Origin of the sequence: Streptococcus sp. KHUD_010, from assembly GCF_040207525.1 — a bacterium.
GTDB classification, from domain to species: Bacteria; Bacillota; Bacilli; order Lactobacillales; family Streptococcaceae; genus Streptococcus; species Streptococcus hominis.
In genome coordinates this window covers 115343-171128 of record NZ_CP157941.1, presented here as the reverse complement: position 1 = coordinate 171128, position 55786 = coordinate 115343, and the positions used below count along the sequence as shown (strand labels likewise).

General features: G+C 40.1%; 68 protein-coding genes and 2 pseudogenes (2 of these 70 cut by a window edge). 13 read left to right on the top strand and 57 right to left on the bottom strand.

Going from position 1 to position 55786, the window contains the following annotated elements; all coding sequences use genetic code 11:
- Positions 1 to 1542, top strand: the 3' portion of a protein-coding gene (gshAB, locus tag ABKA15_RS00920) for a bifunctional glutamate--cysteine ligase GshA/glutathione synthetase GshB (RefSeq protein ID WP_049514453.1). It extends 711 nt beyond the left edge of the window; 1542 of the gene's 2253 nt are visible here — the last part of the coding sequence; its start codon lies off the left edge, out of view; its stop codon occupies positions 1540 to 1542.
- 96 nt (positions 1543 to 1638) lie between these two features.
- On the opposite strand, the gene ABKA15_RS00915 is transcribed toward gshAB, so the two are convergent.
- Both ABKA15_RS00915 and ABKA15_RS00910 read right to left on the bottom strand, forming a co-directional pair.
- Positions 1639 to 2196, bottom strand: a complete 558-nt coding sequence (locus ABKA15_RS00915) for a GNAT family N-acetyltransferase (RefSeq protein ID WP_049514451.1) — start codon at positions 2194 to 2196, stop codon at positions 1639 to 1641.
- 124 nt (positions 2197 to 2320) lie between these two features.
- On the bottom strand, positions 2321 to 3358 hold the full coding sequence (locus ABKA15_RS00910) for a zinc-dependent alcohol dehydrogenase family protein (RefSeq protein WP_049514449.1): 1038 nt from the start codon (positions 3356 to 3358) through the stop codon (positions 2321 to 2323).
- Positions 3359 to 3600: 242 nt separating this feature from the next.
- Between ABKA15_RS00910 and ABKA15_RS00905 the strand changes: the two genes are divergently transcribed.
- The 4 genes from ABKA15_RS00905 (at position 3601) to dusB (ending at position 7768) form a co-directional block, all read left to right on the top strand.
- Positions 3601 to 4419, top strand: a complete 819-nt coding sequence (locus ABKA15_RS00905) for a hypothetical protein (protein ID WP_049514448.1) — start codon at positions 3601 to 3603, stop codon at positions 4417 to 4419.
- 17 nt (positions 4420 to 4436) lie between these two features.
- Positions 4437 to 5708, top strand: a complete 1272-nt coding sequence (locus ABKA15_RS00900) for a toxic anion resistance protein (RefSeq protein WP_350015355.1) — start codon at positions 4437 to 4439, stop codon at positions 5706 to 5708.
- A 220-nt stretch (positions 5709 to 5928) separates the two neighbouring features.
- On the top strand, positions 5929 to 6801 hold the full coding sequence (gene hslO, locus ABKA15_RS00895; RefSeq protein WP_049514445.1) for an Hsp33 family molecular chaperone HslO: 873 nt from the start codon (positions 5929 to 5931) through the stop codon (positions 6799 to 6801).
- Positions 6788 to 7768 (top strand): tRNA dihydrouridine synthase DusB, encoded by a 981-nt coding sequence (gene dusB / locus ABKA15_RS00890; RefSeq protein ID WP_049514443.1) that lies wholly within the window; start codon positions 6788 to 6790, stop codon positions 7766 to 7768. Before hslO ends, dusB begins: the two co-directional genes overlap by 14 nt.
- An 87-nt stretch (positions 7769 to 7855) precedes the next feature.
- Here dusB and ABKA15_RS00885 read toward each other — a convergent pair whose 3' ends face one another.
- Positions 7856 to 8404, bottom strand: coding sequence for a TetR/AcrR family transcriptional regulator (locus ABKA15_RS00885; protein WP_049514440.1), 549 nt, complete (start codon positions 8402 to 8404; stop codon positions 7856 to 7858).
- Positions 8405 to 8542: 138 nt separating this feature from the next.
- On the opposite strand from ABKA15_RS00885, the gene ABKA15_RS00880 reads away from it, so the two are divergent.
- Complete coding sequence (locus ABKA15_RS00880; protein WP_049514438.1) at positions 8543 to 9046, top strand: HXXEE domain-containing protein; 504 nt, start codon at positions 8543 to 8545, stop codon at positions 9044 to 9046.
- A gap of 238 nt (positions 9047 to 9284) precedes the next feature.
- Here the strand turns inward: ABKA15_RS00880 and ABKA15_RS00875 are convergent.
- The 4 genes and pseudogenes from ABKA15_RS00875 to ABKA15_RS00860 all read right to left on the bottom strand — a co-directional run bounded on the left by ABKA15_RS00875 (position 9285) and on the right by ABKA15_RS00860 (position 13887).
- A pseudogene (locus ABKA15_RS00875) lies at positions 9285 to 10230 on the bottom strand (IS30 family transposase).
- A 279-nt stretch (positions 10231 to 10509) separates the two neighbouring features.
- On the bottom strand, positions 10510 to 10950 hold the full coding sequence (locus tag ABKA15_RS00870; protein WP_049514297.1) for a GNAT family N-acetyltransferase: 441 nt from the start codon (positions 10948 to 10950) through the stop codon (positions 10510 to 10512).
- A 42-nt stretch (positions 10951 to 10992) separates the two neighbouring features.
- On the bottom strand, positions 10993 to 13422 hold the full coding sequence (locus tag ABKA15_RS00865) for an ATP-dependent Clp protease ATP-binding subunit (protein ID WP_049514299.1): 2430 nt from the start codon (positions 13420 to 13422) through the stop codon (positions 10993 to 10995).
- A 3-nt stretch (positions 13423 to 13425) separates the two neighbouring features.
- Positions 13426 to 13887: a CtsR family transcriptional regulator gene (locus ABKA15_RS00860; protein WP_049514304.1), complete on the bottom strand. Its 462-nt coding sequence runs from the start codon at positions 13885 to 13887 to the stop codon at positions 13426 to 13428.
- A gap of 259 nt (positions 13888 to 14146) precedes the next feature.
- Between ABKA15_RS00860 and ABKA15_RS00855 the strand changes: the two genes are divergently transcribed.
- Entirely contained in the window at positions 14147 to 14497 is a 351-nt protein-coding gene (locus ABKA15_RS00855; RefSeq protein WP_049514301.1) for a hypothetical protein, read from the top strand.
- 86 nt (positions 14498 to 14583) lie between these two features.
- Here the strand turns inward: ABKA15_RS00855 and tsf are convergent, their stop codons facing one another.
- The 35 genes from tsf to tgt form a co-directional block, all read right to left on the bottom strand.
- A complete protein-coding gene (tsf, locus tag ABKA15_RS00850; RefSeq protein WP_049514302.1) occupies positions 14584 to 15627 on the bottom strand; it encodes a translation elongation factor Ts in 1044 nt (347 codons plus the stop codon).
- A gap of 82 nt (positions 15628 to 15709) precedes the next feature.
- Positions 15710 to 16492: a 30S ribosomal protein S2 gene (rpsB, locus tag ABKA15_RS00845; protein WP_049514303.1), complete on the bottom strand. Its 783-nt coding sequence runs from the start codon at positions 16490 to 16492 to the stop codon at positions 15710 to 15712.
- 234 nt (positions 16493 to 16726) lie between these two features.
- Positions 16727 to 17200 (bottom strand): sigma-70 family RNA polymerase sigma factor, encoded by a 474-nt coding sequence (locus ABKA15_RS00840; RefSeq protein WP_192208621.1) that lies wholly within the window; start codon positions 17198 to 17200, stop codon positions 16727 to 16729.
- Between the two features lie 407 nt (positions 17201 to 17607).
- The gene (gene rplQ, locus ABKA15_RS00835) at positions 17608 to 17994 is read right to left on the bottom strand and encodes a 50S ribosomal protein L17 (protein WP_003026513.1); all 387 of its coding nucleotides are present in this window, start codon (positions 17992 to 17994) and stop codon (positions 17608 to 17610) included.
- Positions 17995 to 18005: 11 nt separating this feature from the next.
- Entirely contained in the window at positions 18006 to 18944 is a 939-nt protein-coding gene (locus ABKA15_RS00830) for a DNA-directed RNA polymerase subunit alpha (RefSeq protein ID WP_003029466.1), read from the bottom strand.
- 44 nt (positions 18945 to 18988) lie between these two features.
- On the bottom strand, positions 18989 to 19372 hold the full coding sequence (gene rpsK, locus ABKA15_RS00825) for a 30S ribosomal protein S11 (protein WP_001118385.1): 384 nt from the start codon (positions 19370 to 19372) through the stop codon (positions 18989 to 18991).
- Positions 19373 to 19391: 19 nt separating this feature from the next.
- Positions 19392 to 19757 carry a 30S ribosomal protein S13 gene (gene rpsM, locus ABKA15_RS00820; protein ID WP_002262317.1) on the bottom strand — a complete coding sequence of 122 codons (366 nt, stop codon included), beginning with the start codon at positions 19755 to 19757 and terminating at the stop codon, positions 19392 to 19394.
- A 15-nt stretch (positions 19758 to 19772) separates the two neighbouring features.
- The gene (rpmJ, locus tag ABKA15_RS00815) at positions 19773 to 19889 is read right to left on the bottom strand and encodes a 50S ribosomal protein L36 (RefSeq protein WP_001808836.1); all 117 of its coding nucleotides are present in this window, start codon (positions 19887 to 19889) and stop codon (positions 19773 to 19775) included.
- Positions 19890 to 19913: 24 nt separating this feature from the next.
- Positions 19914 to 20132: a translation initiation factor IF-1 gene (infA, locus tag ABKA15_RS00810; RefSeq protein ID WP_001029883.1), complete on the bottom strand. Its 219-nt coding sequence runs from the start codon at positions 20130 to 20132 to the stop codon at positions 19914 to 19916.
- Between the two features lie 115 nt (positions 20133 to 20247).
- On the bottom strand, positions 20248 to 20886 hold the full coding sequence (locus ABKA15_RS00805) for an adenylate kinase (RefSeq protein WP_049512994.1): 639 nt from the start codon (positions 20884 to 20886) through the stop codon (positions 20248 to 20250).
- 241 nt (positions 20887 to 21127) lie between these two features.
- Positions 21128 to 22435 (bottom strand): preprotein translocase subunit SecY, encoded by a 1308-nt coding sequence (gene secY, locus ABKA15_RS00800; RefSeq protein WP_049512996.1) that lies wholly within the window; start codon positions 22433 to 22435, stop codon positions 21128 to 21130.
- A 12-nt stretch (positions 22436 to 22447) separates the two neighbouring features.
- Positions 22448 to 22888 carry a 50S ribosomal protein L15 gene (gene rplO / locus ABKA15_RS00795; protein ID WP_049512998.1) on the bottom strand — a complete coding sequence of 147 codons (441 nt, stop codon included), beginning with the start codon at positions 22886 to 22888 and terminating at the stop codon, positions 22448 to 22450.
- A 159-nt stretch (positions 22889 to 23047) separates the two neighbouring features.
- Complete coding sequence (gene rpmD / locus ABKA15_RS00790; protein WP_003029471.1) at positions 23048 to 23230, bottom strand: 50S ribosomal protein L30; 183 nt, start codon at positions 23228 to 23230, stop codon at positions 23048 to 23050.
- A 14-nt stretch (positions 23231 to 23244) separates the two neighbouring features.
- The gene (gene rpsE / locus ABKA15_RS00785; protein ID WP_003029472.1) at positions 23245 to 23739 is read right to left on the bottom strand and encodes a 30S ribosomal protein S5; all 495 of its coding nucleotides are present in this window, start codon (positions 23737 to 23739) and stop codon (positions 23245 to 23247) included.
- 18 nt (positions 23740 to 23757) lie between these two features.
- Positions 23758 to 24114: a 50S ribosomal protein L18 gene (rplR, locus tag ABKA15_RS00780; protein ID WP_003026531.1), complete on the bottom strand. Its 357-nt coding sequence runs from the start codon at positions 24112 to 24114 to the stop codon at positions 23758 to 23760.
- 81 nt (positions 24115 to 24195) lie between these two features.
- The gene (gene rplF, locus ABKA15_RS00775; protein ID WP_021002170.1) at positions 24196 to 24732 is read right to left on the bottom strand and encodes a 50S ribosomal protein L6; all 537 of its coding nucleotides are present in this window, start codon (positions 24730 to 24732) and stop codon (positions 24196 to 24198) included.
- Between the two features lie 189 nt (positions 24733 to 24921).
- Entirely contained in the window at positions 24922 to 25320 is a 399-nt protein-coding gene (gene rpsH, locus ABKA15_RS00770) for a 30S ribosomal protein S8 (protein WP_003026535.1), read from the bottom strand.
- 323 nt (positions 25321 to 25643) lie between these two features.
- Positions 25644 to 25829 carry a type Z 30S ribosomal protein S14 gene (locus ABKA15_RS00765; protein WP_001085699.1) on the bottom strand — a complete coding sequence of 62 codons (186 nt, stop codon included), beginning with the start codon at positions 25827 to 25829 and terminating at the stop codon, positions 25644 to 25646.
- A 17-nt stretch (positions 25830 to 25846) separates the two neighbouring features.
- A complete protein-coding gene (gene rplE, locus ABKA15_RS00760) occupies positions 25847 to 26389 on the bottom strand; it encodes a 50S ribosomal protein L5 (protein ID WP_003026536.1) in 543 nt (180 codons plus the stop codon).
- Positions 26390 to 26412: 23 nt separating this feature from the next.
- Positions 26413 to 26718 carry a 50S ribosomal protein L24 gene (rplX, locus tag ABKA15_RS00755; RefSeq protein ID WP_003026539.1) on the bottom strand — a complete coding sequence of 102 codons (306 nt, stop codon included), beginning with the start codon at positions 26716 to 26718 and terminating at the stop codon, positions 26413 to 26415.
- Between the two features lie 75 nt (positions 26719 to 26793).
- Positions 26794 to 27162 carry a 50S ribosomal protein L14 gene (gene rplN / locus ABKA15_RS00750; protein ID WP_003026541.1) on the bottom strand — a complete coding sequence of 123 codons (369 nt, stop codon included), beginning with the start codon at positions 27160 to 27162 and terminating at the stop codon, positions 26794 to 26796.
- A gap of 25 nt (positions 27163 to 27187) precedes the next feature.
- The gene (rpsQ, locus tag ABKA15_RS00745) at positions 27188 to 27448 is read right to left on the bottom strand and encodes a 30S ribosomal protein S17 (protein ID WP_003026542.1); all 261 of its coding nucleotides are present in this window, start codon (positions 27446 to 27448) and stop codon (positions 27188 to 27190) included.
- Positions 27449 to 27475: 27 nt separating this feature from the next.
- Positions 27476 to 27682 (bottom strand): 50S ribosomal protein L29, encoded by a 207-nt coding sequence (rpmC, locus tag ABKA15_RS00740; protein WP_003029476.1) that lies wholly within the window; start codon positions 27680 to 27682, stop codon positions 27476 to 27478.
- Between the two features lie 9 nt (positions 27683 to 27691).
- On the bottom strand, positions 27692 to 28105 hold the full coding sequence (gene rplP, locus ABKA15_RS00735; RefSeq protein ID WP_003029477.1) for a 50S ribosomal protein L16: 414 nt from the start codon (positions 28103 to 28105) through the stop codon (positions 27692 to 27694).
- A gap of 3 nt (positions 28106 to 28108) precedes the next feature.
- Positions 28109 to 28762 (bottom strand): 30S ribosomal protein S3, encoded by a 654-nt coding sequence (gene rpsC / locus ABKA15_RS00730; protein ID WP_021002172.1) that lies wholly within the window; start codon positions 28760 to 28762, stop codon positions 28109 to 28111.
- Positions 28763 to 28774: 12 nt separating this feature from the next.
- Positions 28775 to 29119, bottom strand: coding sequence for a 50S ribosomal protein L22 (gene rplV, locus ABKA15_RS00725; RefSeq protein ID WP_003026550.1), 345 nt, complete (start codon positions 29117 to 29119; stop codon positions 28775 to 28777).
- Between the two features lie 14 nt (positions 29120 to 29133).
- The gene (gene rpsS / locus ABKA15_RS00720) at positions 29134 to 29412 is read right to left on the bottom strand and encodes a 30S ribosomal protein S19 (protein ID WP_049513000.1); all 279 of its coding nucleotides are present in this window, start codon (positions 29410 to 29412) and stop codon (positions 29134 to 29136) included.
- A gap of 242 nt (positions 29413 to 29654) precedes the next feature.
- The gene (rplB, locus tag ABKA15_RS00715) at positions 29655 to 30488 is read right to left on the bottom strand and encodes a 50S ribosomal protein L2 (RefSeq protein WP_049513003.1); all 834 of its coding nucleotides are present in this window, start codon (positions 30486 to 30488) and stop codon (positions 29655 to 29657) included.
- A 17-nt stretch (positions 30489 to 30505) separates the two neighbouring features.
- The gene (locus ABKA15_RS00710) at positions 30506 to 30802 is read right to left on the bottom strand and encodes a 50S ribosomal protein L23 (RefSeq protein ID WP_003026555.1); all 297 of its coding nucleotides are present in this window, start codon (positions 30800 to 30802) and stop codon (positions 30506 to 30508) included.
- Positions 30802 to 31425 (bottom strand): 50S ribosomal protein L4, encoded by a 624-nt coding sequence (gene rplD / locus ABKA15_RS00705; protein ID WP_037598474.1) that lies wholly within the window; start codon positions 31423 to 31425, stop codon positions 30802 to 30804. The genes ABKA15_RS00710 and rplD overlap by 1 nt, the downstream gene beginning before the upstream one ends.
- Before the next feature lie 24 nt (positions 31426 to 31449).
- Positions 31450 to 32076: a 50S ribosomal protein L3 gene (gene rplC, locus ABKA15_RS00700; RefSeq protein ID WP_003026558.1), complete on the bottom strand. Its 627-nt coding sequence runs from the start codon at positions 32074 to 32076 to the stop codon at positions 31450 to 31452.
- Positions 32077 to 32282: 206 nt separating this feature from the next.
- On the bottom strand, positions 32283 to 32591 hold the full coding sequence (gene rpsJ, locus ABKA15_RS00695) for a 30S ribosomal protein S10 (RefSeq protein WP_002894478.1): 309 nt from the start codon (positions 32589 to 32591) through the stop codon (positions 32283 to 32285).
- 311 nt (positions 32592 to 32902) lie between these two features.
- Complete coding sequence (locus ABKA15_RS00690) at positions 32903 to 33205, bottom strand: hypothetical protein (RefSeq protein ID WP_338322551.1); 303 nt, start codon at positions 33203 to 33205, stop codon at positions 32903 to 32905.
- Between the two features lie 338 nt (positions 33206 to 33543).
- The gene (locus tag ABKA15_RS00685; RefSeq protein WP_186832675.1) at positions 33544 to 34179 is read right to left on the bottom strand and encodes a phosphoribulokinase; all 636 of its coding nucleotides are present in this window, start codon (positions 34177 to 34179) and stop codon (positions 33544 to 33546) included.
- Positions 34180 to 35322, bottom strand: coding sequence for a tRNA guanosine(34) transglycosylase Tgt (gene tgt, locus ABKA15_RS00680; protein ID WP_049513012.1), 1143 nt, complete (start codon positions 35320 to 35322; stop codon positions 34180 to 34182).
- Between the two features lie 178 nt (positions 35323 to 35500).
- Between tgt and ABKA15_RS00675 the strand changes: the two genes are divergently transcribed.
- On the top strand, positions 35501 to 36346 hold the full coding sequence (locus tag ABKA15_RS00675) for a DUF975 family protein (protein ID WP_049513014.1): 846 nt from the start codon (positions 35501 to 35503) through the stop codon (positions 36344 to 36346).
- Positions 36347 to 36595: 249 nt separating this feature from the next.
- On the opposite strand, the gene ABKA15_RS00670 is transcribed toward ABKA15_RS00675, so the two are convergent.
- The 3 genes from ABKA15_RS00670 to polA form a co-directional block, all read right to left on the bottom strand.
- Positions 36596 to 37099, bottom strand: coding sequence for a kinase (locus ABKA15_RS00670; RefSeq protein WP_049513016.1), 504 nt, complete (start codon positions 37097 to 37099; stop codon positions 36596 to 36598).
- On the bottom strand, positions 37100 to 37537 hold the full coding sequence (locus ABKA15_RS00665; protein WP_049513018.1) for a CoA-binding protein: 438 nt from the start codon (positions 37535 to 37537) through the stop codon (positions 37100 to 37102). It lies immediately after the preceding gene.
- A 165-nt stretch (positions 37538 to 37702) separates the two neighbouring features.
- On the bottom strand, positions 37703 to 40348 hold the full coding sequence (gene polA / locus ABKA15_RS00660; RefSeq protein ID WP_049513020.1) for a DNA polymerase I: 2646 nt from the start codon (positions 40346 to 40348) through the stop codon (positions 37703 to 37705).
- Positions 40349 to 40446: 98 nt separating this feature from the next.
- Between polA and ABKA15_RS00655 the strand changes: the two genes are divergently transcribed.
- Positions 40447 to 40989, top strand: coding sequence for a histidine phosphatase family protein (locus tag ABKA15_RS00655; RefSeq protein ID WP_049513022.1), 543 nt, complete (start codon positions 40447 to 40449; stop codon positions 40987 to 40989).
- Positions 40990 to 41061: 72 nt separating this feature from the next.
- On the opposite strand, the gene ABKA15_RS00650 is transcribed toward ABKA15_RS00655, so the two are convergent.
- Positions 41062 to 41829 (bottom strand): Cof-type HAD-IIB family hydrolase, encoded by a 768-nt coding sequence (locus ABKA15_RS00650; protein WP_049513025.1) that lies wholly within the window; start codon positions 41827 to 41829, stop codon positions 41062 to 41064.
- 2 nt (positions 41830 to 41831) lie between these two features.
- Entirely contained in the window at positions 41832 to 43526 is a 1695-nt protein-coding gene (locus ABKA15_RS00645; protein ID WP_049513027.1) for a PTS transporter subunit EIIC, read from the bottom strand.
- A gap of 155 nt (positions 43527 to 43681) precedes the next feature.
- Between ABKA15_RS00645 and ABKA15_RS00640 the strand changes: the two genes are divergently transcribed.
- Together ABKA15_RS00640 and ABKA15_RS00635 are read left to right on the top strand one after the other, a co-directional pair.
- A complete protein-coding gene (locus tag ABKA15_RS00640; RefSeq protein ID WP_225620234.1) occupies positions 43682 to 43924 on the top strand; it encodes a hypothetical protein in 243 nt (80 codons plus the stop codon).
- Between the two features lie 149 nt (positions 43925 to 44073).
- Positions 44074 to 44436, top strand: a complete 363-nt coding sequence (locus ABKA15_RS00635; protein ID WP_239684962.1) for an SIS domain-containing protein — start codon at positions 44074 to 44076, stop codon at positions 44434 to 44436.
- Between the two features lie 47 nt (positions 44437 to 44483).
- Here the strand turns inward: ABKA15_RS00635 and ABKA15_RS00630 are convergent, their stop codons facing one another.
- The 3 genes from ABKA15_RS00630 to ABKA15_RS00620 form a co-directional block, all read right to left on the bottom strand.
- Positions 44484 to 45515, bottom strand: coding sequence for a HAMP domain-containing sensor histidine kinase (locus ABKA15_RS00630; protein ID WP_049513029.1), 1032 nt, complete (start codon positions 45513 to 45515; stop codon positions 44484 to 44486).
- Position 45516: 1 nt separating this feature from the next.
- Positions 45517 to 46203: a response regulator transcription factor gene (locus ABKA15_RS00625; protein WP_049513031.1), complete on the bottom strand. Its 687-nt coding sequence runs from the start codon at positions 46201 to 46203 to the stop codon at positions 45517 to 45519.
- Positions 46204 to 46300: 97 nt separating this feature from the next.
- Positions 46301 to 47929: a fibronectin-binding SSURE repeat-containing protein gene (locus ABKA15_RS00620; protein ID WP_049513033.1), complete on the bottom strand. Its 1629-nt coding sequence runs from the start codon at positions 47927 to 47929 to the stop codon at positions 46301 to 46303.
- 152 nt (positions 47930 to 48081) lie between these two features.
- Here ABKA15_RS00620 and ABKA15_RS00615 point away from each other — a divergent pair, with 152 nt between their 5' ends.
- Positions 48082 to 48618 (top strand): histidine phosphatase family protein, encoded by a 537-nt coding sequence (locus tag ABKA15_RS00615; protein WP_049513035.1) that lies wholly within the window; start codon positions 48082 to 48084, stop codon positions 48616 to 48618.
- 109 nt (positions 48619 to 48727) lie between these two features.
- Here the strand turns inward: ABKA15_RS00615 and ABKA15_RS00610 are convergent, their stop codons facing one another.
- Positions 48728 to 50029 (bottom strand): hypothetical protein, encoded by a 1302-nt coding sequence (locus ABKA15_RS00610; protein WP_225620233.1) that lies wholly within the window; start codon positions 50027 to 50029, stop codon positions 48728 to 48730.
- 173 nt (positions 50030 to 50202) lie between these two features.
- On the opposite strand from ABKA15_RS00610, the pseudogene ABKA15_RS00605 reads away from it, so the two are divergent.
- A pseudogene (locus tag ABKA15_RS00605) lies at positions 50203 to 51314 on the top strand (IS256 family transposase).
- Positions 51315 to 51413: 99 nt separating this feature from the next.
- Here the strand turns inward: ABKA15_RS00605 and ABKA15_RS00600 are convergent.
- From ABKA15_RS00600 to nrdD, 6 genes are all read right to left on the bottom strand, one after another.
- A complete protein-coding gene (locus ABKA15_RS00600) occupies positions 51414 to 52433 on the bottom strand; it encodes an IS30 family transposase (protein WP_192208559.1) in 1020 nt (339 codons plus the stop codon).
- 375 nt (positions 52434 to 52808) lie between these two features.
- A complete protein-coding gene (gene nrdG, locus ABKA15_RS00595; RefSeq protein ID WP_049514674.1) occupies positions 52809 to 53414 on the bottom strand; it encodes an anaerobic ribonucleoside-triphosphate reductase activating protein in 606 nt (201 codons plus the stop codon).
- A 4-nt stretch (positions 53415 to 53418) separates the two neighbouring features.
- Positions 53419 to 53922, bottom strand: a complete 504-nt coding sequence (locus ABKA15_RS00590) for a GNAT family N-acetyltransferase (RefSeq protein WP_049514672.1) — start codon at positions 53920 to 53922, stop codon at positions 53419 to 53421.
- Between the two features lie 9 nt (positions 53923 to 53931).
- The gene (locus ABKA15_RS00585) at positions 53932 to 54429 is read right to left on the bottom strand and encodes a GNAT family N-acetyltransferase (RefSeq protein WP_049514671.1); all 498 of its coding nucleotides are present in this window, start codon (positions 54427 to 54429) and stop codon (positions 53932 to 53934) included.
- A 59-nt stretch (positions 54430 to 54488) separates the two neighbouring features.
- Positions 54489 to 54629, bottom strand: coding sequence for a hypothetical protein (locus ABKA15_RS00580; RefSeq protein ID WP_003031250.1), 141 nt, complete (start codon positions 54627 to 54629; stop codon positions 54489 to 54491).
- Positions 54630 to 54637: 8 nt separating this feature from the next.
- On the bottom strand, positions 54638 to 55786 hold the 3' portion of the coding sequence (gene nrdD, locus ABKA15_RS00575) for an anaerobic ribonucleoside-triphosphate reductase (RefSeq protein WP_049514669.1). Its footprint extends 1062 nt past the window's final position; 1149 of the gene's 2211 nt are visible here — the last part of the coding sequence; the start codon falls outside the window, past its right edge; the stop codon is at positions 54638 to 54640.

Here is a 55786-nt window from a genome sequence, read left to right as displayed (position 1 = left end):
AGCGATATAGAGAAATACGTGGTACAAGGCGATTTAATTGCCGAGAAAGAATGCTACACACCCGTCCGCTTTCGTGGGCAAAAAGAAAATCGGCGTTACTTGGAAAAAGGCATTACCTATTTGGAATTCCGCTGCTTTGACCTCAATCCTTTTGAGGTGCTGGGAATCAGCCAAGAAACTATGGACACGGTTCATCTCTTTTTGCTTGCCTTGCTCTGGCTAGATGATATAGCAGACCCTGATGAAATCCTAGAGCAAGCTCATGATCTAAATGAAAAAATCGCTCTTAGCCACCCTCTGACTCCTTTGCCTGTTGAAGCTGATAGTAATCTGCTCCTTAGAGCCATGCAAGCTGTCATCCACCAGTTCGGATTAAGCTCCTATTATCAAGACCTGCTTCATCATGTGAAAGATGCAGTTGCTAATCCCAGCCTGACCCTTTCTGCCCAGCTCTTGCCTTATATTTATAACCAATCCTTAGAAGCCTTTGGTTTGGAAAAAGCTAAAGAATATCACCACTACGCCTGGACTGCTCCATACGCTCTGAAAGGCTACGAGGAAATGGAGCTCTCTACCCAGATGCTGCTCTTTGATGCGATTCAAAAAGGGTTGCAGGTCGAAATATTGGACGAAAGTGACCAGTTTTTAAAACTTCAACATAAAGATCACATCGAGTATGTCAAAAATGGCAATATGACCTCAAAGGACAACTATATCGTGCCTCTTGCGATGGCAAATAAGACGGTGACTAAGAAAATTTTATCTGCTGCTGGTTTTCCTGTTCCTGCTGGAGCTGAATTCTCCACTCTGGAAGAAGGGCTAGCTTACTATCCCCTTATCAAAAATATGCCGATTGTTGTCAAACCCAAATCCACCAACTTCGGGTTAGGAATTTCTATTTTTCAGGAACCAGCCAGCAGAAACAGTTACCAAAAAGCATTGGAAATTGCCTTTTCAGAGGACAGCTCTGTCCTTGTCGAAGAATTTATCGCAGGAACCGAGTACCGTTTCTTTGTCCTAGACGGCAAATGTGAGGCGGTGCTTCTGCGCTTAGCAGCCAACGTTGTAGGAGACGGTCAGCACACCATTCGAGAACTGGTAGCTTTTAAAAATACCAATCCCCTACGAGGGCGCGACCATCGCTCTCCACTGGAAATGATTGAGCTTGGTGAGATTGAGCTACTCATGCTAGCCCAGCAAGGTTATAAAGCAGATGATGTCTTACCGCAAGGGGTTCAAGTCTTTCTCCGTCGCAATTCTAATATATCCACTGGTGGAGACTCAGTAGATGTGACTGAAACCATGCACACCTCCTATAAGGAACTAGCAGCAGATATGGCAACAGCTATGGGGGCTTGGGTCTGTGGCGTGGATTTAATTATCCCAGATAGCACACTTTCAGCCAGCAAAAACAATCCTAACTGTACCTGCATTGAGCTCAATTTCAATCCTTCCATGTATATGCACACTTATTGTGCAGAAGGTCCCGGTCAAAGCATTACACCTAAAATATTAGCTAAACTTTTCCCAGAAATCCATTAAACACTAGATACACTGTAAAACGAGCCGAAAACAACAGCTCGTTTTTTTATGTATACCTTTCAATGAAAAATAGAAATATCTGCTAGAATTTCTCAGCTACTCCCAGTCCCTGCCATGTCCATGCTTAATTTCAAATTCAAAATAACCGTCTTCTTGGATTTTTTTGAAAATGTCACGATAAGCTTCTTCATCAAAAAACGGTCCTTTATAAAGAATTTCAAAACTTAAACCGTCGTATTCTAAGTAGGCGCGCGAAGAGCGAAAACCATTTCTCTTGTAGAAATCCATACGGGCTTTTCGCTGTTCCAGATTATCACAAGGCTCATCAAGTCGTTCTACCTCTAGCACCATAGTCCTTTGATAAAAATCCACCAACTTATCAATAATCTTCCCGCCATAACCATGACTACGCAAATGAGGCATAATCGCAAAAAAACTGATATAAAAGGCTTTGTCATTGTAGACTGAAAAGACAAAACCGACAAATTCATTGCCATCATAAAAGGCAAAGAAATGAGAATACTCTCCATCTCCATAGCGTAGCAACTCTGATAGCGGTGTACGCTCTTCCTCAGGAAAAGCTTCTGTGTTGAGTCGTTCCACTTTTTCTAAATCTGGAAATTCAGCTGTAACAATCTGACTAGTTAAAGACATGATTTTCTCCCCTTTTAACTGCTTTTCTTTTATTTTATCAAAAATGAAGGTATTTGAGAACTATTGGACTAACATTCATAACCATAAAAGGGGTCGGATTCTACCAACCTCTTTTTCGGAATTCTTAATTCATCACAATCATCGCTTTAATTGTTCTTCTGTCAGCCATATCTTTGTAGGCTTGGTCAATGTTTTCCAATTTGTAAGATTGAGTGAAAACTTTACCAGGATTGATTTGACCGTCTAGAACTGCTTTTAGCAAGATTTCTTTGTCATAAGTTGTACAAGAAGCTGGTCCACCAGCCATTGCCAAGTTGACCATCCAGTAGTCACCGATATTGATGTCTCCTGTATGTGGCACACCGACGCGTCCGACAACAGCACCTGGACGAGCAATTTTAGTAGCCGTATCCACAGATTGTTCTGTTCCGACACATTCTAAAACAGCATCTGCACCTACTCCATCGGTCATCTGCATAACTTTCTCAACAGCTTCATCACCCCGCTCTGCAACAATGTCAGTCGCACCAAATTCACGCGCTAATGCTTGACGATCTGCATGACGACTCATCGCAATAATCCGTTTAGCCCCCAATAGCTTGGCAGCAATGACACCGCACAAACCAACGGCTCCGTCTCCCATAACAACGACTGTATCTCCTGCCTTTACTTCAGCTGTCTTTGCCGCATGATAACCCGTCGCCATTACATCCGCCAAAGTCAAGAGTGAATTCAGCATATCATCAGAATAATCCTCTGGCTGTCCTGGAATTTTAACCAAAGCCCAATTGGCATTCGTAAAGCGAAGGTATTCTCCTTGGTAGCCAGCATTGCCTCCGCCTTCCATATTTAGGCAATCACCATCAAAGCCTGCACGACAAGCCGCACAATGCCCACAGCCATGAGTAAAGGGTACAACGACAAAATCACCTGCTTTTATATCCGTCACAGCTGATCCGATTTCTTCTACCACGCCAATCGCTTCGTGACCCGCTAATGTGTTTGGCTCGCGCTTAGAAATGCCACGGAACCACCACAAATCAGAACCACATACACAAGCTCTGACAATTCGGATAATCGCATCCGTTTCCTTTTCCAACTGCGGACGCGCAACCTCTCTTACCTCCATTTTCCCTGGTTCTACAAAAACTGCTGCTTTCATCTTATTGTTCCTTTCTCTATTAAAAAGATGATGCTCCACATTCATCAAAAAGATAAAATATTTACACTTTTATTATATACCTTGGAGTGCACTCGAAGTCAAGAAATTTTTGAAAAATCTTAGCAGCCCATGATTATTTTCAACTAAACTTTTTATTAAACATATCGTTCAGTACCGTCTTTGATGCTTTTTTATGCTAAAATAGACTTAGAAATTTTAGAAGAAACGGGATTATAGAATTTATGTCCAGAAGAGATTATAGGAATGTACGTTCTAGAAGATGGATTGGTATACTGCTTATTTTTATCGCAGTCGGTATTATTATGCAGTACCTCATCCCGATCCTCTTTGCCATCGGTATAGGCTACGGAATTTACTACTATGCAACCCATCAGCCGAAAAAAATTACAGGACCTAGCGCCAGTCAGCAAATTGAAGATTTGAAAGAGGAAATCGGTGCCGCAGATAGTCGAATCAAACAATTAGATGCTTACCTAGAAGAAAAGGCTTATGAAAAATACCAACAGTTAGCTGAACAGCTCTTACCTCAATTAAGCTATATCCAAAGTCGGACTGATACCTTGAAAAAACATATCTCACCTGAGATTTACCAGCGGATTCAACGGAAAGTGCAAGACGTAACAGCAGATATTCATGCTCAACTTTACAACCTCCGCACGCAAGATGCTGAGAGTACAAAGTCAAACCTTGAAGAATTAGCACCAGAATTGCTCGAAACCATTCACAATATCCAAACCGACCATGAAGCTATTCTCAAGAAAATTTCTCAGTCAGAAAGCAACAACAAGGAAGAATTAACTGCGATCCATCAATCTCAAATGGAGCATTATGAGGATATTTTGGAGGGCTACCTAAAAATCAAGGCTTCCCCGAAAGATTTTTACAATGCCGAAGAACGACTGTCCAGCGCCAAAGCGGCTATTGAGCAGTTTGATTTAGACTTGGATGAAACACTCCGTCAGCTCAACGAAGCTGATCTACGAGATTTTGACATCAGCTTGCGGATTTTAACTAAAAAAGAGACGAACACAGAACTATAACATCAAAAGGAGACCTTATGAGCCAAGAATTTAACTTCGACATTGACAAAATCGCTAACAATGCCATTACGAAAACGGATAAAACCACCGAAATCATTGAATCAACCAGAACTCAAGCAAATGGGCAGTTAACTTTTTTGGAGAAATTAACTCCTGAACAACAAAATGCTATCATGGTAAAAGCCCCACAGTTGGTAGATAACTTTATTTCCGACCAAAATGCTCTTTTAGATTTTGGGCAAGCCGCAGTCGAAGATGTTAATAATACTGTCAACCGTATTTTAGCCGAGCAAAAGAAGCTTCAAATCCCACAAGTCGATGAATTGCTAAAAAACACTAATAAAGAGTTAAATGGTTTTGTTGCTAAGTACAAGGATGCTCAAATTGCAGAACTAGATAAAAAGCCAAATTTCTTAGAAAAACTCTTTAAACAAAGCAAGAATACCTTGCAAGAGTTCTATTTTGATTCACAAAATATCGAGCAAAAAATGGACGGAATGGCTGCTACTGTCGTCAAGCAAGAAGATGTACTCGCACGCAATATCGTTTCTGCTGAGATGTTGATTGAAGACAATACCAAATCCATTGAAAATCTAGTCGGTGTCATTTCCTTTATTGAAGCTAGTCAAAGAGAAGCCAGTGCACGTGCCTTGACTCTTCAAAATGAAGTGGCACAATTAGATACCGCCACTCTAGATTACCAAACCAAATCACAAGAATTGGCCCGCTTGACTGAAGTTGTCAATACATTGGAACAGCAACACACTGAATACATCAGCCGTCTATATGTTGCTTGGACCACTACCCCGCAAATGCGTAATCTCGTGAAGGTGTCTTCTGATATGCGCCAAAAACTCGGCATGCTCCGTCGCAACACCATTCCGACCATGAAGCTCTCTATTGCTCAACTAGGTATTTTGCAACAATCAATGAAATCTGGTCAGGTAGCGGACGCCATTTCTAATGCCAACAATGCAGCGCTTCAAATGCTGGCTGAAACCAGCAAAGAAGTCATTCCACAAATGGAGAGAATCTCGCAAAATCCAACAATTGCAGTCGAATCTGTTACTAAGTTGGCTGAAAGCTTAGTTGCTCAAAACCAAGGTATTATCGAAGCCATTGACAAAGGACGGGAGAAACGCGCTCTCCTTGAAGCGACTGTTATCCAATCCGCTGAAACCATTAACGACTCTGTTAAACTACGCGACCAAAAGATTATTCAGGCTCTGCTAGATCAGGGAAAAGAAACTCAAAAAGAAGTGGATGAACGAACTACAAACGAAAACTAATGGACTGGAACAAGAGTTTAGGACAAAAGTTTCCTAAATTCTTACAATATACTATTTTTTCACCGAAACGAAATTGGCGCTTGGTGGTTTTCATTCCTTGCTATGCAAAGAATGAGACCAGCCTCGTCAACTATGCGGGGTGGGACAACAAAATCAATTTCTTACGAAATACCGATTTTTGTCCCGCTCCCTTTTCTTTTTTTATGTTACAATAAAGGGTATGGACAAGATTATTAAAACTATTTCAAAAAACGGTGCTTTCCGAGCTTATGTACTGGACAGTACTGAAACCGTTCGGACAGCTCAAGAAAAGCATCATACTCAGGCCAGCTCAACTGTAGCACTAGGCCGTACGCTCATTGCCAGTCAAATCCTTGCCGCAAATGAAAAAGGAGATACCAAAATCACCGTCAAAGTGCTAGGGACAAGCTCGCTCGGTGCTATTATCACCGTTGCAGATACAAAAGGTACGGTCAAAGGCTATGTGCAAAATCCCGGCGTAGACATTAAAAAAACCGCGACTGGCGAAGTGCTGGTCGGACCATTTGTTGGAAATGGCGAATTCCTCGTCATTACAGACTATGGAACTGGAAATCCTTATCATTCTATGACACCACTTGTATCCGGTGAGATTGGCGAAGATTTGGCATTCTATCTAACAGAAAGCCAGCAAACTCCGTCAGCTGTCGGGTTAAATGTTCTACTAGATGCCAATGACAAGGTCAAGGTTGCTGGTGGTTTCCTCTTGCAAGTCCTTCCTGGTGCCAAAGAAGAAGAAATCGCTCGCTTTGAAAAGCGAATCCAAGAAATGCCTGCTATTTCAACACTTTTAGAATCCGAAAACCATATTGAAGCCCTGCTTTCAGCTATCTACGGCAACGAACCTTACAAACGATTGTCAGAAGAAGAACTCCGCTTCCAATGTGATTGCAGCAAAGATCGGTTTTTAAATGCCCTCTCAAGTCTACCTAAGTCAGATCTTGAAGAAATGCGAGACGAAGACCACGGAGCTGAAATCACTTGCCAATTCTGCCAAAGAACATATCATTTTGACGAGAAAGACTTGGAGGAACTCATTCGTGACAAATCTTAATACCCCTTTTCTGATTGGCGATGTAAAAATTCCCAATCGAACGGTTCTCGCTCCTATGGCAGGGGTGACCAATTCGGCTTTTCGGACGATTGCAAAAGAGCTTGGCGCAGGACTTGTCGTCATGGAAATGGTTTCAGACAAGGGCATTCAGTACAACAACGAAAAGACACTTCACATGCTGCATATTGATGAAGGAGAACATCCCGTTTCCATTCAGTTGTTTGGGAGTGACGAAGATAGTTTGGCGCGCGCTGCCGAATTTATCCAAGAAAATACCCAAACAGATATTGTGGATATCAACATGGGCTGTCCTGTCAATAAAATTGTCAAAAACGAAGCTGGTGCAAAATGGCTCAAGGATCCAGACAAGATTTATTCTATTATCAGCAAGGTTCGGTCTGTTCTCAATATTCCGTTGACTGTGAAAATGCGCACTGGTTGGTCGGACGCCTCACTAGCTGTAGAAAATGCCTTAGCTGCGGAAAGTGCCGGTGCAGCAGCTCTTGCTATGCACGGACGCACACGCGAACAAATGTATACCGGTCACGCCGATCTTGAAACCCTCCACAGTGTTGCGCAAGCCTTAACCAAGATTCCTTTCATTGCCAATGGCGATATTCGTACCGTTCAAGATGCAAAACAACGTATAGAAGAAGTCGGTGCAGATGCAGTCATGATTGGACGTGCTGCCATGGGCAATCCTTACCTCTTCCAACAAATCAACCATTATTTTGAAACGGGAGAAATCTTGCCCGACCTCAGCTTTGAGGATAAAATGCACATTGCTTACGATCATTTGAAGCGCTTGATTGACCTTAAAGGAGAACATATCGCCGTTCGAGAATTTCGCGGTTTAGCTCCTCATTACCTCCGCGGAACAGCTGGTGCTGCCAAACTCCGCGGTGCTATTTCCCAAGCCAAGAGTCTTGCGGAAATTGAAGAATTGCTGCAAGTAAAAAGTAGCTAATTCAATCAATTCTTTACTAAATCATTCAGAAGGTCGTGATTCTTATTTCGACCTCTTTTTTATACGCTCAGGTGATAGTAAAAAGTTTTATTTACTCATAAAGCGGCTGTAAAAATGGAGTTCTTCTAACACCCGTTGTGCTAGCACATCCGCGCTGGGGTTTAAATCACAGTCAAACCAATAGAGCAAGATATTCCACATACCTCCAATCACCAGTAAATCAACAAATTTCTCACTACAATCAACCTGATTATGCCAAGGCAATTGTGACGTCGGAAGCATATTTGAAAAGTATGTTCTCTCAATATCAAAGACCAAACCTAACAAGTGCTGCTTTTTCAACAAATTCACATAGTAACTCTGTTCTCGCCAAAAACGAAAATAAAATGTCAACAAAGTTGGAAAGTCCTTAATTGCCGCCTCTTTTACTTTTGTAAAATAGTCTCGCAATAAGTTTTTAATGAAAAATTCTACAATCATCTTTTTTCCGTGAAAATGTCGGTAAAAAGTATTACGCGAAACCTGAGCCTCCGCACAGATCTCTGAAATCGTCAGTTCCTCAAAAGCGTCTTTTTCCAATAAACGAAATAGCCCTTCTGCAATCAACAGTTTTGATTGATAAACACGAGAATTCATTTTTCTCCTTTCCGTGACACAAAATAAATAAATTTGTACCGTTTATCAAAATTCCTTGAATCTTATCAATAGACTCACTATAATAGACTCATCTATTATACCAAATAGATTTCATTTTATTATTTAAGGAGAAAATAAATGTCTATTTTATTCCATTTTTGGAGCCTACCTATTCTCTTTCTTCTGCATGATTTTGAAGAGATAATTGTCATGCCTCTTTGGAAAAAACGTAAAAAGTTTCAAAACTTAAAAAATCAAAATCAATACTTTGGAGCAACAACAAATGGCTCTGCCTTTTCTGTTGGCGTTTTAGAAGAATTTATTATTTTATTGATTGTTTCAGCTATTTGTCAATTGTGCCATAATCAAACTCTATATCTAAGTTTCTGCATCGCTTATACTTTTCACTTTTTAATTCATTATAAAATGTGTTACCAATTTAAAGGTTACGTCCCCGGAGTTGTAACCGTTACTTTGCAAATTCCAATCATGTTTTTACTTATTTCTCATTATTGGCAATGGAATTTTAAAATGCTTGTTTATTTCGTCATTACAATGATTATCGTTTATACCAATCTTTATGTCATGCACCAAATTATGCCAAAAATTCAAGTAGCTTTCGAGCGATATATGAAAGGGTAAATTAGCCTTATATATTGTCACCCGTGATAGTAGTTTATAACTATAAAAACACCGCAAATGTATACTGTACTTCAAAAGTTAATTAAAAAAGGCTTTATAATCTCTATAGTGGGTAAATACACTTTGAACATTATAAAAGCCTTTTTAATATTTTATCTTGACAATTCAAGCTTTAAAAACTTTCCCAATTGTCAAGTCAAGTGCAACAAAGTTGTTCCTCTGATTAAGTGAGTATCTTTCAAGCTGTTTGAGCTAACTCAAACAGCTTTTTTGCGGACTGATAGCCATGGATTCGTCTAGGTCTTTCATTGATAGCCTTTGTATAGTCCTCTAAAAGTGTCGGATTTAGTTTTTTTAGTGAGGATCCTTTGGGAATGAACTCTCTTAATAATCCATTGAAATTCTCATTTGTGCCTCGTTCATAAGATGAATAGGCATGTGCAAAATAAACATCTAATCCCTCTATCTTACTCAATGATGAAAATTCGTTTCCATTATCTGCAGTTATGGACTTAATGGGATAAAGTTTCATACACTCTAAGACTGCTTGATTGACATACTCTGCTTTCTTTTCCACGAGTTTCTTTGTGACAGCATAGCGTGTTTATCGTTCTACCAATGTTAAAATAGAAGGTTCTCCTATTGTCTTTCCACCCAGAACAGAATCGATTTCCCAATCTCCAAAACGAGAACGATTATTAATCTCCTCTGGTCTTTCTTCAATTGACTTTCCTAGATGTTTCTTGGTAGAGGGACGCTTGTTAAATTTCTTACGGATCCGCACTGCTCTTGGTAAATCAATAACCTTAATCTCTAACAAACCTTGATGGATATAGTTATAGAGCGTCTTGGTTGAAGGAACAACTGCATCTACATGTTGGAGTCTATAGGTATGAACAAAGGTATCCACGCTATGCACCCTTGGTTTCTCTAGCATCCCGATAACGGTTATGGGCAGCATCTGCATAATAGTGTTGGTAGTAGACCTTCTGCCCATTGACTTTTTTCAATTGTGTTATGGAACCACGATTAATTTCACGAGTAATAGTAGAGCGATTTCTCCCCAGTCTACGAGCAATTTCAGCAGGTTTGAGTCCTACGCTTAAATAAGCTTCAATTTCTCCTCGCTCAGCTTCAGATAAGTGCTTGTAGGATTGATTTGTGGTAGAATAATTTGTGGACATGTTCATCTTCCTTTATACTGTTTTTCGCAACTCTAGTATATCAGATGAACATGTCTTCTGTGTTGCACTTCATTTTACAACAGGGCATTATTTTTCCATTTTAAACGATGGCATTATTTACTCAATTGTTATGCTTCCTCATTACCCTCCGCGGTGCCATTTCCCAAGCCAACAGTCTTGCAGAAATTGAAGAATTGTTGCAAGTCTAAACATCAAAAAGACACCAATCATCTGGGAAATTATTCCTAAATGGTTGATGTTTTTTATTAGTCATTTCTACTAGGTATCTATCCGAGTCATTTCAGTCCTTGCTTGATTGCGGTAAATGAGATCTTCTCGAACAGAGAAACCTAATCTTTCCCAAAACTGGTTTCCTTCTGTATTTCTTTTAAAGACAACCAAGGCAACCTTATGAATTTTCAAATCATCTAAGACGGTTAAAACCGTTTCAACCAGCTGTCTAGCGATCCCTCTCCTGCGGTAATTCGGATGAACTGCTGTATGGTAGATATAGGCTCTTCGTCCGTCCGAACCAACTAAAATCGCTCCGATAATCATTTGATTTTCTACTGCTACCAGACAAGTTTGAGGATTTCTCTGCAAAAACCGAGTAATTCCTTCTTTTGAATCATCTAAATCATTCAATCCCATGCCTGCACATGCCAACCACAATTGATAAACTTGGTCATAATCCGTTTCTGTCATTTCACGAATATTCATCTTTTAAGTCCTTATCTATTCCTGAACGCTTCAAGGAAAAACTCATAGCACTTCAAACTTCAGCTGCCCAGCCTTGACACCGACTTTCAAGCTTTGTCCCGTTTTTAGCTCACCTGCTAAAAGTAATTCTGATAAATGGTCTTCCACCTGAGTTTGTAGGGTTCTGCGAAGTGGCCTTGCTCCCATTTCAGGATCGTAACCTTTTTTAGCCAGAAGTTTCAAAGCACTAGGTTGGAATTTCAGCTCAATTCCTTTTTCAGCGAGACTGACAATGAGTGGTTTCACCATAATTTTTACCACTTCTTGCATGTCTTCGCTAGTCAGGCTATGGAAAACAACCTTTTCATCAATCCGGTTGATAAATTCCGGACGATAACTTTTCTTGAGCTCTTCCATCATCCGTTTTTCCATGTTTTCATGATCAAAGCGGGCATCACGCGCTCCAAAACCGACTGTCTTATCGTCCCGCAAACTTGTCGCACCAAGATTGCTGGTCATAATGATAATGGTATTAGAAAAATCCACCTTACGTCCCTTGCTGTCGGTCAGCACCCCGTCATCTAAGACTTGAAGAAGCACATTGAAAATATCAGGATGAGCTTTTTCCACCTCGTCAAAGAGGAGCACCGAATAAGGACGATTGCGAACTTTTTCAGTCAATTCGCCCCCTTCTTCATAACCGACATAACCTGGAGGCGCTCCATTGAGACGACTGGCAGCAAATTTCTCCATATATTCGGACATATCAAAGCGAATCAGTGCTGACTCATCATCAAAGAGGACTTCCGCCAAAGCCTTAGCCAGCTCAGTTTTTCCAACCCCGGTTGGACCCAAGAACATAAAGGAACCAATTGGACGTTTGCTGGTGCGGATGCCGGATTGATTGCGCCGAATCGCTCGACTGATAGCAGAAATTGCTTCATTTTGCCCAATGACCCGTTTGTGCAGTTCCTTTTCTAAATGGAGGTATTTCTTCGCATCTGTTTGCGTCAGCTTTTGCACAGGAATGCCCGATAAACCGCTGAGTGTTGCCAAAATATCCTCGTCTTTAACCTTTAGTTTGTAGACAATTGGCTGACTTTCTTTCTCCAACAAAGTGCCAACTTTTTTCCAATCGCCTGCCATTAAAGCCTCGTCTGCTGCACTCAATTCTGCTTTTACATGATTTTGCGGACCTTTACTTTGTACCATTGCAGCAGCTTCATCTAGCAAATCAATCGCCGAGTCAGGTAGATGTTTGCTTGTTAGATAACGATGAGCATACTTAACAGCTGTCTCAATCGCTGAATCTGTAATCACCACCTTGTGGTGTTCTTCATAGCTTTTCTTGAGTCCCTGTAAAATCGCAATACTATCAGCTACTGTCGGCTCTTCAATAGTAACTTTGGCAAATCGCCGTGAAAGAGCTGCATCCTTTTCAATATATTTCTGGTACTCTTCTTGTGTCGTTGCGCCAACCGTTCTGAGTGTCCCTCTAGCCAAAGCCGGCTTGAGAATGTTCGCTGCATCTAATGTCGAATCAATCCCGCTGCCAGAACCCATAATGGTATGAAGCTCATCAATGAAGAGAATCACGTACCCGTCTGCTTCAATATCATTGATAATATTATTCATCCGCTCTTCAAAATCGCCGCGAAAACGAGTCCCAGCTACCACATTCATCAAATCCAGCTCTAGAACTCTCATCTTTGCAAGCTCATTTGGCACCTGACCAGCAGCCACACGCTGTGCCAAACCAAGGACCAATGCTGTCTTCCCAACTCCTGCATCTCCTACCAACACTGGATTATTCTTCGTCTTGCGACTTAAAATCTGAAGCATACGCGAAATTTCTTCATCACGCCCAACGACCGGTTCTAAAAGACCAGCACGAGCCATTTCGGTTAAATCATGGGTATAGTCTTCTAGCCCGCCGCTGGTAGAAGGAGGCATTCCCATCATATTGGCCATCGTTTGTTTCGCTGCAGCAGTATTTTTATTTAAGTGGCGAATAGCCTTTATATCTTCTTTACCCCAGCTAGCCTTATGCTCTAAGTTTTTCCGAAGATCGGTCATGCGCAAAACGCCTTCTTTATCCTCATAGCTAAAGCCTGTAAATTCAAGGAGACGTGCCGCCAAACTTCCTCTGTCAAACAGCATAGCTAACAACACATGCTCTGTCCCAAGATTCTTAGCATGCACAGCCTCTGCAATTCGCTCAGCTGTCAAAAACAACACTTTCATACGATGAGAAAATGGCCAAATGGTAAAGCTTCCCTCTTGTTGATAAATCTTTCCTGTGATATGAAAGGCTGCTTTCTCAAAATCATCAATTTCAAGTGGGTAATCATTTAAAACTGAACCAGCAACACTATAAGGATTATTTGCCATAGCAATCAACAGCTGCCAAGACTCTAAATAATCCGTTTCAAAATGACTTGCCAATAACTGTGCTGATTCAATACTTTCTGTCAAAGCTTTTGAATATTTCATATATTAGTTTTTCCCTTTTCTATCAACTTGTTGTAAAATCTTCTTTAACATCCGCGCACGAATTCGTGCAGCATCTGTTCCCAATACTCTATCAGTCGTCGTCGCTAAAAGAAGATTGCCTTCTCGTTCTGTCATAATTTTTTCATCAAATAGTAGCTGAATAATATCTGTAAAAACCTGCTGACTGATTTGCTCGCCGACGCTATGCAGCAAATCACAAAGCAGCTCATGATGATTGGAAAACTCAATCCGACCAATCCGAATGTAGCCACCTCCACCGCGCTTACTTTCGACAACATAGCCACGACTTTCCGTAAAACGTGTCTTGATAACATAATTTATCTGACTCGGAACAACCTGAAAAACATCTGCAATTTCACTGCGCTTTAACTCTGCAATCCCAGCTTGAGCTAAAATCGCTTTGATATATTCCTCAATACTGTCTGACGTATTCTTATGGCTCATGACAACCCTTTCTTCCAGTTCTTTCTTTTGCTCCATAAATGAGCAACTGACATTGACTATCTTTGACTAATATTATACCGAAAATCTCTTATTTTTGAAAGAAAAAGACCTAAATGAAAAACTGAAAAGTCTGATTATTCAAGCAAGTGAAAAAGCTTATAGAATAGGAATAATTTGAGTGTAAACGCTTGCCTTTTGATTTTAAAGCGTTATAATATAGATGAAAATTTGACGATAATAATAACAGGAGGCCAAATGAATGAAAATGGATTGGTTCAAATATACACGTCATGTACTGGTTTGGTTGGTTTCAACTTTATTCTTTTTTACAGTTATTTCTGCTGATTATGTGGATGTCCAAGTCGTCCCGTTAGTCATCTGCTTATTTGCTCCATTTTTATTTGAACCGTCTTCAATAAACCCTAGAACAAAATGGACAATTGATTTAGCCATCATTGCTGTAAGTGTCTGTGCTATTCTCTTTACACAAACATACCGAATCGCTTTTACCTACTCCGAAATTACCTATCTACTAATTTCTTTAATCGTTTTAATATTTGTAGACTCTGTGATTTCTCACAAGGGATTCACGAAAAAAATTGTAAAATAAAAGCAGACACTACTAGAAAAGGCTAGAGAGTTATATCAGCTCTCTAACCTTTTTATTTATGATTTAAACGCTAGCTATTGATTGCCTTAGTTTTGACCAAGAGCAGCAGCCATCGTAGCAGCTACTTCTGATTCAAAATCGTTGGCAGCTTTTTCAATACCGTCACCCACTTCAAAACGAGTAAAGCTTGCAATTGTCACACCTTGGCTTTCAAGAAACGCTTCAACAGTCTTGCTATCGTCCATGATGTAAACTTGCGCAAGTAATGTGTAAGCTTGGTCAACTTTTGTATTGTCTAACATAAAGCGATCCATTTTACCAGGAATAATTTTGTCCCAGATTTTTTCTGGTTTACCTTCAGCCGCAAGACCAGCTTTGATGTCTTCTTCAGCTTGTGCAATCACTTCATCCGTCAATTGAAGTTTAGAACCAAATTTATAGTGTGGAAGCGCTGGTTTACCAACCATTGCACGACTTTCGTTGTCTTGATCAATTTTGTGGTTCATTTGAGCCAATTCATCATGGATAAATTCTTCGCTCAATTCTTTGTATGAAAGAACAGAAGGCTTCATAGCTGCAACATGCATTGCCACGTGTTTTGCAAGATCCTCGTCACTACCTGAAAGAACAGTGATTACTCCGATACGTCCGCCATTGTGTTGGTAAGCACCAAATACTTGATCATCTGCTTTTTCAACAACTGCAAAACGACGGAATGAGATTTTTTCTCCGATTGTAGCAGTTGCACTAACATAAGCAGCTTCAAGTGTTTCACCTGAAGGCATTGTCAAAGCAAGAGCTTCTTCGTTGTTAGCTGGTTTGCCTTCTGCGATAACTTTAGCTGTTTCATTTACCAATTCAACAAATTGAGCATTTTTTGCTACAAAGTCTGTTTCTGAGTTCACTTCAACGATAGCAGCAACATTGCCGTTTACATAGACACCCGTCAATCCTTCAGCAGCAACACGGTCTGCTTTTTTAGCAGCTTTTGCCATACCTTTTTCACGAAGCAATTCAATTGCTTTTTCGATATCGCCCTCTACTTCTACAAGTGCTTTTTTAGCGTCCATGACACCAGCACCAGATTTTTCGCGCAATTCTTTTACAAGCTTAGCTGTAATTTCTGCCATTTTGATCCTCCAATTAAGATATTACGATTTTATTTAATAAAAAGGGGAGGGCTAGGCCCCGCCCCATAGGTTCGTTACTTGATTATTCGTTTGAGCCTTCGACAACTTCAACGATTTCTTCGATAGAATCTGCTTGTGAATCAGCTGCAGCTAATTCTGCTTCTACTGATTCAACGTTGTCTTCTCCTTGACGGCCTTCGATAATCGCATCAGCCATTTTCGCAGTGATTAACTTAACAGCACGAATAGCATCATCGTTAGCTGGGATAATCACATCAATGTCATCTGGATCTGTATTTGTATCCACCATTGCTACAACTGGAATACCTAATTTCTTAGCTTCTTTAACAGCGATTTGTTCTTTATGTGGATCCACAACATACATCACATCTGGAATACGTGGCATTTCTTCGATACCACCCAAGAATTTTTCAAGACGAGCGCGTTGTTTGTTAAGAAGAGCGACTTCTTTTTTAGGAAGAACATCAAAAATTCCGTCTTCTTCCATACGTTTGATTTCTTTCAAACGAGCAACACGTTTTTGAATCGTTTCCCAGTTTGTAAGTGTTCCACCCAACCAACGGTGGTTGATGTAGTATTGACCAGCACGTTCTGCTTCTTCTTTTACAGCATCAGCAGCTTGTTTTTTCGTACCAACAAACAAGATAACTGCATCGTTAGCAGCTGCGTCACGCATAAAGTCGTATGCTTGATCTGCCAATTTTACAGTTTGTTGCAAGTCGATAACGTGGATACCGTTACGTTCTGTGAAGATGTACTTCGACATCTTAGGGTTCCAGCGACGAGTTTGGTGACCAAAGTGTACACCAGCCTCAAGAAGTTGTTTCATTGAAATTACTGCCATGAGTAATGTCTCCTTTTTTGTTTTTTCCCTCTCCCAGATTTCAACTCGCAAAACCACCCGTAGGCAACGGCTTCACAATTCATCTGAAATGAGTATTTGCCGATTACACGACATCTACTATCATATCAAAATTTCTTCCATTTTACAAGAGAATTTCTGTTTTTTCATGCCAAATGCACGAAGAAAATCATTCGAAATTTATAACCTTTGAAAAGGGGAAAGTTCTGACTTATCTTAATCGCTATAGTCCTTTAAATAGGCTCTTAATTCTCGAATCATGGCTTGGCGGCCTTTGAAACGTTCATCAGCTAGTAAGCGCTCGTACTGCTCTTGTTTCTCTGGACTCAGTTGAGCTTGATAGCTCTTTAGCTGGTCTCGGAGAATCACCAATTCATCCAGATACAACTCTTTCAGGCTGAGCTTGTGACCAATCTCGCTCACTTCTTCATAAGCTTGACGATCGAGTTTGCGTTTTTGGCTTTCCTGTTTACGGAGGATGTCCAGGATATGATTGCGGAACTTGGTCTTATAGTAAACATAGAGCTGACTTTCTGTCTCTACCAGCTGCGGATAGCGACTTACCAACTGATAGAGTACTAACATGCCCTCTTGGTCCCAATCGCTTAATTCCCACAGGTGGACATAATATTCCCGACGGCACTTTAATACAATCCCCCTTACCTTCCCATACAACTCCTTGAACTCCATTTCCTTCTCCTTCCTTGCTCTTACCTTTTAAGGATAGCATGAAGGAGAAACCTTTGGTTTTCTTCTATCTATTCTACTCTTTTTGGTTTCTATTTCGTACTTCTTAATACACCTATCTATCTCTTCAGGCACTTTTACATGCTGTTCAGCGGGTAAAGTTAAAACTAGTAGCTGTGATAAATTCAGCATTATAATTCTATAAGTTCTGTAGTGAGTCACCGATTATGAAATTCTAAAAAACGCCTGCTTACGAAATTGTTTTTTTGTAAAAGCAATTTCGTAAACAAGCGTCTACATTCTTATCATAAGATGAGTGTTCCCGCTAGGAAAAATCCTAGCGGTAGACCAGAGCTAGACTAAGAGTAACATTACTCCATCATCATAACACTCAACAAAATTGATAAAAATTATACTAATTCAATGATTGCCATTGGGGCAGCATCACCACGACGTGGTTCAGTTTTAAGGATACGAGTATATCCACCGTTACGTTCTGCATAACGAGGAGCTAAATCAGAGAATAATTTTTGAAGAGCAGTAGTTGAAGTGTACTTTTCTGTTTCTTCATCATAGTTTTCTGATGCAATTTCGTTACGAACAAAAGCTGCTGCTTGACGACGAGCGTGCAAATCACCACGTTTACCCAAAGTAATCATTTTTTCAACTGTTTTACGGATTTCCTTAGCACGAGCTTCTGTTGTCACAATTGATTCATTGATAATCAAGTCAGTGGTCAAGTCGCGAAGCATTGCTTTACGTTGTGAGCTAGTGCGCCCTAGTTTACGGTAAGCCATGTTTTCCTCCTTTATTTATCGTTTTTTAATCCAAGACCGAGATCAGCAAGTTTTACTTTCACTTCTTCAAGACTCTTACGTCCTAGATTTCTTACTTTCATCATTTCAGGTTCAGTTTTTTCTGTCAAATCAAATACAGTATTGATACCAGCACGTTTCAAACAGTTGTACGAACGAACTGACAAATCTAATTCTTCAATTGTACGATCCAACACACGATCATCTGAAACTTTTTCTGTTTCTTTCATCACATCAGTAGATTTTGCTACTTCAGTTAAGTTAGTAAACAGGTCTAAATGTTCCGTTAAAATGCGCGCAGAAAGCCCTAGAGCATCTTCTGGAATAATCGTCCCATCTGTCATGATTTCAAGAGTTAATTTATCAAAACCATCATTGCTACCAACGCGAGCTGGTTCCACTTGATAATTAACTTTTTTCACCGGCGTATAGATTGAATCTACCGCAAGTGTTCCTACTGGTGCATCATCTTTTTTATTTTCATCAGCTGGTACATAACCACGACCTGTATTTACGGTCATAATAGCTTTTAAGCTAGCACCTTCACCAATTGTAAAGAGATAATGATCAGGGTTTACAATTTCAATATCACTATCTGTCAAAATATCACCAGCAGTGATTTCTGCAGGGCCTTCAACATCAAGCTCAATTGTCTTTTCGTCTTCGACGTAAGATTTTACAGCAATCCCTTTGACGTTCAAAATAATCTGCATCACGTCTTCACGGACACCTGGAACTGTATCAAATTCGTGTAATACACCTTCAATATTGATAGATGTTACAGCAGCACCTGGTAGAGATGCAAGAAGTACACGACGAAGTGAGTTCCCAAGCGTTGTACCATAACCACGTTCTAGTGGTTCTACTACAAATATGCCGTAGTTTTTATTTTCATCAATTTTTGTTATATTTGGTTTTTCAAACTCAATCATTTAGTTACTCCCTCTTAAACGAAAAGCAGTGTAATGGTTTATGATTATACACGGCGACGTTTTGGAGGACGAGCACCATTGTGTGGCACAGGAGTCACATCACGAATAGCTGTTACTTCAAGACCAGCGGCAGCAAGCGCACGAATAGCTGACTCACGACCAGAACCTGGACCTTTAACAGTAACTTCAACTGATTTAAGACCGTGTTCTTGTGCAGACTTTGCAGCAGCTTCAGATGCCATTTGGGCAGCAAATGGTGTAGATTTACGAGAACCTTTAAATCCAAGAGCTCCAGCAGATGACCAAGCAATTGCATTACCATGCACATCAGTAATCATAACAATAGTGTTGTTAAATGTAGCGTGAATATGAGCAATACCAGATTCGATATTTTTCTTCACACGACGTTTACGTGTTGGTTTAGCCAAGACTTTTTACCTCCTTATATTATTTTTTCTTACCAGCAATCGCAACAGCTTTACCTTTACGAGTGCGAGCGTTGTTCTTAGTGTTTTGTCCACGTACAGGAAGTCCACGACGATGACGGATTCCACGATATGAACCAATTTCCATCAAACGTTTGATGTTTAAGTTTACTTCACGACGGAGGTCACCTTCAACTTTGATGGCATCCACTTCACGACGGATAGCGTCTTCTTGATCAGATGTTAAATCTTTCACACGAATATCTTCTGAAACTCCAGCAGCTGCTAAAATTTTCTTAGATGTTGGAAGACCAATACCGTATACATAAGTCAGTGAAACAACTACACGTTTGTCATTTGGAATATCAACTCCAGCAATACGAGCCATTTTTTCTCCTTTCTATTATCCTTGACGTTGTTTGTGTTTTGGATTTGCTGGGCAAATCACCATAACACGACCATTACGACGAATAACTTTGCAGTATTCGCAAATTGGTTTGACCGATGGTCTTACTTTCATTTCTTATCCCTCCAAGTATTTCGATTATTTAAAGCGGTAAGTGATCCGTCCACGTGTCAAATCATAAGGACTCATCTCGACAGTAACACGGTCTCCCGCTAAAATACGAATATAGTTTTTACGAATTTTACCAGAAACTGTTGCTAAAATCTGATGTCCATTTTCAAGTTCAACCGTAAACATTGCATTCGGCATTGTATCAACTACTTTGCCTTCAACTTCAATCACATCGTCTTTTGCCACGCAAAAGCACCCCCTAAATTTCGATTCATTCCTCTGAGCACAGAGGTAACAATTATAAGTCAGACTAATTCATTGTATCACTACTTGTCAAATATTGCAAGTGTAAAAAACGCTTTTATTTTAACTTTAACAAGACTTTTTCAATGTCTTTAAATACATCATCAATCTCTTGATTTCCTTGAATATCATAAACCAAGCTTTGAGAACGATAGTGCTCAATAATTGGTGCTCCTTGAGCGATATTGACATCTAAACGGCGTTTCACGGTTTCTGGTTTATCATCCTCACGTTGGTAATAATCCTCTTCATTATAATCTGCTGGTGGATTGAAGACTTTATGAAAGGTTTCTCCCGTTTTTTTGTGAATAATCCGTCCGCTCAAGCGCTCTAGCAAGCTGTTAGGATCCACTTCGATATTGACAACCCCATCCAAAGCAAGACCAAGTTCAGCAAGTGTCTGATCCAGTGCATGAGCTTGCTCAATGGTGCGTGGGTAGCCATCTAATAAAAAACCTTTTTCTTTAATATCATCTTGTGCTAAACGTTCTTTGACAATTCCATTGGTCACTTCGTCTGGCACTAATTCACCTTTGTCAATATATGATTTCGCAAGCATACCCATTTCAGTTTGGTTTGCCATGGCTGCACGGAACATATCCCCTGTTGAGATATGCGCAACACCAAATTCCTCCACGATTTTGGCCGCTTGAGTCCCCTTGCCTGCACCTGGCAAGCCCATAATCAAAAGATTCATGATCCTTCTCCTTTTTTGTTTTTAAATAAATCTATTACAAATTCTTAGTAAACTTGTTTAAAAACAAAATAGAAAGAGTGGGACAGACTTCAGAAAATCTATGATTTTCGATTTGCTCTCCCACCCCGCAACATAGTTGATTTAGGATGAAAACAAAAGCTCATTTTCATCATCAACCACTGCGTTCGTACTTTAACGCAAATTGCTTTTAAAGTATAGAATATCTTTCTTTACTCTGTTTCTATTCTGTTGTATTCATAAAGCCAGTATATTTTCTCTTCAGAAGGTAACCTTCAAGCTGTTTCATTCCTTCAATACCAGTTGCAATAATAATCAGCAAACTAGTACCACCTAAAGCAACAGCATCTGTCAATCCAAACAAATCTTTTGCTAAAATCGGTAAGATTGAAATAAAGCCTAAGAAAAGTGAACCAACTGTTGCTAAGCGACGAAGCAGCTTAGACATATATTCTTCTGTTCCTTTACCAGGACGTACACCATGAATATAAGCACCACTCTTTTGCAAATTCTCTGCAGTTTTCTCTGGATTGATTTGTACAAATGTATAGAAAAATGTAAACAAAATAATCAAGAGTGCGTACATCACAATTCCGCTTGCGGTTGTTGTTGCAAACAAGGATTGGGCCACTCGAACCCACTGTGCATTATGACCTGTAGCTGTCAAGAATTGGAAAATAGCTGCAGGTGCGGCAGTAATCGAACTTGCAAAGATAACCGGAATAACACCTGCTGGATTGACCTTCAAAGGAAGGTATGAGCTAGAAGGCGCACCTTGCGCAATCTTTGTATACTGGATTGGAATTTTGTATTCTGCTTGTTGAACGAATGTTGTAAAGTAAACAATGAGCAAAACAGCTATAATCAGAATAGTCACAAAAATGATAGATGAAGTAATACGGCTACTTGGTACATTGACAAAGTAGTCTACATATATACTCTTAATCATTCCTGGAATTGCTGCTACGATACCTGCAAAGATAATCATAGAAACGCCATTACCATAGCCTTTATCCGTGATTTGTTCCCCTAACCAAGTCACAATCATAGAACCTGTTGTCAAAAGGAATCCAATCAGCAAATAAGTTTGCCAGTTAGGTGTTGCCACCAACTTAGCACTAGACAAGGTATTGAAACCTGCTGTAATACCGATAGATTGAACAAACGCCAAGACTAAGGCAATATAGCGCGTTGCTTGATTTAACTTTCTTCGTCCAACTTCACCTTGCTTGCCCCATTCTACAAACTTAGGTAAAATATCCATTTGTAGCAATTGAACAACAATAGAGGCGGTAATATACGGACTAACTCCCAATGCAAATACTGAGAAATTTCGCAAAGCATTACCTGACACAAGGCTGAGCATATTTAGGAATGAAAGCCCGTTAAGAGCTTCCAAGCTTTTTGCATTAACACCTGGAACAGTAATCGTCGTACCAATTCGAAATACTAATACAATAAAAATTGTAAAGAGAATTTTTGAACGAACCTGTTTGATTTTTAATGCATCTTTTAATAGTTTAAAAAACATAGGTCACCTCGCTTAGATGACTTCCACTGAACCACCTTTAGCAGTGATAGCTTCTTCGGCTGATTTAGAGAATTTAGCTGCTTTCACAGTCAATTTCTTTGTCAATTCGCCGTTACCAAGAATCTTAACACCAGATTTTTCAGCTTTTACAATCCCTGCTTCGATAAGGACAACTGGAGTTACTTCTGCCCCGTCTTCAAAAACATTCAATTGATCAAGATTTACAATTGCATATTCTTTACGATTGATGTTCAAGAAACCGCGTTTTGGCATACGACGGAACAATGGTGTTTGTCCACCTTCAAAACCAAGACGAACTTTACCACCACTACGAGCTTTTTGCCCTTTTTGACCGCGACCAGAAGTTTTACCATTACCTGATGAAGTACCACGACCAACACGATTGCGGACTTTACGAGAACCTGTAGCAGGTTGTAATTCATGAAGTTTCATTATTATTTTCTCCTCTTTTGTAAAATGCTAGCGCTCATACTGAGCAAAAGGTGTTCCCAGTATAAACTCGCCTATACATATATTTAGTTTAAGGGGCTGAGAAAATCCTCTCATCCCCTAGTTTATTTCAATTTAAAGTTTTGTTAGCAAAATGATTACTTACTTAACTTCTTCAACAGTTACCAAGTGTGATACTGCTGTAATCATACCACGAACAGCAGCATTGTCTTCTTTGATAACTGAGCTGTTCAATTTGCCAAGTCCAAGTGCTACAACAGTTTTACGTTGTGACGGGATGCGTCCGATTGGAGACTTAGTCAAAGTAATTTTAATTTGAGCCATGTGAATCTCCTTTCTTATGCTAAGTCAGAAACTGAAATACCACGAAGGGCAGCAACTTCTTCAGCGCGTTTTAATTGTTTCAAACCTTCAACAGTTGCGCGAACGATGTTGATTGGAGTGTTAGAACCAAGTGATTTAGATGTTACATCTGCTACACCTGCCAATTCAATGACGGCACGAACAGCACCACCAGCAGCTACTCCAGCACCTTCTACAGCTGGTTTCAACAAGACACGAGCTCCACCAAATTCAGATGTTACTTCGTGAGGAATTGTTGTGCCAACCATTGGTACCTCAATTAGGTTTTTCTTTGCATCTTCAACGGCTTTGCGAATTGCTTCTGGTACTTCTTGAGCTTTACCAGTACCAAAGCCAACACGACCATTACGGTCACCAACAACTACAAGAGCTGCAAAACGAAGACGACGTCCACCTTTAACAACTTTTGTAACACGGTTAATCGCAACTACGCGTTCTTCAAGTTCAACTGCATTGTCTTTAAATGCCATTTTTTAGTGTCCTCCCTATTAGAATTTCAATCCGTTTTCACGAGCTGCATCAGCCAAAGCTTTTACACGTCCGTGATATAGATATCCACCGCGGTCAAACACCACTTCAGTAATACCTTTAGCAACTGCACGTTCAGCAACAAGTTTGCCGACAACAACGGCTTGTTCAGTTTTAGTTCCTTTTGAAACTTCTTTGTCAAGAGTTGAAGCGCTTGCGAGCGTTACACCCGCTACGTCATCAATTACTTGAGCGTAGATGCCTGTATTAGAACGGAATACGTTCAAACGTGGGCGATCAGCAGTTCCAGAGAGTTTTCCACGAACGCGACGATGGCGTTTTTGGCGGACTTTATTTTTATCTGGTTTCGAAATCACAATTTTCACCTCTTAATTTTATTGTGTACCTAAGCACAAAGTTGGAAATAAATATCTTGGTTGAAAAACAACCTTATAACATTATTTACCAGTTTTACCTTCTTTACGGCGAACGAATTCACCAACGTAGCGGATACCTTTCCCTTTATATGGTTCAGGAGCACGCAAGCTACGGATATAAGCAGCAGTTTGTCCAACTACTTCTTTTGAGATTCCGTTCACAACAATAGTCGTTGGATTTGGAAGTTCAAAAGTAATACCTTCAGGAGCTTCCACTTCATCTGGATGAGATTTACCAACCGAAAGTACCAATTTTTTACCTTGAAGTTGAGCACGGTATCCAACCCCACGCATTTCAAGTTCTTTCTTGAATCCTTCTGATACACCATGAACCATGTTGTTCAAAAGAGCACGAGTTGTTCCGTGGATTGTTTTCATTTCTTTTGTATCGTTTGGACGGTGAAGAGTTACTTCTGTTCCTTCCACACGAATATCAATATCTTTAGAGAACGTGCGAGTGAGTTCTCCTTTAGGTCCTTTTACAGTTACGACATTGTCTTTGTTTGTCAATTCGACACCCGCAGGCAATGCAATAACTTTATTACCAATACGTGACATTTTTTGTTTTCTCCTGTTAGATTGTCAAGCCGCAGAACGACTAGTTTTCACGGGACTGCTATTAAAATAGCAGAAAGTGAGTTATAGGTTACATTTTCTAAGTGAGTCTAGGCATTCGCTCGCAAGCATAACTTGAAGTTAGGCAAGAGCGAATAACAACGACTCACGACGAAAATGGAAGCTATAATTTTACCAAACGTAGGCGATTACTTCCCCACCAACATTCTTTTGGCGTGCTTCTTTGTCAGTCAACAAGCCTTCAGATGTTGAGATAATCGCAATTCCAAGTCCATTCAAGACTTTTGGAAGATCTTCACATTTTTTGTAAACACGAAGTCCTGGTGTTGAAACACGTTTCAAACCAGTGATAACTTTTTCACCGTTTTGACCGTATTTAAGGAATACACGAATAACACCTTGTTTATCATCTTCAATGTACTCAACGTTCTTCACAAAACCTTCGCGTTTAAGGATTTCAGCAATCCCTTTTTTGATATTTGATGCAGGTACTTCTAGCACTTCATGTTTTGCTTGATTCGCATTACGAATACGTGTCAAAAAGTCTGCAATTGGGTCAGTCATAACCATTTTGTTTTTCTCCTCTTACTAGTAGTTTGATAATTCACTTGCTAGTTAATGATTGAGCTAGGCTCAGTTTGATGGATACACTCTAAACAGACTTGCTGATTAGAACACGGACTACAAGCTGTGCAAAATAGATAGATTTCTCTAGGAGCATCGCTCCTGAGCGAAATCCCCTATTTTTGCTGGGCTCGTTACGCCTTTTGTATCATGTTTTAATTGAGTTCAAGCTAAGAACTTGGTGAAAAAGATAAGTTTGCCTTGGAGCATCGCTCCTACACCAAACTTCCTATTTTCATTGCGTTTTCTTAACGCTCTCACATCTTAAATTACCAAGAAGCTTTGGTAACGCCTGGAATTTGTCCTTTGTATGCTAACTCGCGGAAGCAAACACGGCAAAGTTTAAACTTGCGGTAAACTGAATGTGGACGACCACAACGTTCGCAACGAGTGTAAGCTTGCGTAGAGAACTTCGCAGGGCGTTTGTTCTTAGCAATCATTGATTTTTTAGCCAATTTATTTACCTCCTAGATTATTTTGCAAAAGGCATTCCAAGGCCCGTAAGCAATTCACGTGATTCTTCATCCGTGTTAGCAGTTGTTACAATAACAATGTCAAGACCACGAGTCTTGTCAACATCATCAAAGTTGATTTCTGGGAAAATCAATTGTTCTTTCACACCAAGTGTGTAGTTTCCGCGTCCATCAAATGATTTTGTTGGAACACCGTGGAAGTCACGAACACGTGGAAGTGATACAGTAACCAATTTATCCAAGAATTCATACATGCGTTCGCCGCGAAGAGTTACCTTAGCACCAATCGCTACACCTTCACGAAGACGGAAGCCGGCGATAGATTTTTTAGCTTTAGTGATAAGTGGTTTTTGACCTGAGATAAGAGCAAGCTCTTCAGCAGCTTTTTCAAGATTTTTAGCATTTGATACAGCATCTCCAACACCCATGTTCAAAACGATTTTATCCACTTTTGGCACAGCCATAACAGATGAGTAGTTAAACTTTTCAGTCAAAGCAGGAACTACTTCATTAAGATATTTTTCTTTTAAACGATTAGCCATTATACTTCTCCTTTCCTTCGTGATTAGTCAAGCACTTCGCCTGATTTTTTATTGTAACGAACTTTTTTGCCGTCTACAAACTTGTAGCCAACACGTCCTGCAACACCATTTTTGTCCAACACTTGAACATTAGACACATGGATTGGTGCTTCTTTTTCCACGATAGCACCTTGAGGGTTTTCGTTATTCGGTTTTTGGTGTTTCTTGATGATATTTACACCTTCAACAACAACTTTATTTACTTTTGGAAGTGCGGCAACGACTTTAGCTTCAACGCCTTTATCTTTACCAGCAATCACGCGAACTTTGTCGCCAGTTTTTACAAACATTGGTTTCTCCTTTGATTTCTTACGCCCTGATGGGCACCCTATCTATCAAAGATAGGGGACTTAGTTTGTTTTTGATTAAAGTACTTCTGGAGCAAGTGAGACGATCTTCATGAATCCACCTTCACGCAATTCGCGTGCAACTGGACCAAAGATACGTGTCCCGCGAGGTGTTTTATCATCACGGATAATCACTGCAGCATTTTCGTCAAATTTGATGTATGAACCATCTTTGCGACGAGCACCTGATTTAGTACGAACGATAACCGCTTTTACAACGTCACCTTTTTTAACCGCACCACCAGGAGTAGCTTGTTTTACAGATGCAACGATGACATCACCAATACTAGCGAATTTACGCTTTGAACCACCAAGAACTTTGATTGTCAAGATTTCGCGGGCACCGCTGTTGTCAGCAACTTTCAAACGAGTTTCTGTTTGAATCATTTAAGTTTTCTCCTTTCTGGTTTGATTAGATGATAACTGCTTCTTCTACAACTTCTACAAGACGGAAGCGTTTTGTAGCTGAAAGCGGACGAGTTTCCATGATACGAACAATATCGCCTTCCTTAGCGATGTTATTTTCATCATGCGCTTTGTATTTTTTAGAGTAGTTAATACGCTTACCATAGACTGGGTGGTTACGTTTTGTTTCAACTACAACTGTGATTGTTTTATCCATCTTGTCAGAAACGACGCGTCCAACAAGCGTTTTACGTTGATTACGTTCCATTTTAGAATTTCTCCTTTCCCAAGTCTATTATTTCATTTCTGATTGAACAGTTTTGATACGAGCGATTTGCTTTTTCACTTCTTTCAAGCGTGCAGTTTGTTCTAATTGACCTGTTGCTGCTTGGAAACGAAGATCAAACAATTCTTTCTTCAATTCTCTTTCACGCTTCGCGAGTTCTTCTTGAGAAAGACCACGAAGTTCTTTAACAAATTCTTTTACTTCATTAAGTTTCATGCCTTCTCCTTATTCTGCTTCACGTTTCACGAATTTTGTTTTAACCGGTAATTTGTGGCTTGCAAGACGAAGCGCTTCGCGAGCAACTTCCTCAGGCACACCAGCGATTTCAAACATCACTTTACCACGTTTAACTGGCGCAACCCAACCTTCTGGAGCACCTTTCCCAGATCCCATACGAACCCCGATAGCTTTAGCAGTGTATGACTTGTGTGGGAAGATTTTAATCCAAACCTTACCACCACGTTTCATGTAACGCGTCATAGCGATACGAGCAGCTTCGATTTGGCGGTTTGTGATCCAATGGCTAGTAGTTGCTTGAAGACCATATTCTCCAAATGCCACTTCCTTACCACCTTTAGCTTCACCGCGCATTTTACCACGAAATTCGCGGCGGTGTTTAACACGTTTAGGTACTAACATTGGTTATTTACCTCCTTTAGTGTTTTTACGAGCTGGAAGAACTTCTCCGCGGTAAATCCATACTTTAACACCAAGTTTACCGTAAGTAGTATCTGCTTCTTCCCAAGCGTAATCAATATCTGCACGAAGCGTATGAAGCGGAACAGTCCCTTCAGAATACCCTTCACTACGAGCGATATCAGCACCGTTCAAGCGGCCAGATACTTGAGTTTTAATTCCTTTAGCTCCCGCACGCATTGTACGTTGGATTGCTTGTTTTTGAGCACGACGGAAAGCAACACGTTGTTCTAATTGGCGAGCAATTCCTTCACCAACAAGATGAGCGTCCAAATCTGGTGATTTGATTTCAATGATGTTGATGTGGACTTGTTTACCAGTCAGTTTGTTAAGTTTTGCACGAAGTGCATCAACGTTTGCTCCACCTTTACCGATAACCATACCTGGTTTAGCAGTGTGAAGAGAAACGTTTACTTTATTTACTGCGCGTTCGATTTCAATAGTTGAAACAGCTGCGTCAGCTAATTCTTTTTGAACGAATTTACGGATTGCAAGATCTTCATGAAGGTAATCCGCGTATTCTTTTTCAGCATACCATTTGGCATCCCAGTCACGGATGATACCGACACGCATACCTATTGGATGTACTTTTTGACCCACGTTTTTACCTCCTTATTTTTCTGCAACGACCACTGTGATGTGGCTAGTGCGTTTGTTGATTGGTGAAGCTGAACCTTTTGCACGTGGACGGAAACGTTTCATTGTTGGTCCTTCGTTTGCGTAAGCTTCAGATACTACCAAGTTTGCTTTTTCCAAACCAAAGTTGTTTTCTGCATTAGCGATTGCTGAGTTCAACACTTTTTCGATAATGCCAGCAGCTTTGTTTGGTGTGAATTTCAAAATTGCGATTGCGTCAGCGACGTCTTTCCCGCGGATATTGTCAAGAACTAGACGAGATTTACGAGGTGAAACGCGCACTGTACGAGCCATTGCTTTAGCTGAAGTAATTTCTGCCATGTTTTTCTCCTCTCTTATCTACGTGTTTTCTTGTCGTCAGTAGCGTGACCTTTGTAAGTACGAGTTGGTGCAAATTCACCAAGCTTGTGCCCTACCATGTCTTCTTGGATGTAAACAGGAACATGTTTACGTCCATCATAAACTGCAATTGTATATCCGATGAAACTTGGGAAAATCGTTGAACGACGTGACCAAGTTTTGATGACTTTTTTCTTTTCGTCGTTGGCTTGAGCTTCAACTTTCTTCATCAAATGCTCATCGACGAAAGGTCCTTTTTTAAGACTGCGTCCCATTTTTATGTTTTCTCCTTTAAAATATGTACCACAACGGCTTGCACTGACAATCAGCGCTACCGAGCTGGCGGAAATATGCGATCCTTTGCTCGCTTGCTATATATAGTTGTAACACCTTACGAGTAGGCAGTGGTTGATTGATAGTTAGCTATGACTCTACGCCTTGCTACCCATATAATCAACTTTGCCGGGGTTCCGCAATGAAGTTTGGTAGCTAGACCGTCAAATTTCTGCTCAGCCGCCTATTTCTCGTTACGACGACGAACGATAAGTTTGTCGGATTTCGCTTTCTTGTTACGAGTTTTAAGTCCAAGAGCAGGTTTGCCCCATGGAGTAGATGGTGCTTTACGACCAACTGGCGCTTTACCTTCACCACCACCGTGTGGGTGATCGTTCGGGTTCATTACAGAACCGCGGACTGTTGGGCGGATGCCTTTCCAACGGCTGCGTCCAGCCTTACCAAGGTTAACCAGTCCATGTTGTTCATTTCCAACAACACCGACTGTAGCACGGCAAGTTTCAAGAATCATGCGAACTTCGCCTGATTGCAAACGAACAAGAACATATTTGCCTTCTTGACCGAGCACTTGAGCAGAAGCTCCAGCAGCACGTACTAATTCACCACCATGTCCTGGTTTCAATTCAATATTATGAATCAATGTACCAACTGGGATATTAGCAAGTGGAAGAGCATTTCCAACTTTAATATCCGCTTCTGGTCCAGAAACGATGTGTTGACCGACTTCAAGACCTTTAGGAGCGATGATATAAGCTTTCACACCGTCAGTGTAATGTACAAGAGCGATGTTGGCTGAACGATTTGGATCGTATTCAATTGTTTTAACAACTGCTTCAACACCGTCTTTGTTACGTTTGAAGTCAATCAAACGGTAATGGCGTTTGTGTCCACCACCTTGGTGACGAACAGTGATACGACCGTTGTTGTTACGACCAGCTTTGTTGTTCAAAGAAACAAGCAAAGTTTTTTCTGGAGTGCTCGTTGTGATTTCAGCGAAATCCAAAGAAGTCATATTACGGCGACCATTTGTAGTTGGTTTATAAACTCTGATTCCCACGATATTTCCTCCTTAGATTATTCTGCTTCAGCACCGAACAACTCGATTGCTTTAGAATCAGCTGTAAGAGTGATGATAGCTTTTTTAGTTTTGTTTGTAAAACCAGTATAACGCCCTACACGTTTTGCTTTTGGTTTTACATTGATTGTGTTCACATTTGCAACCTTCACTCCGTCAAAAGCAGCTTCAACCGCTTGTTTGATCAAAAGTTTATGAGCGCGAGTGTCCACTTCAAATACGTATTTGCCTTCTTCAAGAAGAGCCATTGTGCTTTCTGTGATGATAGGCTTTTTGATTACGTCATACAAATTCATTATGCAAGAACCTCCTCGATTGTAGAGATAGCTTCTTTAGTAACAAGAAGTTTGTCGCTATTTACGATATCAAGAACACTTGCAGTTGTTGCTGTTGCAACTTTCACATTTGGAAGGTTACGTGCTGAAAGTGCAGCAAATTCGTTTCCTTCTTCAAGAATTACAAGTACTTTTGAATCAATGCTAAGTGCAGCAAGTACTTTCGCAAACTCAGCAGTCTTTGGAGCTGTAAATGAAAGGCTGTCTACAGCTACGAATTTGTCCTCAGCAACTTTTTCAGAATAAACTGATTTAAGTGCCAATCTACGAACTTTTTGTGGAAGTTTGTAGGCGTATGAACGAGGAGTTGGACCAAATACGGTACCACCACCACGCCATTGTGGAGAGCGGATAGAACCTTGGCGCGCACGTCCAGTTCCTTTTTGACGCCATGGTTTGCGTCCGCCACCTGATACTGCAGAGCGGTTTTTAACAGCGTGAGTTCCTTGACGAAGGCTTGCACGTTGACTGATAACAACATCAAATACAACTGATTCATTTGGCTCAATACCAAATACTGCATCGTTAAGAACTACTTCACCAGCTTCTTTACCAGTTTGGTCAAATAATTTTACGTTTGCCATTATGACTGATTTCCCCTTTCTTTATTATTTACCAGCTTTAACTGCTGACTTGATAGTGATAAGAGATTTCTTAGCACCAGGAACGTTACCTTTGATGAGGATAACGTTTTTCTCTGGAACAACTTGTGCGATTTCAAGGTTTTGAATCGTCACACGGTTGCCACCCATGCGTCCTGCCAAGTGTTTGTTTTTGAAAACACGGTTAGGCGCAACTGGTCCCATAGAACCAGGACGGCGGTGATAACGAGAACCGTGAGCCATTGGACCACGTGATTGACCGTGGCGTTTGATAACACCTTGGAAACCTTTACCTTTTGAAGTTCCTGTTACATCAACAACATCGCCAGCTTCGAATGTATCCACTGTGATTTCTGCACCGACCTCTAAGCCTTCAATGTTTTTGAATTCACGAATGAAGCGCTTAGGAGCCGTGTTAGCTTTCGCTACATGTCCTTTAGCAGGTTTGTTACTCAATACATCACGAAGGTCGTCAAAACCGACTTGAACAGCGTTATAACCATCTGTTTCAACTGTTTTCACTTGAAGAACCACGTTTGGTGTTGCTTCAACAACAGTTACAGGGATCAATTCGCCAGCTTCAGTGAAGATTTGAGTCATTCCCACTTTTTTCCCTAAGATTCCTTTTGTCATGAGAAAATGTTTCCTTTTCTATATTTTTTCAAAAAGTTTTTAACGAGCGTTTTTTATGCTCAAGATTAAGATATTAAGGGCGTTAAGAGAGTCTGGCAAAAATAGGAAACTGACGCAGTGTTCGACGAACACTAGGAAGTTTATCTTTTTTGCAGAGCTCTTAGCCCATATTCAGTTAAACCCGAATACTTTTATCTTGCATCTGATTAAAGTTTGATTTCTACGTTCACACCACTTGGAAGATCCAACTTCATCAAAGCATCAACTGTTTTTTGAGTTGGGTTGATGATATCAATCAAACGTTTGTGTGTACGCATTTCAAATTGTTCGCGAGAATCTTTGTATTTGTGAGTCGCACGAATGATTGTGTAGAGGCTACGTTCAGTTGGAAGTGGGATTGGTCCTGCAACTTCTGCACCTGTACGAGTAGCAGTTTCTACGATTTTTGCAGCCGCTGTATCAAGTGTACGGTGTTCGTAAGCTTTCAAACGGATACGAATTTTTTTGTTTGCCATCTTTTTCTCCTTTTCGTCTATTTAAGATAATAGGCTAGCTCCGCAAGAAAACCGAAACGCCATTGCGTGGCAATGCAACCGAGCGTGTCGCAACCTCTTGCATCAAAGCTACAGACTGTTTTTCACAGCACCATAATAGAATAACACAAAGATTCACTGATTGCAAGGGATTTGAGAATTTTTTTGAGATTTTTTGACAAAAAGAGACTTTACAAAACAAAAAACGAATTTAGCTCAGCGAAGAGTTAAAAACACAGAGAAAACTTGCTAATTTCTCTGGTTCATATTTTCTAAATAATGAGTATTGAATATTATTTTTTGTCTTGCTTTATTGGTACTATTGAAACACCCCAAGCGACAAAAGCACCATAAATGGTGGATAGCAGTCGATTTCCTGCGTAGAGCAAGTCTCCTTTTCCCATAATCGCAACAATCAGTAATGTTAAAACTGCAATTCTCGCTAAGAAAGGAGGTAAGGCAACTGATTTGCTAACATATAGAGTTCCAAGAATAGCTAACATTAACAGACAGAACAATGTTATCTTACTTGGGATGAAATGATAACAGCAAATCAAAAGAACAGCCGCTAAACCACCTACCAGCGTTGCTAGAATTCTATAATATCCACTTTTTTTGCTTGCCAGCCCCTCTTCCTGTACACAAAAAAGAAGCCGGTAAAATACCTAAAAAAGGAATAAGTCAGGCACTTACAATACAAAACATAACTGAGACAACGATTTTAAAATCGAGTGAATTTAATTTCATTTTTTTATCTCCTTGATTATTTGTTCTAATTGTAACACTAAACCAATAAATCGCAAAGAGCATTTTCTAAACAAAAACACCACTAACATAATGTAGTGGCATTTGGGAGATTATGAAAAAGAAAAGTTTTAGGATAAATATAGAATAACTTTTCAACCTTAAAACTAGCTTAACGTAACTTTATCTTTTAAAATAGAGATTTTTTAACTTTAAAAGTATTTCCCGATTGACAAATCAATATATCTGCAAGGTCGTGATAAGGTCTATAATAACGCTCATATTGCTCACGACGTGCTTGGTGTGTTCTCTCAATCCACTCAGGCTGCCGATTACGTACTGCTACATCACGGGACAAGCGGCGCTCTAATTCCGTCGCTGCATCGGTGTAAAAACAAATGGACAAATCAAACAACTCTTTCGGCAGAAAAGCAACTGACATGCCTTCCACAATTAGAATTGATTTTTCCGCTGAAAGTCGCTGACTTGGTGCCCAAGGCTGGTCAATCGTCACTATATCACAGCCAGATTGCAAGGCTCTTATATCACGTTTCAAGCTCTTCAATTCATGAGCCACTGGAAGACAGGCTGTCACTTTTTGCTCTGGAAATTCTCTAACTGTCAGCAAGTCACGATATTCCCCGTCTATTATATAAGGATCAGCCGCAAGCAGATTAACTCGCTCTCGCCCCAGACTTTCTACTAAACGTTTGGCAAAAGTAGATTTTCCAGAAGCACCGTGACCGTAAATCGCTAGCGTATGTTTTTTCCCATCCAGCAAATAATTCTTGACTACTTCTACTAACGACCTCTCACCTTGATTCATCTAGAAATTCCTCTTTGAATGATTGTAGCCATAGCGCTCGATGAAATCTTCACGAAATTCAAGCAAATTGTCATATAGAATGGCTTGGCGGACATTTTTCATCAGATTGATGAGGAAATAGAGATTGTGATAGCTGGTCAGACGGAGTCCAAAGGTTTCATCAGCCTTAAGCAAATGCCGAAGATACGCGCGCGTATAGTTTTTGCAGGTGTAGCAATCACAGTTATGATCTAGTGGGGTGAAATCCTCTGCAAATTGAGCATTTTTCACGACCAAACGCCCTTCGCTGGTCATACAAGTGCCATTTCTGGCAATTCGTGTCGGCAGCACGCAGTCAAACATATCCACACCACGTATTACCCCGTCAATCAGGCTGTCTGGCGCTCCCACTCCCATGAGGTAGCGAGGCTTGTTTTCAGGCAGCATCGGAGTTGTGAAGTCCAATACTGCATTCATCTCTTCATGAGATTCACCCACAGCTAGTCCACCAATGGAATAGCCTGGAAAATCCATGCTGACCAAATCCTGAGCTGACTGGCGACGCAAATCTTCAAAACCAGCACCTTGCACAATCCCAAAGAGACCCTGGTCATACGGACGGCGATGTGCTTTGAGTCCACGCTCTGCCCAGCGGCTAGTCCGCTCAATGGACTTTTTCACATAATCGTACGGTTGATAGAACTGCGGGCATTCATCAAAAGACATCATGATGTCACTGCCTAGATTGTTTTGAATAGAAATGGCCTTTTCTGGAGAGAGAAACATTTTTGCGCCGTTCAGATGATTCTTGAAAGTCACCCCTTCTTCGGTGATGTTGCGGCTGTCTGCCAGAGAATACACCTGAAAACCACCGCTGTCTGTCAGAATAGCCTGATCCCAGTTCATAAATTTATGAAGCCCACCAGCACGTGCAATCAGCTCATCACCCGGCCGCAACCAGAGATGGTAGGTATTAGATAAAATAATCCCTGAACCCATTTCTTTGAGTTCCTCTGGAGACTGCGTTTTTACAGTTGCCTGAGTTCCCACGGGCATAAACATGGGAGTTGGAAAAGTGCCATGCGGCGTGATAATTTCTCCCAAACGAGCACCTGTGTGCTTCTCTTTTTTAATCAAACGATATTGAATCGGTGAATCTGACATTTTTACCTCCGATACTGGGAAAAACAGTCCCAGACCTTCATTTTACAGTGTGTGAGTTCATTTGACTCACAACATCCTGTATGATTTTATCAAAAAAAGGAAGAAAGATAAAGTAGATAAAAACTTTTCTTTCTCTTAGAAGAATATGGTATAATATTTTTCAATATAGGAGGCAAATATGAACTTAAGTGAATTGCGAGCAGAAGCTCGTCGTATCCAACGCCAAGCCAAGGGAATCTATGCACTCTTTTTAGTGCCAATTGTGACTGCGATTGTTTCCTTTGTTTACAATTATTCTTCAGACACCTTGTCCAATAATATCTTACAATATGGTATCCAAAATACGGTTGTCCACGGGATCAATCGCTCATTGTTCCCAGTAGCGATTAGTTTTATCGTATCTTTCTTTTTAACTGCTGCCTTTTGGACCTTACTGGAAGTCATTCGTGGAAAACGGCAAGAAGTACACTTTGCAGATTCTATACGAACTTTTGATAGTAAAGTAATTGGTCCTGTTTTCATGACACTTTTGCTCAAACGTGTATTACTATTTCTGTGGAATATTTTCGTCTGGATTGGAAGCGGCATGATGATTCTGGCCAGTTTTAGTGTCATAAAACTCCTCCCCAATTCTCAAGCTCTCTCACAAAATACTGCACTTCAGACAACTGTTGGGGCATTGTTACTTTATATTCTCATCGGTTTTATTTTGATGGTAATCGGTATTATTATTGCACTTCCTCAATATTACGCTTATTCGCAAGTAGAATTTATTCTTTGTGACACATTAGAAAACCAGAGCTATGAGAGCACCTTTAAAATTATTCGTACAAGCCGCCAGATGATGAAAGGATATAAAGGCAAGCGATTTGTACTTGATTTAAGTTTTATTGGCTGGTACTTGCTAACTGCTATTACTTTGGGGATCGCATCTATTTATGTCTATCCCTACGTTTATACAGCTCAAACTCTTTTCTATGAAGCTGTGCTAAAGGAACAAGATCAGACTCCAATTTTTTATTAATTTCTTGCATGAAACAATTGGCAGTCCAACAAAAGACTTGAACGAACTGTTCAGGTCTTTTGAGTTGTATCCATTTTTCGTAAAGTGATTCAGCTCAAGTGTCATATTGCAAACTTTACATGAAAAAAGCCACCAATTGGGTGACTTTATTAGGGAGATTATTATGAAAAAGTTTAGGATTTCTATCAAACAAAGTTAGGAGGTCTTCATTTGATAAATATAGTATAATCAACCTAGCTTAAAACAAACTTAATTTTTTAGAACAAATTGATTTTTTTTAGAAATTTCTTGAAAGACGTCTTCCAGCGAATCTTGATCTGTAAAGGTTACTGCTTCCCAACCTAAGAAATCACGTTTTTTCCACCAACGTTTCATGTCGGCTGGACTGAAATCTGCTTTCTTGCTCCTAGTTTGGTGGCGGCGAACTGTCTCTTCAAAAATCAAATCATAATAGTAAGACAGAACTTTTGGATAAAAGAGGTCACGCAATTCTTCTAGCATTTGCCCATAAATGTCTGTTTCATAAAATCCTTCAACGATCACCAACAAATCTCGCTCATAGCCATAACAGGCAATGGTTTCCGTCAAAGAGATTGACAGATTGTCCTGCTCGACTTTTTCTTTCAGCATGTCACGCCGAACGATATCTTGAGAGATGACAAGCGTCCTTCGTCCATAATACTCTTGCAATTTTTTTGCCAGACTTGTTTTTCCTGAACCAGAATTGCCTCTGATAATCACCAACGTTGCCATTTACTCTCCTAAAATCAGACGGGTATGCTCCCGCTTGATACAGCGGTTCATGATAATATCATCCCGACCAGCTGCCCGCAGAATCTGCTCCGCTTCTTCATTTTCCAAGCCTAATTGTGCCCAGAAGATCTTAGCATTCGCTTGCAGAAAATCACGCGCTACATCTGGCAAAAACTCGCTACGACGGTAGACATCAACAATATCCACCGGAAAAGGAATGTCTTTGAGACTGGCATAAACAGTCTCACCAAAAATTTGACTGCCCGCTGCCCGCGGATTGACTGGAATAATGCGATAGCCTCGCTCCTGCATCTCTTTGGACACACGGTTGCTGGTCGTTTCTTCGCGGTCAGACAGTCCGACAACAGCAATCACTTTGCTGTTTTTCAAATAATGCTTGACGATTGCATCGCTAGGATTTTGAAAATGATATGTCATAAGGTTCCTCCTACTTCATAATAAAATTGGATAGTTTTATAGCATTTGTGCCTTAACGAAACACGCGCTAAAGCCTAAGAAAATAGATAATTCCTTCTAGGAGCATCGCTCTTTCATCGAATTTTCTCCTGTTCTCGCCTTGTTTACATCCTTTACATCTTGCGCTTACTTGGCTTCATACCAGGTCTTGCCAGCACTTTCGTCCGCTTTCAAGGGAACAGAAAGTTCAATGGCAGATTCCATGATATTCTTCACCAGAGTTTTAACAGTCTCCAGTTCGTTTTCAGGTACTTCCATCACAATTTCATCATGAACTTGCAGCAACATTCTGGTTTTAAAATTCCCATCTATCAGAGCTTGGTCCAGTCGAATCATTGCAATTTTAAGAATGTCTGCGGCTGAGCCTTGAATCGGTGAATTGATAGCTGTCCGTTCCGCAAATCCTCGAACATTGAAGTTACGAGAATTGATATCCGGGATCTCCCGACGACGGTGAAAGAGAGTTTCTACATAGCCCTTATCTCGTGCCTCTCGCACTACATTTTCCATATAATTCTTGATACCCGGGTAGCGCTCAAAATAAGTATCAATATAGGACTTCGCTTCCTTACGACTAATACCCAGATTGTTGGCAAGTCCAAAGTCAGAAATTCCGTAAACAACACCAAAGTTAACAGCTTTGGCATTGCGGCGGTCATTTGGTGTCACATCTTCTGGCTTTTCAATACCAAAAACCCGCATGGCTGTTGAAGTGTGAATATCTGCCCCGTGTCTGAAAGCCTCAATCAAATGCTCATCACCTGAAATATGCGCCAAAACCCGCAACTCAATTTGCGAATAATCGGAGCTAAGTAAGACACTATTCTCCCACTCTGGCACAAAAGCTTTCCGAATCAAGCGGCCTTGCTCTAGGCGGATTGGGATATTTTGCAGATTAGGATCAACACTTGATAGGCGTCCTGTCTGAGTCAAATCTTGAAGATAGCGAGTGTGAATCTTTCCGTCCGCTAGAATCCAGTCCTGCAATCCCATGACATAGGTTGATTGAATCTTAGCAATTTGCCGATAGTCCAAAATCTTCTCCACAATTGGCGCGATTGGTGCTAAACGTTTCAATACATCTACTGCCGTAGAGTAGCCCGTTTTGGTTTTCTTAGTAAAAGACGTTGGCAAACCTAGTTTTTCAAAGAGAATACCCCCCAACTGTTTAGGCGAATTAATGTTAAACTCCTCACCAGCAAGCTCATAGATGTCCTGCGTCAGTTGGGTAAGAAGCACCTCATTTTCAGCCTGCATGGTTTGCAATGTTTCGCGCTCTACTTTGATACCAGCAATCTCCATTTTAGCCAGCACAAAGGCTAAAGGTTGCTCCATTTCGTACAGCAGATTAAGCTGGTCATGCTGGCGCAGCAAGTCTGTCATAGGCTTTTCAGTTTCAATGAGAACTGTGACTTTTCTGGCTAAATGGCTCAATAAAATAGCTTTTTCAGGCAGTGCCCGCTTAGCGCCTTTCCCATAAACCGCCTCATCTTCGGCGAGTTTGGTCTTGCCATAAAGACCAGCAATTGTTGCAATTTCATTGTTATCAACGGTTGAAAGAAGGTACTTAGCTAAACGGCTATCAAATGCAGGTCGCGAAAGCTCAATGCCTAAGCGACTGAGCAAGACCTTGGAGCGTTTAAAATCATAAACCTTGAGGGCTGTATTTTCCAAAAATTCTTTGAAAATTGGTTGCTGTAAGAGACTGATATCCTGACTCGCATAAATCTGCCGTGCATTCCCCCAAGCAAAGCCCACCATCTCGTCAATGTGGTAATTGTCACCCAACATTTCAAAATAGAAAAAATCATCTTTACTGAGCATTTCCGAAAGGACTTCCGTCACTTCCTCAAAAGCAATGTCAGTCCCCTCTTCTGGTTCTACTTCTGCTTCTAGTGCTTGCTTAAATTGCTTAAAGCCCATTTCATCGTAAAATCTGCTTAATTGTTTGATATTCGGACCTTGATAGAGAATATCTTCCAAACCAATTTCGATTGGGGCTTGGGTATCAATGGTTGCAAGTGTTCTAGATAAGAAAGCAATATCCTTGTCATTGATGAGATTTTCCTTCATCTTAGACTGCTTCATTTGGTCAATGTTGTTATAAATACCTTCCAGAGAGCCATATTCCAAAAGAAGCTTGAGTCCCGTTTTCTCACCGATTTTAGTCACTCCAGGGATATTGTCTGAGGAATCGCCCATAAGAGCCTTAAGGTCAATAAATTGTGTGGGTGTAATTCCCATTTTTTCCATGAGGTAGGCTGGTGTGAATTTCTCGAACTCGGCCACACCTTTTTTAGAAATTTCCACAATAGTATTATCATCGACCAGCTGAATCAAATCCTTGTCTCCACTCACGATTGTCACATTGTAGGGAACAGCCGTTTTTTCAGCCATTTTATCTAAAGTACCGATAATGTCATCTGCCTCATACTGATCCAAATCATAATAGCAAATACCCAGCTTATCTAGCATTTCGCGAATAAAAGGCAGCTGCTCACGAAATTCCTCTGGCGTTTTAGCCCGACCACCCTTGTAATCAGCATACATCTCTGTCCGAAAGGTAGTCTTTCCCGCATCAAAAGCCACCAAGATATGAGTTGGCTGTACACGTTCTATCAAGTGATTCAGCATAAGATGGGAGCCGTAAATGGCATTGGTGTGAAGCCCAGACGGGCTCTTAAAACGGTCAATTTGATTATACAGTGCAAAAAAAGCACGATAAGCTACAGAAGAGCCGTCGATTAATAATAACTTATTCTTTTTTTCCATAGGTTTATTATAACACGAAAGTCGGACAAAGACAGAAAAGGCGGCGTGGAAAATAGGTAGAAAATGAATTGAGATTTAAATTTTGCTATAATCATCTTATGAACAACACCTACTATTTTATCCGCCATGCGTATTCTATCTATACACCTGATGAAATCAACCTACCATTATCAGACAAAGGCCAAGAATCCTTGGCACAGCTTGAATTTTTAGCATACAAATCCATTACCGCCATTTATTCTAGCCCCTACCGAAGAGCCATCCAAACGATTGAGCCTTTGGCTCAGAGTCTGAAACTCGCTATTCAAAGCGACGAACGGTTAATAGAGCGAAAGCTAAGTAGTCAAGCGATTGCCGACCAAGACTTTGAAGAAGCCCTCATGAAACTTTGGTCACGGCCAACATTTTCACTTGTTGGTGGCGAGTCCAATCAACAAGCTCAACAGCGTGCCTTAGCTCTTCTTCATGAGCTAGAAAGCAAACATCAAAACGAAGAAATTATCATCAGTTCCCACGGCAATCTGATTTGCATCTTGCTGAGCACATTTGACTCCAGCATTGATTATGACTTCTGGAGCAGCCTAAGTGTGCCAGATGTACTGGCTTTAGATAAAAATAGGAATATCTCTCGCCTTCTCTAAAAGAAAAAGCAGGCTAGACTGACAGTAAATCAGTTCTGGTCTGCTTTTGTTTTTTTATTCTAAATTTGAAGCTTATAAACTCAGCAATTGTTCTAAATGCTTGACTGCGTCTGCAAAGCTATCAACGACATAGGTGGCAGCCACTTGGACATTGGCTGAAGCATGTGTCATACAATAGGAAATATCGGATTTTTCAAACATCGAAATGTCATTTCCAGAGTCGCCAAATGCCACAACTAGTTGATAATGCTTTTTCAAAAGCTGTAAACCACTACCTTTTGAAACATCTTTCGCAGTCACTTCTATGCGAGTGCTCCCTGATTGGTAGACTTCTAAATGAGGAAAATGTTCTTTTAATTCTTTTACATAGACAGACGTTTTCGCTGCTTCTGGGCGAATGTTAAACTTGTAAATCTGACGTTTCCGCACCAGATCATAAGGATTTTCCAAGCAAAGGATGGGCATATTCCACAAACGCCGCTTGTCCTCATGGTCAAAGTTGCCAATTCTCTCCTCGCCATCAAGTGCATCAAAAACGAGTTTTTCTTTTTTGAGGTAGTCTAACAAGGCTTGTACATCTGCTGACGCCAATGTTTGAGAAAATAATATATTCCCATTTTCAGCAATCATGGCGCCATTAAAGCCGATTGCATAGCTTAAATGAAGCTGATTACGTTGCGTAATGTAGTTGATTTCCTTGACAGAACGACCCGTAGCAATAGCGAAGTCACTGTAACGTGTCAAATTTTGATAAGCTTGCCAGTCTACTGAATTAACATCAACAGAATTTTTCACAAAAGTTCCGTCTAAATCTGTTACACATAAAATCTTATGTGCCATGGCTATTCCTCTAAACCTAAAATGTCTTGGATTTCCATTTTGAGAACATTGGCATAAGCACCATAGATAGATTGCATTTGCATGCCATTTTCAGCAAAACCAAGTGCTTCATATTGGTTGACAATCGTATCCTTATCCACTAATGATTTGTCCTTGACATCAATACGCAAACGAGTGATACAAGCATTGACATCAACAATATTTTCTGGACCACCATGGGCTGCAATCAAACCGAGAGCCTGTTGGTGCGTTTTTTCTTTCTTGCTAAGTTCTTTCCCTTCAGATTTTTCTGGAGTAGGTGCTGTATCCTGCGGAGCTGCTTGACCGACATTTTGAATCTTCAAGCCATATTTACCACGCGCTTCTTGCTTACTTGCCAACTTGACTTCATCCGTATCTTCTCTACCTGGAGTCTTAAAGTTGAATTTCAAAATCATAAATTTAAAAACATAATAATAAAGGAAGAAATAAGGGATACCTACTAAGAAGACGAGCCACCAGTGCGTTTTAGGCCCTTGCAACACACCATAGATTACAAGGTTAATGAAACCATGGCCGGTAGGAGTTGCTACACCAGCACCAAGCATGTGCATAACAAACAAAGCAGAACCTGCCAAAACAGCATGCACAGCGTAAAGCATTGGTGCCACAAAAAGGAAAGTAAATTCGATTGGCTCTGTAATACCAGTCAAGAATGAAGTTCCGGCTGCTGCAAAGAGAAGCGAACCTGCTACTTTACGTTTTTCTGGAGAAGCTGTCTTGTACATAGCATAAGCAGCACCAGAAAGACCGAACATGAAGTAAACAAATTTACCACCATTGAAACGCGTAATAGATGGGGCAATAGACTTGATCGAAGAATCTGCTAAAGAAGCAAGGTAGGCATTGACCGTACCGACGACATGGTTACCACCAATTGTCCATGAGCCACCAAGCTCTGTCGTACGGACCGGCCAGTTGAGACCATGGTGCAAACCAAACGGCAAGAGAGCCCGCTCAATCAATCCATATAAGAAAGTGCCAATCGGGCCTGACTTCAAAACGAGGATAGACACTGCGCTAATGCCTGCTTGAATAGTTGGCCAAATAAAGAAAATTGCGATAGCCACAAAGGACATAGCCACCATAGTGACAATTGGTACAAAACGTGGTCCACTGAAGAAGCCAATCATAGTTGGCAATTCTTGTTTCACAGCCCACTTGTGAATGAAGTAAACAGAAACCCCAACAATAATCCCTCCAAACACACTGAGGTCCATAGTTTGAATCCCGAGGACTTTTGTCTGCATGGCATTTGACAGGGCAAGTTTGGCTGCACCGCTTGATAAGTTAGCAGTATTGACTAGCCTTCCACTGATTTTCAACAAGAAATTCAAAACGTTGTGCAAAACAAGAAAACCTAACAAACCAGATAAAGCTGCCGATCCTTTTTCCCGTTTTGCAAGACCAACTGAAACTCCGACTGCAAAAATAACAGGCAAGTTGCTAAAAGCTGTACCACCCAGCGCAATGAAAAATTTCATGACAAATTGAAAAACTGCATTGTTCAAGAATGGGAACATCTTAAGCGTGTTTTCATTGGTAAAAGCTGTACCAATACCTTGAATAATCCCTGCACCGGGCAAGACCGAAACAGGGAGTAAGAATGAGCGTCCAAATTGCTCAAAGGCAGAGATAAATTTATTCTTCTCTTTCATCTTTTATACTCCTTATGTTTTCTGTTCTCATTTTAACAAAAATAAACTTGAAAACGCTTTTTTAACAGAAGTTTCTATCTTGATTATTTTTTACTATTTCGGTAAAATTTTACTAGAAAACGTTTTATTTTAAACGACAATTAGAAAGAGGCTATATGTTTCTAAAAAATTTAAAGCAACACTATGATCGATTATCTGTAAACGAACAAGAGGTCATCGACTACCTCATGCGTCAGAAAGAAATTGAATCTCTTACGCTGAAAACCATTTCCAACGAATTGTTCATCTCCTCATCTACCGTTATTCGTGCTTGTAAAAAGTTAGGCTATCAAACTTATAATGAATTACGTTATGATCTGCGTTTATCAAAAGAGCTGAAAAAAATCAAACCAAGTTAGAGCGCACTTCTTTTGAACAATTAAAAGAACAAATCCATGTTGAATTTGAACATACCCTATCCATCCTATCTGAACAAGATTTTAAAATCTTTGCCCACAAAATTCTCGAAGCCAGACGGATCTTCTGTATCGGAGTAGGATCTAGCTACATGGCTATGACTGATTTTAATCGAAAACTAAAACTTATCAACATTTGGTCTAATGACTACTTCGAGCAATACAGTATTGATAGGATTAAAGATATTGCCACACAAAAAGATGTGATTATTGTCTTCTCGCTCGGCGGCAGCAACAAAGACGTTAACCACAGTATCTTACAGGCAAAAGAACAAGGGGCAACTGTTCTTACAATCACTACTTTAGGAAACCATCTTCTCTCTAAAATCAGTGACCACATGATTTTCGTCTACGATGCACCTAAAAAGCGCGAAAAACTACGCTCACGCTTGATGTTCAATTTAGTTGGAAATCTGCTTTTTGAAGTTATTTTAGCCAAGCAGCAACAAGGATAACAAAAAGAGTAGAACGCCGCCTTTTCCGGTCTTGTCCTACTCTTTTTTTATATATCCAATACTAAAGAAAAGCTGCTACCTTGCCCATATTCGCTCTGAACGAAAATATCTCCACCCAGTTGATGAGCTAGTTCACGGGCGATATAAAGCCCTAGGCCGTGCCCGCCAGTTTTCATATTGCGAGAAGATTCCACCCGATAAAGTCGTTTAAAAATCTTATCCAAATCCTCTGACTTAATGCCCTGACCTTCATCTGCCACCGTTAAAATCAAGCACTTATTTTCAACCACCGCATCAATAGTAAGCTTAGTGCCTGCTTCCGAATACTTAAAAGCATTGCTCACAAGATTGAGAATAATCCGTGAAAGTTTATCATAATTGCTAATAATTTTTGCTGATTCTGGCTGCACCGAAATCCGAATATCTCGGTCTTCTCTATCAATCACCAATTGGAACTCCGACATAATATCAATCAAGAGCTTATCAAGAAAAATCTCCTCTTTTTCTATCGGTGTATCTGGTTCATGCATGGTATTTAACGTAATGAAGCTTAACTCTTCCACCAGTTTATTTAGGCGATCGGTCTGCCGACTGATGGTTTTGAGATAATACTGCTGCTCATCAGCTGCAATCACACCATCTAACATTCCCTCCACCGTCGCTTGAATGGATGTCAAAGGCGTTTTAATATCGTGTGAGAGCTGAGCAATCATCAAGCCTTTTTCTTTTTCACTCTCTTCTAAAGAGGCAAATGTGTTTTGCAAATCAGTAGACATTTCATTAAAAGCATCTGCTAATTCTTTAAACTCTGTTGGATTTTTAATTGTATTGACCGTTTCAAATTTCTTATTCGGTATACCTTTGATGAGCTGTTTTAATTTATCCAAAGAGAGAAAAACGCGGCTCAACAGTAAAAGACTGACCAATGCACCTGTAATACTTGCTAAAATGCTGATTCCAATAATGAAGTAAATATCACTTCTTGCAATTAGCATGGTATTGACTGACCAAACAATTGCAACAACTGTGATAGTTGTGGAAATGAGATACCCCACAATAATAAAGTGTTTTAATTTCATTTTAAACCTCTATCTTATAGCCCAATCCCCAAACAGTCTTAATCGTGGGTGTTTTTTCTGTACTGTACTTTGCTAAATCTTGCCGCAAGGCATGGATGTGAACATTCAACGTATTTGTATCATCTACAAAATCTTCTTGCCAGACTTTCTCATACAATTCTGTCTTAGAAAAGACCCGCTGAGGATTGCTGGCTAAAATCCATAGCAACTCAAAAGATTTAATGGTCATCATCAACGATTGTCCGTGCACTGTCACTTCGCGCGTTGCATGATTTATCTCTAAATCCCCTAGTTGGAGTTTTTCATCTGCTCCCACACTGCGGTGAATGCGCCGCAAGATATTGTGTACCCGCAACACCAACTCCCGCGGACTGAAAGGTTTGGTAATAAAATCATCCGCTCCCATACTGAGGGAATAAATTTTATCCGGTTCAGATGTTTTAGCAGTGATAAAAAGGAAAGGTTGCTCCGGAGCAAGATACTGCACTTCGCCAATCAAATCATACCCGTCCATGTTGGGCATCATAATGTCGGTGATAATCAAATCAATCGGATATTTCTTAAAAAGCTCCAAAGCTTCCTGCCCATCATGAGCCACATTGACTTCATAACCTGCCTTCGTTAAATAACGCTTGTTAATCTCGGTAATCTCTACTTCATCATCTACTAACAAAATTCTCTTCGTCATTTTCTTACCTCTATTGTGCAAAATAGTGTTATACCACGAAAAAGTATAACACTATTTCTATACTTGATTCAAGCGTTAGTGCTCACAAATGCGAGAATTATTTCTTTTCTCTGCGTTTCATGCCGACAAGTGTTAGAATAGCTGCTGCACTTAAGCCAAGAAGTCCTAAAACTGTCAAAGCAAGAGAAGATTTTTGACCTGTATTAGGAAGCGATTTTTTACTTGCCTTAGCTTGTCCACCTTTTGAAGATGTCGCAGAAGGTGTTCCGCCTTTATTTGAATGCTTGCTTTCGTCATGATCTGCTTTTTTACCTTGGTTTTGTGCCTGACCATTTTGACCTTGTTGAGATTGCCCATTAGAGTCCGCTTTCTTTTCACCTTTTAGGTTAATGGTCACAGATTTCGTAGCAATAACATTGTTTAAGTCTGCTTTACCGTCTTTAGTTGCACCATAAACTGTAACTGTTGCGGTATAGCTGTGTGTGCCATTCGCCTTTAATTGATCTAAAAGCGCTTGATTTTCTTTGCCAGTCGTATTACCGTTTAAAGCAACTTGATAGAAATATTTGCCTTTTTCTAAACCTACAAGTGGTAGGAGACCTGCATGGTTTGCTTTACCATTATCTGACCACGGTGCGCCATCTGAGGATTTCAACAAGAGACGGGTTAACATACCGTCACCACCGAAGAGCTCATACGGAATAACTTGGTTGACACCAGCTGTAAATGGTCCTGGATAGACTGCATTTGTCAAATAACTTGCAGGAACATCAATTTTATCTTTGATGTTATCTGCTACGGATTTTTTCACTTGGTCAGCAGTCGTAGTGCCGTTCAGATTCAAGTTCACTTGACGTGTTGCGATGACATTGTTCAAGTCTGCTTTACCATCTTTGGTTGCACCATAAACCGTTACCGTTGCGGTATAGCTGTGTGTGCCATTCGCTTTTAGTTGATCTAAAAGAGCTTTGCCTTGTTTACCTGTTGCATTACCATTGAGTGATACTTGGTAGAAATATTTACCTTTTGGAATGTTGGCAAACGGTAGTAAGCCGGCGTGTTTTGCCGTGCCATTATCTGACCATGGTGCCCCGTCTGAGGATTTCAACAAGAGACGGGTTAACATACCGTCACCACCGAAGAGTTCGTACGGAATGACTTCGTTCACGCCTGCCGTAAAGGGACCAGGGTGGTTCGCGTTTTGTAAGAAGGAAGCTGGTACATCTGTACTACCTTTGATGTTATCCGCTACAGATTGCTTAGCTTGAGCAAGAGTTGAATCTTCTTGCGCTTTTGGAGCTGCTTCTTTTACAACCGTTTCTGTCGCCTTTTGGATTTTTTTCGCAGCTTCCGCGGCGGACTTGCCTACTTTGTTTTCTTTTGTAACTTCTTGTTTTTCTTGCACCTTTTTATCTGGTGTTTGAATTGTTTTGCCAGACAAGTCTTGTGAGGTTTTTGTTGTACTTGGTGTTTCTTTCTTTTCAGCTGACGAGCTTTCTGTTTGCCCTACTTTCGAATCAAGTATGGATTTCCCAGATTCTGTTGGACTATTTGACGGGGCTGTCGTGACCACCTTGTTTTGCGTACCAACTTGGGCATTTACCGGATTGCTAATAAGAATAAAGAATCCACTTGCCACAACTACGGACGCAACACCCACACTTAACCGACGGATAGACCATTTTGTATATTTTTCATTATTTGAACGATGATTTTTGTCAACCATATTATTTACTCCTTTGATTTATTTTTAATGGTTGATTAAAGTTTACCAAGCTCTTATTAACTATCCGTAAGACAAAGTTAAAGTTTTTCTTAAATAAGCATTATTTCTTGCTTATTTATAGAATTTTCACATGTTGTGATATACTAGATTACATGAACAACACCTATTATTTTGTCCGTCACGCACACTCAACCTATACACCTAACGAATGGACTCGCCCTTTGTCACAAAAGGGACTCGCTTCCCTCTCACAATTAAAAATATTAGAGAATAAGCCAATCTCTGCTATTTATTCTAGTCCTTACCAACGAGCAATTGAAACGATTGAGCCTTTGGCACTAACTTTTGGACTTCCGATTCAACTGGATAAGCGATTGATTGAACGAAAGCTAAGCAGTCAGCCGGTTTCCGACCAAACATTTGAAACTACACTCAAGCAACTTTGGCAAAATCCTGACAGTTCTCTACCGGGTGGCGAATCAAATCTCATAGCTCAAAACCGAGCTCTAGCATTTCTGCAAGAATTAGAAGAAAATCACCAAGATGAACACATCATCATCAGTTCTCACGGTAATCTGATTTGTATCCTACTTAGCTATTTTGATGGACAAATCCATTATGATTTTTGGAAACAACTGCCCATGCCCGCTATTTTGATATTAAAAGATGAAAAAGTATACTTGCAGTAAGATTTGAATTAACTTTATCTATCAGTCACAAATGATTTTTTCACTAGTGAAACTCCTAAACTATTCCTATTTAGTTTAGGAATTTTTATTTGATAAATGATTTTCCAAATCACCTCAAGCTCTTATACAGTTTCTTTCGCGTTCGTTTCTTCCATGAAAATGGTTCTTGCTCTCCTTTGGGCCGCTCTTGATTCTCAAAACCGCTCCCCTCCAAACTCGTAACTGAATTTTTGGATAAGTTCCGAATGTAATCCTTGGTTCCGTCTCGAATAAACTCTTGCGGTGACTCACCATTTAATCGTAATAAGTTCGTATGAGGTTGCCAGATAAAGTAATAAAAATCCCCTGTCTCCACCAACCGATAACATAAATAATGAACTCCTTGCTTAACCACCCAACTATCTACCAAATACAACAATCGTTTCCGATACAACATTTTCCTTCCTTTAAATATCTTCAAAGATGACGTTGAATAATAAATTGTTTCATGTTCTGTTTTCCGGACGAGAAGATAACTCCCTATCGGAGAATCCGTTGAATCCGTCGGAAAAATATAGAAAAAGATAATCGGCAAGAGGAAAAACAAAGTTGGATATAAGATAAAGACTGAAAACGCACGCCGTATCTCATGCCAAAAACTCCGTTTGAACAAAAATGTCAACATACGAGACAAATTCACAGAAGTTACCACTAAAGTCAATACTGAAATCACACGAACTCTCAGCAACTTCCACACACGTTCCATATACTTTCTAAGAGAATGAAGCAACCTATTTCTCTGATACAAGCAATACCGCTTCAAATGATTTCCATAAGTATGACTTTCCATATAAAGGATCAACCAAGCCAAAAACTTCTCTAACGCTAAGACCGTCCCATAATAAAAAGAAAAAATCTTCAACCCGTCTGGAACACTTTCCAGAAAATAAAATCCTATCAATGTCCGAATGATAAAAGTCAACGACAACACAATCACCATTAAATAACTGACAAAGTAAAAACCACAAACTTTCTTATCAACATAATGCGTCACCAAGATATATACATACACCGCCAACACAGCAAACAATAACTGAAAATAAGGAATCCGATAGACCAACGTATAGTATAAATTAGATACTGTATTGATAACCTCATTCGTATCATCCTGAGCAAAATAAACCATAATCCTTGTCATCAATAAAGGAAAAGTAACATAGACACTATAGCGATAAAGAAAATCATGCTTGTGCAGACGCTTGCCTTTCTCATCTCTCGCTTGATAATAATGCATGCGATTCAAAAGCAAATAAACTGACAACGTAAAGTAGAATAAACCATTCATCACTCTCCGTCCAAAAGCATTTGTTTCTGACATCGAAACATGCTCATCAATCGGTTGAAAATCTGTCTCTCGAATCTCACGAAACAATCTCTTGTCTACGACCAAACAATAAACTAAATAGAAATAATAATATGAACTAATCGTTATCCACAAAAGATGTTCTTGGTCCATAGGTAGTGTAAAATAAGTTGTGTAAACACAAAAAGGAATAAATCCGTTATAGTAGAGTTGCGAAACATTACTATAACGGATTTATTCCTATGACACAGTTTACCACAGAATTGCTTAACTTCCTAGCCCAAAAACGAGATATTGATGAATTTTTCCGTTCTTCTCTTGAAACAGCTATGAACGACCTGCTTAAAGCAGAGTTATCAGCATTTTTAGGGTATGAACCTTACGAAAAAGTAGGCTATAATTCTGGTAATAGTCGTAATGGAACGTATTCACGGAAATTTGAAACCAAATATGGGACTGTTCAGTTAACTATTCCAAGAGATCGTAATGGGAATTTTAGTCCAGCTTTGCTTCCCGCTTATGGACGTCGAGATGACCACTTGGAAGAGATGGTGATTAAACTCTATCAAACTGGTGTAACAACTCGAGAAATTAGTAATATCATAGAGCGCATGTACGGCCATCACTATAGTCCTGCCACAATTTCTAATATCTCAAAAGCAACTCAGGAGAATGTCGCTGCTTTTCATGAGCGAAGCTTAGAAGCTAACTACTCTATCTTATTTCTTGACGGAACCTATCTTCCATTAAGACGTGGAACCGTTAGTAAAGAATGTATTCATATCGCACTTGGCATTACACCTGAAGGACAGAAGGCTGTTCTTGGATATGATATCGCCCCAAACGAAAACAATGTTTCTTGGTCAACTCTGCTAGACAAGCTTCAAAATCAAGGGATTCAACAGGTTTCACTTGTAGTGACCGATGGCTTCAAGGGGCTTGAGCAGATTATAAGTCAGACTTACACATTAGCCAAGAAATAACGTTGCTTAATTCATATCAGTCGACATTTAGCTAGTAAAGTCAAACGAGTAGATAGAGTAGTCATTCTTGAACAGTTTAAGACAATTTATCATGCCGAAAATTTAGAAATGGCAGTACAAGCTTTAGTAAACGTTATCGCTGAATGGAAACCAAAGTACCAGATTTGGCATAGCATTTATTCGACAAACCTCATTGAGTCTCTTAACAAAGAAATCAAACATCAAACGAAAAAGAAGGTTCTTTTCCCTAACGAGGAGGCTCTGGAACGTTATTTAGTTACCCTGTTTGAAGATTATAATTTCAAGCAAAGTCAACGAATCCATAAAGGATTTGGTCATGTTCTGACACGCTTGAAAGCCTATTTGATTAACACTTCGTAACTCTGCTTGAGTATTTACACAAAATTATTGACATCTCAATTGTCAAGTCAAGTGCAACAAAGTTGTTCCTCTGATTAAGTGAGTATCTTTCAAGCTGTTTGAGTTAGCTCAAACAGCTTTTTTGCGGACTGATAGCCATGGATTCGTCTAGGTCTTTCATTGATAGCCTTTGTATAGTCCTCTAAAAGTGTCGGATTTAGTTTTTTTAGTGAGGATCCTTTGGGAATGAACTCTCTTAATAATCCATTGAAATTCTCATTTGTGCCTCGTTCATAAGATGAATAGGCATGTGCAAAATAAACATCTAATCCCTCTATCTTACTCAATGATGAAAATTCGTTTCCATTATCTGCAGTTATGGACTTAATGGGATAAAGTTTCATACACTCTAAGACTGCTTGATTGACATACTCTGCTTTCTTTTCCACGAGTTTCTTTGTGACAGCATAGCGTGTTTGTCGTTCTACCAATGTTAAAATAGAAGGTTCTCCTATTGTCTTTCCACCCAGAACAGAATCGATTTCCCAATCTCCAAAACGGGAACGATTATTAATCTCCTCTGGCCTTTCTTCAATTGACTTTCCTAGATGTTTCTTGGTAGAGGGACGCTTGTTAAATTTCTTACGAATCCGCACTGCTCTTGGTAAATCAATAACCTTAATCTCTAACAAACCTTGATGGATATAGTTATAGAGCGTCTTGGTTGAAGGAACAACTGCATCTACATGTTGGAGTCTATAGGTATGAACAAAGGTATCCACGCTATGCACCCTTGGTTTCTCTCTCATCGCTTCTATAAATTTTGTCAGAAAATCGTTCGATACACGATCCAGTTTTAGATAATAGCTGGTTTCTCTAGCATCCCGATAACGGTTATGGGCAGCATCTGCATAATAGTGTTGGTAGTAGACCTTCTGCCCATTGACTTTTTTCAATTGTGTTATGGAACCACGATTAATTTCACGAGTAATAGTAGAGCGATTTCTCCCCAGTCTACGAGCAATTTCAGCAGGTTTGAGTCCTACGCTTAAATAAGCTTCAATTTCTCCTCGCTCAGCTTCAGATAAGTGCTTGTAGGATTGATTTGTGGTAGAATAATTTGTGGACATGTTCATCTTCCTTTATACTGTTTTTCGCAACTCTAGTATATCAGATGAACATGTCTTCTGTGTTGCACTTCATTTTACAACAGGGCAAAATTATTGACAGTATCAAATTCTCAAAACTTTCATCTATAAATGCGCTTTCTCTAAGCGTTTTAGTCATTATACAAGCAAAAGAAAGTGGGAGATAACTCAAAAACATTAAAAGAGGTACTTCTCACTTTCTTATTTTTGGTCGAAACCATCGTCAATCGTACTCTCACACAATTGCCTAGATGTTTATGAAGTATAAAATATGAACAAAGACACCAAGTAACCATTGATATTTTTTACTAACTCAAAAAAAGAGACTGGAATCAAGTCCAACCTCTCACTTGTTCATTATTCTGTTTTATCCCGATTAACCTGCTCAAAACTTTCTGCGCCATCATTCAATCGACCCCAAATGATGACTTCTCCAGTTTTAAGAGACTTTTGTACATCAATAATACGCTGATTAGAGGAGCCTCGAAATTGTAACATGAGATTTCGTTTTGCCTTATCAAAACGACCATCTACCAGAATATCAATGAGACTAAGAAGTTCGAGTTTATCTGGTGTTTCCAACATCATTTCTTCCCATGTGTAGCCCGTCCAAGACCAAATATCTTTATCTGGCAATTCCTTACGAATCCGCTTAACCAAAGGAATGAGAATACCTGTATTGAGAAAAGGCTCTCCTCCTAGCAAGGTCAGACCTTGAACATAGGGCTCAGCCAAATCTTTCATGATTTGCTCTTCAAGCTCCTGCGTATAAGGAATCCCAGCATTGAAAGACCAGGTCGCTACATTGTAGCAGCCCTCACAATGAAACATGCAGCCGCTGACATAGAGGGAATTACGCACCCCTTCACCATCTACAAAATTAAAGGCTTTGTAGTCAATAATGCGACCCTTGCTTAACTCTTCGCTTTTCCACTCACCTGGCTTCGGTGTATTCCATGTCATTTTTTTACCCCAACTCTATCCAATAACGCTCGCGTCCTTCTCTAATATCCTCTAAGACGCCTCCGTTGGCCAAAATCACTGCTCGACTAGCAGCATTATCCATATCGCAAGTAATCAGAACGGGAGAGAGCGCTAATTTTTTGGCTTCAAGTAAAGCCAAGGCTAATTGTTGTTTACCATACCCTTTCCCCCGCTCACTAGGCCGAATGCCATAGCCAATATGCCCGCCCAACTCTAAGTAAAAATCATTTAGTGTCATACGAAGCCCTAAAAAACCTAATGCACGATCATCTGCAAAGGAAGCAAACAAAATAGCTGGAACACGCCCTTCTTTCAAATTCAGTCCTGCCTCTTGATCACGATTGATTTGCAACCAATCTTCGTAATTTTCTGCACATGCCCAAGTGCTTTCTACACCGCCATTCATGAGAAGCCCCTGCTCTTTGTATTCTGCAATCATTTCAAGTATCGCTTCTTTATCTGCCAATTCTGGTCTTCGTAGTTCCATAAATTACTCCTAATTCAAATCTATCCAATAGCGTTCGGTGCCCTGTCGGATGTCTTCTAATATGCCCCCGTTTTTTAAAATAACTGCCCTACTAGCAGAATTGTCCTCCGCACAAGTAACTAGCACTCGGTGGATATTCTTTGAAGCAGCGACAAGAAGCCCTTCTTTCAACATAGCGGTCGCATAGCCCTTCCCCTGCATAGTTGGACGAACGCTATAACCAATATGACCGCCATGTCCGCGTAAATGTTCATTCAGACGCAAGCGTAAATTTAGAAAGCCAACAGCCTGTCCTTTATCAAAGGCAACAAACTGTATAGCCGGCACCCATGTATTAGGAATATTGAGACCCATTTCCGCATCTTGGTTTCCAGCAATCCAATCTTCATAAACGAAATTTTCCTTGTCCCAAAAACCGCCATCGTGTGCAGCATTCGACCTTTCAAATTCTAGTATGAGGTCTATCACCGCCTCTTTATCTTCTAATCTTGGTCGTCTTAATTCCATTTTTCTCACCTTGATAGAAAGAGAGTGAGACTAGCTTCATGCAAACCTCACTCTTTCTCCTATTTTTTCTTTGTTTTTTGTAAGAATTGTTCTCGCAAATTTGCAACACGATCTTTTTTATTGACTCCGCCTTTGGAATGCTTTTCATGATAGCGTGTCACTTGTGCTTTTCCTTTATCGTCTAATTGATATTTTCCCATGAAAGTTCCTACTTTTCTACATGATGTCCTTCGAACTTGATTGTTGAACCATTCATGTGTTTAACACGAGCTGAAATCTCCTTGTGACGTCCATTTACCATCGGACGAGCTTGAGGATTTCCAAGATAACCACAAGTTCGCTTGACAACATCAACTGTCTTAGGATCGCTATTGCCACAGTTTGGACAAGTAAATCCACGTTCTGTTGGCGTGAAATCCCCTTCAAAATCGCACTTATAACAATGGTCAATCGGAGTATTGGTTCCCAGATAGCCCACACGATCGTAAGCATAGTCCCAAACAGCTTCAAGCGCCTTTGGATTCTGTTGCAAAACAGGGTATTCACAATAGTGGATAAAGCCTCCCGACGCACCCGCTGCTGGGTAATCTTTTTCAAAGTCTAACTTTTCAAATGGCGTTGGATTTTTACGGACATCATAGTGGAAACTATTGGTGTAGTATTCCTTATCTGTAATATCTTTCACAAGACCAAATTTTTCTGTATCCAAACGACAGAAACGGTCGGTCAGACTTTCAGACGGTGTAGAATAAACAGAGAAGTGGTAATCATATTGGTCAGACCATTCTTCTACACGGCGTTTCATTTCACGAACAATGTCTACTGTAAATTTCTTGGCTTCTGGATTATGCTCCCACTCACCACCATAAAAGACAGTCGCTACTTCATACAGGCCAATATAGCCGAGAGAAACCGTAGCTCTACGATGTTTAAAGAGTTGATCCACCTTATCATATTTGCTAAGACGTTTTCCAAAAGCACCGTATTGATAAAGAATAGGAGCATTGGCTGGTGTTGCTTCTTTTGTACGTTCCACACGATAGACAAGGGCATCTTCAGCGATGTTCATCCGTTCATTGAAGATTTCCCAAAATTTATCCATATTACCTTCAGATTCGAGGGCAATTCTTGGAAGGTTGACAGTTACAACCCCAAGATTCATACGACCAGAATTGACTTCTTGACCATTTTCATCTTTCCAACCTTGTAAGAAAGAACGACAACCCATTGGAACTTTGAAAGAACCTGTTAATTCCACAATTTTGTCGTAAGACAAGACATCTGGATACATCCGCTTCGTAGCGCATTCCAAGGCCAACTGCTTAATGTCGTAGTTTGGATTACCAGGTTCTAAATT

Excerpts from the sequence above, each read along its gene's own strand:
- ABKA15_RS00665 (WP_049513018.1), bottom strand. The coding sequence starts at position 37,537 with ATGACATATCATTTTCAAAATCCTAGCGATGCAATCGTCAAGCATTAT.
- ABKA15_RS00685 (WP_186832675.1), bottom strand. The coding sequence starts at position 34,179 with ATGAATCAAGGTGAGAGGTCGTTAGTAGAAGTAGTCAAGAATTATTTG.
- ABKA15_RS00900 (WP_350015355.1), top strand. The coding sequence starts at position 4,437 with ATGAGCCAAGAATTTAACTTCGACATTGACAAAATCGCTAACAATGCC.
- rplQ (WP_003026513.1), bottom strand. The coding sequence starts at position 17,994 with ATGGCTTACCGTAAACTAGGGCGCACTAGCTCACAACGTAAAGCAATG.
- rpsM (WP_002262317.1), bottom strand. The coding sequence starts at position 19,757 with ATGGCTCGTATTGCTGGAGTTGATATTCCAAATGACAAACGTGTAGTT.
- ABKA15_RS00710 (WP_003026555.1), bottom strand. The coding sequence starts at position 30,802 with ATGAATTTGTATGACGTAATCAAAAAGCCTATCATCACAGAAAGCACA.
- ABKA15_RS00625 (WP_049513031.1), bottom strand. The coding sequence starts at position 46,203 with ATGACGAAGAGAATTTTGTTAGTAGATGATGAAGTAGAGATTACCGAG.
- rpsB (WP_049514303.1), bottom strand. The coding sequence starts at position 16,492 with ATGGCAGTAATTTCAATGAAACAACTTCTTGAGGCTGGTGTACACTTT.
- ABKA15_RS00865 (WP_049514299.1), bottom strand. The coding sequence starts at position 13,422 with ATGAAATATTCAAAAGCTTTGACAGAAAGTATTGAATCAGCACAGTTA.
- ABKA15_RS00885 (WP_049514440.1), bottom strand. The coding sequence starts at position 8,404 with ATGAATTCTCGTGTTTATCAATCAAAACTGTTGATTGCAGAAGGGCTA.
- ABKA15_RS00630 (WP_049513029.1), bottom strand. The coding sequence starts at position 45,515 with ATGAAATTAAAACACTTTATTATTGTGGGGTATCTCATTTCCACAACT.
- ABKA15_RS00590 (WP_049514672.1), bottom strand. The coding sequence starts at position 53,922 with ATGGAACTACGAAGACCAGAATTGGCAGATAAAGAAGCGATACTTGAA.
- rplX (WP_003026539.1), bottom strand. The coding sequence starts at position 26,718 with ATGTTTGTAAAAACTGGCGACAAAGTTCGCGTGATTGCTGGTAAAGAT.
- ABKA15_RS00585 (WP_049514671.1), bottom strand. The coding sequence starts at position 54,429 with ATGGAATTAAGACGACCAAGATTAGAAGATAAAGAGGCGGTGATAGAC.
- ABKA15_RS00670 (WP_049513016.1), bottom strand. The coding sequence starts at position 37,099 with ATGGCAACGTTGGTGATTATCAGAGGCAATTCTGGTTCAGGAAAAACA.
- ABKA15_RS00805 (WP_049512994.1), bottom strand. The coding sequence starts at position 20,886 with ATGAATCTTTTGATTATGGGCTTGCCAGGTGCAGGCAAGGGGACTCAA.
- ABKA15_RS00645 (WP_049513027.1), bottom strand. The coding sequence starts at position 43,526 with ATGAAAGAGAAGAATAAATTTATCTCTGCCTTTGAGCAATTTGGACGC.
- rpmC (WP_003029476.1), bottom strand. The coding sequence starts at position 27,682 with ATGAAACTTAATGAAGTAAAAGAATTTGTTAAAGAACTTCGTGGTCTT.
- ABKA15_RS00640 (WP_225620234.1), top strand. The coding sequence starts at position 43,682 with ATGTTTCTAAAAAATTTAAAGCAACACTATGATCGATTATCTGTAAAC.
- rplF (WP_021002170.1), bottom strand. The coding sequence starts at position 24,732 with ATGTCACGTATTGGTAATAAAGTTATTGCATTGCCTGCGGGTGTCGAA.
- ABKA15_RS00905 (WP_049514448.1), top strand. The coding sequence starts at position 3,601 with ATGTCCAGAAGAGATTATAGGAATGTACGTTCTAGAAGATGGATTGGT.
- ABKA15_RS00620 (WP_049513033.1), bottom strand. The coding sequence starts at position 47,929 with ATGGTTGACAAAAATCATCGTTCAAATAATGAAAAATATACAAAATGG.
- ABKA15_RS00675 (WP_049513014.1), top strand. The coding sequence starts at position 35,501 with ATGAACTTAAGTGAATTGCGAGCAGAAGCTCGTCGTATCCAACGCCAA.
- ABKA15_RS00830 (WP_003029466.1), bottom strand. The coding sequence starts at position 18,944 with ATGATTGAGTTTGAAAAACCAAATATAACAAAAATTGATGAAAATAAA.
- secY (WP_049512996.1), bottom strand. The coding sequence starts at position 22,435 with ATGTTTTTTAAACTATTAAAAGATGCATTAAAAATCAAACAGGTTCGT.
- rplP (WP_003029477.1), bottom strand. The coding sequence starts at position 28,105 with ATGTTAGTACCTAAACGTGTTAAACACCGCCGCGAATTTCGTGGTAAA.
- ABKA15_RS00870 (WP_049514297.1), bottom strand. The coding sequence starts at position 10,950 with ATGAATATTCGTGAAATGACAGAAACGGATTATGACCAAGTTTATCAA.
- rpmJ (WP_001808836.1), bottom strand. The coding sequence starts at position 19,889 with ATGAAAGTAAGACCATCGGTCAAACCAATTTGCGAATACTGCAAAGTT.
- rplO (WP_049512998.1), bottom strand. The coding sequence starts at position 22,888 with ATGAAACTTCATGAATTACAACCTGCTACAGGTTCTCGTAAAGTCCGC.
- ABKA15_RS00910 (WP_049514449.1), bottom strand. The coding sequence starts at position 3,358 with ATGAAAGCAGCAGTTTTTGTAGAACCAGGGAAAATGGAGGTAAGAGAG.
- rpsE (WP_003029472.1), bottom strand. The coding sequence starts at position 23,739 with ATGGCATTTAAAGACAATGCAGTTGAACTTGAAGAACGCGTAGTTGCG.
- tsf (WP_049514302.1), bottom strand. The coding sequence starts at position 15,627 with ATGGCAGAAATTACAGCTAAGCTTGTAAAAGAATTGCGCGAAAAATCT.
- rpsJ (WP_002894478.1), bottom strand. The coding sequence starts at position 32,591 with ATGGCAAACAAAAAAATTCGTATCCGTTTGAAAGCTTACGAACACCGT.
- rplN (WP_003026541.1), bottom strand. The coding sequence starts at position 27,162 with ATGATTCAAACAGAAACTCGTTTGAAAGTTGCTGACAACAGCGGTGCC.
- rplV (WP_003026550.1), bottom strand. The coding sequence starts at position 29,119 with ATGGCAGAAATTACTTCAGCTAAAGCAATGGCTCGTACAGTGCGCGTT.
- rplE (WP_003026536.1), bottom strand. The coding sequence starts at position 26,389 with ATGGCTAATCGTTTAAAAGAAAAATATCTTAATGAAGTAGTTCCTGCT.
- ABKA15_RS00580 (WP_003031250.1), bottom strand. The coding sequence starts at position 54,629 with ATGGGAAAATATCAATTAGACGATAAAGGAAAAGCACAAGTGACACGC.
- ABKA15_RS00855 (WP_049514301.1), top strand. The coding sequence starts at position 14,147 with ATGAAAATGGATTGGTTCAAATATACACGTCATGTACTGGTTTGGTTG.
- rpsQ (WP_003026542.1), bottom strand. The coding sequence starts at position 27,448 with ATGGAACGTAATCAACGTAAAACGCTTGTTGGACGCGTCGTTTCTGAC.
- ABKA15_RS00880 (WP_049514438.1), top strand. The coding sequence starts at position 8,543 with ATGTCTATTTTATTCCATTTTTGGAGCCTACCTATTCTCTTTCTTCTG.
- ABKA15_RS00600 (WP_192208559.1), bottom strand. The coding sequence starts at position 52,433 with ATGTCCACAAATTATTCTACCACAAATCAATCCTACAAGCACTTATCT.
- rplC (WP_003026558.1), bottom strand. The coding sequence starts at position 32,076 with ATGACAAAAGGAATCTTAGGGAAAAAAGTGGGAATGACTCAAATCTTC.
- ABKA15_RS00915 (WP_049514451.1), bottom strand. The coding sequence starts at position 2,196 with ATGTCTTTAACTAGTCAGATTGTTACAGCTGAATTTCCAGATTTAGAA.
- ABKA15_RS00860 (WP_049514304.1), bottom strand. The coding sequence starts at position 13,887 with ATGAGCCATAAGAATACGTCAGACAGTATTGAGGAATATATCAAAGCG.
- rpmD (WP_003029471.1), bottom strand. The coding sequence starts at position 23,230 with ATGGCTCAAATTAAAATTACTTTGACTAAGTCTCCAATCGGACGCATC.
- rpsH (WP_003026535.1), bottom strand. The coding sequence starts at position 25,320 with ATGGTTATGACTGACCCAATTGCAGACTTTTTGACACGTATTCGTAAT.
- nrdG (WP_049514674.1), bottom strand. The coding sequence starts at position 53,414 with ATGACATGGAATACACCGAAGCCAGGTGAGTGGAAAAGCGAAGAGTTA.
- hslO (WP_049514445.1), top strand. The coding sequence starts at position 5,929 with ATGGACAAGATTATTAAAACTATTTCAAAAAACGGTGCTTTCCGAGCT.
- tgt (WP_049513012.1), bottom strand. The coding sequence starts at position 35,322 with ATGTCAGATTCACCGATTCAATATCGTTTGATTAAAAAAGAGAAGCAC.
- polA (WP_049513020.1), bottom strand. The coding sequence starts at position 40,348 with ATGGAAAAAAAGAATAAGTTATTATTAATCGACGGCTCTTCTGTAGCT.
- rplD (WP_037598474.1), bottom strand. The coding sequence starts at position 31,425 with ATGGCAAACGTAAAATTATTTGACCAAACTGGTAAAGAAGCTGGTGAA.
- ABKA15_RS00635 (WP_239684962.1), top strand. The coding sequence starts at position 44,074 with ATGGCTATGACTGATTTTAATCGAAAACTAAAACTTATCAACATTTGG.
- ABKA15_RS00615 (WP_049513035.1), top strand. The coding sequence starts at position 48,082 with ATGAACAACACCTATTATTTTGTCCGTCACGCACACTCAACCTATACA.
- rpsS (WP_049513000.1), bottom strand. The coding sequence starts at position 29,412 with ATGGGACGCAGTCTTAAAAAAGGACCTTTCGTCGATGAGCATTTGATG.
- ABKA15_RS00655 (WP_049513022.1), top strand. The coding sequence starts at position 40,447 with ATGAACAACACCTACTATTTTATCCGCCATGCGTATTCTATCTATACA.
- ABKA15_RS00840 (WP_192208621.1), bottom strand. The coding sequence starts at position 17,200 with ATGGAGTTCAAGGAGTTGTATGGGAAGGTAAGGGGGATTGTATTAAAG.
- ABKA15_RS00650 (WP_049513025.1), bottom strand. The coding sequence starts at position 41,829 with ATGGCACATAAGATTTTATGTGTAACAGATTTAGACGGAACTTTTGTG.